This window comes from Paenibacillus kribbensis, assembly GCF_002240415.1.
Classification (GTDB): Bacteria; Bacillota; Bacilli; order Paenibacillales; family Paenibacillaceae; genus Paenibacillus; species Paenibacillus kribbensis.
In genome coordinates this window covers 802,844-860,514 of record NZ_CP020028.1, presented here as the reverse complement: position 1 = coordinate 860,514, position 57,671 = coordinate 802,844, and the positions used below count along the sequence as shown (strand labels likewise).

Below are 57,671 nucleotides of genomic sequence, written 5' to 3'. Positions count from 1 at the left end.
GTATAGATTCCGGCCTCAAACACCATGCCTCTGCCCTGCTCCCGGCACATCTCTGCCAGACGCTGTTTGGCTGCTGCTTGCCGGGCTTGCCGATCCCAGTCAGGTATCCGCAGATCCAGAAGAATAATCTGATAGCTGTCCCAATCCAAAGCCGGCAGTGCCAGATGCTGCTCGTGCTGTTCATTTTGTCGTATCTCTTCATCCAAAGGACTACCAATTTCCCTTGTATCGCATATAGCCCCATCCGCTTGAACCGGAAACAGCAGTGCTTCAATCCAATCACGCTCATGGTGAGAAGCACCTCCCCACTTGCCGTTTTCCTTTTCGTCCTCAATGCTTCGCCGCACCCGTTTCAGCTCTGCCGTCATCTCTTCCTCATCGACGGGCTTCAACAAATAACCATCCACTCCGAAACCCATGGCTTGCCGGGCATAATCAAAGTCTGCATATCCGCTTAATATAAGAAAATGGAACGGCTCACTGTTCATTTCACGTATGCTCCGTATGACCTCCAGCCCACTCATGCCTGGCATACGAATATCGACAATAACCAGCTCCGGCTGGTGCTCTTCGAATTTTTCCAAAGCCTCGCGCCCGCTCCCTGCTGTATCTACAATCCGAAAGCCACAATCCCCCCAGTCAATAATGGAGGAAAGTCCTTCTCGAATCGCAGGCTCATCATCCACAATCATCGCTTTATACATTCGAATCCTCCTCCTTGGGTATGGAAAAATATACAGCTGTTCCTGCCTGCAACACGCTTTCAATCTGCAAACCATAACGTTCGCCATACATCAACATTAGACGTTGGTGAACATTACGCAGACCAATACTGCTCCCTTCCGGCTCATCCGTTCCCCTGATACGTGCCAGCAGACAGGCCAGTTGCTCTGCTTCCATGCCGATTCCATCATCTGCTACTTTAATGTGGAGTTCTCGTTGCTCCATTGTGATATCTACTTTTACCGTGACCGGCTCTTCCTTATTTTCGAGGCCATGAATGACTGCATTTTCCACCAGCGGCTGTATGATTAAAGGAGGGATAGATATGTCCTCAGCGTGCTCTTCCAGATTCACTTCATAGATCAAACGATTTCCGAATCGGAACTGCTGAATTTGCAAATAGGACCGCACCATATCCAGTTCCTGACGCACCGTCGTTGTACCGCTGCCAATCTCCAGATTCCGCCGCATCAGCTTGCCAAGCAAGCGCACCGTCGTTGCAATTTCGGCTTCCCCGTTCAGATGTGCCTTCATTCGGATGGATTCCAGCGCATTAAACAGGAAGTGCGGATTAATTTGACTGGCCATCATTTTTAGCTTGATATCCTTTTGCGCCAGTTCGAGTCTGTTATTTTGCTCACTCGCTTCGTATACCTGCGTCATCAGTTGGCGGATGCTGGTCACCATATAGTTGAAACGGCGGGATAAATCCCCAATCTCGTCCCTTCCCTCCACACTTGACACCACATGGAAATCACCTGAGGCTACTTTATCCAGTTCATAGCTCAACCGCTGCAGCCGTTTGGTAATGAGCCACGAAATGATGGTAATCAAAATCAGCGCCATGATCAGTACCGCAAGAACACATAATGCACCAATCAGGCTGACCCGGTTCGCCCCCTGCACGATATGTTCCGTCGAAAACACTGAAATAATGGTGAATCCGCTCACACTTGAGGTCGGCAGCAGCTCATCCACAATAATGTTCGAGGGCTTTCCGTTTATTTTGGCTTCATATATCCCCTTGCCCGCCCGCTGGACATCAAAGCCCAGATGTAAACCCGCCAACGTCTGCCCCACCGACTGCGGATTAGTTGCTGCAACCACAATCCCGTTGCGATCCGCAATCAGTGTTTCAAACTGCTCCTTGCTCAGCATATGATTCAGCTCCGTCTGACTCAGGGCTATCATCAAAACTCCCTTGGTATGGTATTCAGGAAACGGAATTTGCCGCACCAGACTCAAGCGATTAACCGGATTATCCTCCTTATCCTGAATATAAAACCAGTTAATCGCCGTCCCCTTCAAAGCCGTCTTAAACCATTCCTGACGCTCTATGCCGGAGTCCACTGGAATAAACTCCAGATTATTGACAAGCGTCGGATTGTACGAATAAAACCGAATGGTAGCAATTTCTCGATACTGCTGCACATACTCATTAAAATCCTTGTATTGATGATACGCATTCATTAGCTCAACCATGCCTGAATAACGACGGTTCGCCATTTCCTTGAGCCTTTTATCGAACATCAGTCCATTTGAAATATCTGTTGGCACGCGCAGTAAATTGGCAGTCTGGCTCTTAATCTTTTCCACATTGTTTACCGTCTGGGCAATCGCACTGTCGAGTGCCTGCTGACGCAAATAAAAAGTAACACAGCCACCCACCACCAGCACCGGGATCATGACAATCAGCACATAGGAGAAGAGCAGCTTATTGCGCATGCGCATATTGTTCATCAAATGCCTTACTCCACGATACATGCCATCCCCCCAATAAAATAAGCGCTTACATTTTCGTGTATATCTCACATCCTACATCTCAACGTATATGATTCCAGTTTAAAGCTTAGCAACATTTATATCCATATTTTCTTGAAAATTAAAAATGTGGCGAACGAAGTCACCACACTTTACCAATCATGAACTATTTACGCACAAAAGGTTCAATATGAACTCCCTGTGGAAGCTTATGCGGATCTTCCGGGTTGATGCGGTCATAGAACATAATACCGTCCAAATGGTCCATTTCATGCTGTACCACAATCGCTGCATAGCCTTTGAAGGTCAATAGTTCCTGCGTTCCGTCCGGCAAAATGGCCTTAATGCGAATTTTTTCATAACGCGGCACATATCCGGGTATGTAACGATCCACTGACAAGCACCCTTCTCCCTGTTCCAAATAAATCATGGATGTGGAGTGGCTGACCAGCTTCGGATTAAACAGCGCATACTCTATCGTTTGGTCTCCATCCTCATAATAGATAGCGCACATTCTTTTATTCAGACCTACCTGGTTGGCGGATAGCCCCACACCCGGGCGCAGCTCATAGCGGGTGGCCAGCTCTTCATTTTGGCTATTTTTCAGATAATCCAGCATCCATTGCATCTGTTGAAGGTCCTCTTCAGACAGCGGCAGGCATACCGGATCAACCTTTGTACGCAAAATCGTTTCCCCTTCACGCACGATATCCTTGGTGAGAAGCATGTCCATCGATTGATTGCTCATTCGTCAGCCTCGATTCATTTAAATAAAATATATGATCATGTGATGTGCTGCAAAAACTGGGGAATTCCCTAGTTTTCTGCAAGTTTTATCACATGAATTATATCTATTTCTGAAATGAATTGTCAAAATAAAGCGACGTTTGGAGTAGAATTTTGTGCAATAGCGGCCGCTACGCGGACGGATTCCGCCCTCTTCGCTGCAGTTTTGGTTGCTGATCATGTCATTAACTATTTATCGCCTTAATTATTTATCACATGAAATAATTTCGTCCCTATATGAAAGAAAACAAAAACCTCCTAAATCAATTCAATGATCAGGAGGCTTTTGAAAATAACTTTCCCTAACATTAAGACGGCTGCTCTAATTCCTCAGGTGCATCGTTAAACAGCCTCGCCTTGGGATTTGGCTGAGTCCAGGTATTATAATATTGAGAATTTTTTCCGTAGGAATTATCAATAACCATATGCGGCATATCGAGCAGACAAGCCAGAATATGACCGTGCAGCCGTGAGGTACGAACCTCGCGGTAAGAACTGAACAGCGTGACCGCTTTGTTCATCAGATGGTCCGTGTATTTGTACCAAAAGGTGCGCGTCGGCAATGGTCCACCGATTTTTTTATTCAAACGGTAAAACTTTTGGAAGTAGACGATCCCCTTCACCTCCAGCGGAGTGAACAAAGTGTCCCAATCCAGACGATGGGCTGCATGGGCCTCGTCGTCAAATTTCTTTTGCCCCCCTACCGTTTCAATATCGGTACGCAGGAAGTACAGTACGTCCTTCACGGTTTCCGTAGTCGGCTTTAATGGCCAGAGTTGGTGTGCCATATCCGGACATAACGTGATGTTGCATTGATTCAGCTTGTCCTTGGCCCACTGATAAGAGCGTGTGTCACGTACAAACATATGCAGATCGGGGTGGCCATTGAACAGGGCAGCGACCTCATTGGCTTTCTGTTCAGACTGAAAGTGAATCGTCTGTGGCATGATGACAATTCGGTGGTTAGGGAAATCGCGAACGATGCGTTCTCGCAAATTTTGATGATTTAAGTATAAATCGCCGAAATTGCCGCCGCCGTGGCACACGATAATGCAGTCGCCCGGAATGTGAAGCTGATCGGGAATGTCCATAGCGCTGTAACGGGCACGGACATGAATACCGTTATCCTTGAAAAATGCCTCGGTGCCTTTCATGATGAGTACATCCCCACCATTATTATAAACGGGATAGTCGACATAAATGATATTCGAGCCTTGAGGGACTACGTCGAGAATGACGCTCAGCTTATTTTTCAGTTTAGCCATGGGATGCGAATTCGGCATCTTTCAGTTCTCCCTTCCTGCGCTTCTTTTGTATGGTCTGAATGACAAACGTGATGTCACTTTTATCAAAAACGATCCGTGATAGCGGAACATTAAAAAACATAGGAAATGAAAATAATGAGAATGCCAGCCGTATACAAGCGCCTGCGAGCAAAGCAATGGCAATGCCGTCCAGACCGAAAATCGGTGTACAAATAAAAAACAGACCGACGGTGATCGCGTAGGCTACAATTTGCCGGAACAATACAAGCCCCGGACGACCCAGCGCGTTGAAGGCTGAAGCCAGAATCCAGGAGCCGCCACCGATAATACATTCCAATGACAGCAGGTAGAACGTTAGCGATGCTTCCAGAAAAGCGGGCCCGTACAGCAAACCCAGCATATAGCGTCCAATGAAGAGAGCGGGCACAATGACGATCAGCATGGCAGCCATCGAGATGCGGAAAGCACGGCCCACTGTTTCGACAATCTTGCTGTGCTCCATCCCGGTCACCTTGGGAAAAGTGACGTTAGTGACGGCATTTTGCACCACATTGAACACACGCGACAAGGCGTAGACAACAGAGTATAGACCGAAGGCTTTGGGAGACAGCAGCGCCACAATGACAATTTTGTCCGTTTGTGTGGACAGGGTCCCCATCAACTCCATCCCGTAGACTCTCGCTCCATAGCTATAATAAGGGCGGAGCACCTCGCGACGGGTAAACGGGCGAAAAGCACGCAAATTCATATGCTTTCTCAAACGGAGGAACGCCCACATCAGCGCAAGGAGACTTGCCGCAAAATTCACCGTCCCCGCCAGCTGGACATTGAGCAAGCCCATCAACCACAGTGTCACCAGGCCGATGAAGTTCAACAACGGGTAGTAAAACAGCAGGCCGTTGTAGACGCTAAAGCGATCCAACCCTTGCGACAGAGCCGTCGTCAGTGCTGTAAGCACCGCGAGCGGTATCGCTGCGGCACAATAGAGCTGAGACAGCTGGATAATATCCGCCCCATAGCCACTAAGCCACATGGGCATGCATATCCAGGCCACAGCCCCAGCCAGCAAACTGGCAGGCAGCTGAATCCACAGCGACAGCGACAGCAATTCTTCTGTCGTACCTGTTTTCTTCTTGATGTTATAAATGAGTGACGTGGGCAAGCCGAAGCTCAATACACTGCCGATCAGCGTTGGCCAAAACAGAACCGCTGCCAGTTCCCCTTTCCCCTCTACTCCGAGCATACGCGCGGTCAGGATGGAGGTCAGGGTCGTAACGATCAGTACAAAAAAATTGTTAAAGCTCGTACGCATGATCGTTTTGGCAAGACTGTCACCCGTGAATACTTTCCTTGCTGCTGTCCATGTGCTCATGTCACGTCCAACTCCCGTTCCTTATTAAACCCTCTTTTCTGCTCACATCGCGTCTTCCGCCGCACCTCCATCAACCTGCCGTTTTTTTGGAATTGCGTTCAGGCAGCTGCCCTCCGCCAAGAGGCTCCTTTTGACTTGAAAAGATCGCCTTCAGCGCTCTTCTGTAGCCTTGAATGGCAGCATGATTTTTCCGAGGTCTCTCTCTCAAAATCTGATATAATGTCGTCCAGTACAACGCTGCATAACCAATCGGTCCGGAACGCTCGTCCCGCAGCAGATGAATATGATTCATCACCCGCATATAAGTGACCTGCTCCATATTGTCGCGCGAGGACGGCGATTCGTGATGAAGCAGCGTGAGCGCTGGATTGATGTACAACGGGCCGTTTTTCATCGCAATACGCGAAAGCAACAGATCCTCGCCTACGCTATAGCTTTGCAGCCAGGGCACCGGCTCCAGACCTTGAATGGCCTCCCGGCGAAATGACATATTACACCCATGGAAAAACTCGGTTCGGAACGTCTTCTTCGCCTTATGCCAGTTGTACATCGAGCCGGACTGACCGCTGAGGGACAGCCTGCCCTTGGACAAAGACTGCTGAAATGACAGCAGGCAACGAATCGTCCCCATGAAGCTGTTGCTCATTCCCTGTGCAATGCCGCCGATACCAGCAGCTTGCGGATAAGTTTCATAAGTATGCATTAACTCATGCAAATAGTTGCTCGGCAGCTCCACATCATCATCAAGGAACAAAATAACGTCACCCCGCGCAAGCTCAACCGTCTTCACACGCGATAACCATAAGCCCGGCTGCTCCTTGCGATGATATCGGTAAGCAATACCCGCTCTGCCCAGCTGCCGCTCATAACGCTCCAGCACATGCTTCGGCAGTTCTCCATCGTCGATAACCCACAGCTCGGTTTCACATCCCTCCGGTGCTCCGCCAATAGCGATTGAATTGATGCATCGGGTCAGATCGTCAATCCGATTTCGGGTGCACAGGGCAATGGACAAGCTTAACATCATACTCCCCCTTTATCCTGTAAATGTGTGTAGAACAGATTACTGAACCGCCGGGCCTAAATACTCGTTGTATTTTTGCTTGCGCGGGTTCAGAATGAACAACACCCCCTGCCTGTATCCGTCTGCGGCATTAAAATTGCGGCGCAGCGTTTCTTTGAGCATCAAGTAGGATAAGGTCCATAAAAGAGCTCCATACCGAATGGCTCCTGCCTTTTTCAGAGCGAGAAAATAATAGTGGTTGATCGCTGTAGCCTTGGCTACCTTGCCCGCCTTATCACGCGAGCTTGGAGATTCGTGATGGATGATGGTTAAATCGGGATTGATAACGAGCTTGCCGTAACGGCTCGCCAGCTGGCACATGTACAGATCGTCAGCCACAGCATAGCTGGTCATCCACGGATATGGCTTCATATCCCGCAGCGCATCCTTTCGGAATGACATATTGCAGCCATGAAAAAATTCGGTGTCAAATATCTCCGTTGCTTCGCTCCAACGCAGTAATGAACCTGCCAGACTGCTGGGTGAAAGTTTGCCGAGGGATGGGGACATCTGAAATGTCAAAACGCCCAGCAGCTTTCCTGCCCGGCTCGAATGTAGTCCCTTTGCAATCCCTCCAACACCCACAATCGTCTTATCCTGATCATAGGTATCGAGCAAGCGCCGGATATAGAGTTGATCGTCCAGCTCGGCATCATCGTCAAAATACAGCACGATATCATACCGCACGAGAGACAAGGCTTCATAGCGGGATAGCCAAACACCGGGACGAGTTTTTTTATGATACTTCAGAACGCCTTGGGGCAACCCGGATACCATGTCACGATATTGCTCGACCTGCCTGCCGGAAATATCACCGTCATCAACAATCAGCAATTCTACAGCCGTATGCTCCAGCTGCTGCTGTGCTGCAATAGACTGTATACAGCGTGTCAGGTCTTCGATCCGGTTGCGGGTGCAAATGATGATGGAGACATCGGACATGCCATTACCTCCTGTGAGTATCCAGAAGCTTTGGAAGTGATATTCAATCTTTTTCCAATTGCTGGATTATATATGTTTATTGTATCTTTGACAGCGTTTTAGTGTATATACCTCTTTTGTATACTTTTTCAGTCACCAAAAGGGTAGATATACTCGAAAAAGGGCAAAAAAAGAGGATCGGCTTCTAGCGCCAATCCTGATCTAACCTTGAAAGTCCAGAAACAACGTCGCATTCACATACCGGCGTGCCATGGACAAGAAATAACTGTTTTGCACCGCTACCGCTGCTACCAGCAGCGTATTACGTACCGCCTCACGCTGATTGGTAGTCAAATACGGTAAACGACTGGTGTATTGATCTGCCGCCTGAACCAGCAGTTCCTCTGTGGCGCCTTCCTGACGCTGCTGTACTGTACTGAAATTCCCGTTTTCTTTTGCATGTCCAACTCCTGTCACATCCAGCAATTGATCTCCATTCGCATCCAGTTCCTCAAACAAAGTTGAATACGCGGCGTACAAATCCACTGGCTGAATCAGATCATCTGTATCATCTTCCGGCTGTTGGAACAGGATATGAAACAACTGCCGGATGGATTCAAAATCAAGGCATGATTTTAAATCCTCCACAATGAGCAAAATGGCTGCCTGGTTGACCGAGTATTTTTTGCCGATCTTCGGAGCGCCGAGAAACTCCTTGAAATCACGTTTGACCCAATTTTGCATGGAGGCCAGCGAGACATGGCTATACTCGACCAATTGACCTAGAGAAACGATCTCCTGAAGCGAAAAGGCGGCGCTGTGCTTGCCCTTGATGATTTTATCCAGCACAGGCGTCACTTCCGTATACAAGAATGTCGGCATGGTACTGCCGGAACGACTATGAGTGCGTCTCCAGGCATCCTGAAGAACGGCCAGAGGCTGCAATTCGCGGCGGCCTTCCATGGCCAGCAGCAAATGGGCCATATCACGGCGAGTGAGGGTAAAAGACTCCATCTGCTTTCCTCCCTTTATCACATTTCAAGTTCATTTGAACTCATCATACGCTCTTGAACTAGGCTTGTAAAGTGAAGCAATGAGCCGTGCGGGTTCTTTTATGCCATGTTTTCCGTGCAAATTGGCGGCAAGCGACCTGCCACGATTCCATATGAACCTTGTATATTTTCTTTTAAGTTCTTACAATAAGTTCAAGTGAACTTAAAATGGAGTTCCTAAAAAAATTGAACGAAAAAGGGATGAGTGAAGATTATATGGGTATAGGTGTCAGTCTATTTTTGTTTGCGGTGTTGATTTTATTTAGTGCTTTCTTCGTAGCTACCGAGTTTGCGATCATTAAAATCCGTTCCAGCCGGGTCGATCAGCTGGTAGCGGAAAACCGTAAAAATGCACTGGCGTTACAAAAGGTCGTCAATAATCTGGATGGCTACCTGTCCGCCTGTCAGCTTGGTATTACGATTACAGCTCTGGGACTCGGCTGGCTCGGTGAACCGACCGTGGTCAAATTGCTGGAGCCTCTCTTTCAACAGCTCAACATCAATGGGGATTTTTCACATATCCTGGCCTTTATTATTTCATTTATCATTGTAACTTACCTGCACGTGGTGATCGGTGAACTGGCTCCCAAAACATTGGCTATCCGCAAAGCGGAGGCCATCAGCCTCTTAACCTCCCCCGTTATCGTGTGGTTTAACCGGATTATGTATCCGTTTATCTGGCTCCTGAACGGCTCGGCCAACCGTCTGGTTCGTCTGTTCGGTCTTCAACCGGCAAGCGAACATGAAGAAGCGCATTCTCAGGAGGAAATTCAAATCATTTTGTCCGAAAGCGTGGAAAGTGGTAAGATCAATAACACCGAATATGGCTACGTGAATCGGATCTTTGCTTTTGACGAGACCGTCGCCAAGGAAATTATGGTGCCACGTACAGATATGGTATGCTTGTTTACGAATCGCTCGCTGAAAGAAAACATGCTGACTATTCATGAAGAGCAGTATACCCGTTTTCCGGTGGCGACAGACAGCAAGGATCAGATCATCGGTATGATTAATACCAAGCAGCTGTTCCTTGAGTATGATCGCAATCCGGAGCTTGTTTTCGATAGTCTGATTCAGCCGATCTTGACCGTTCCCGAGGTTATGCCCGTTAACACGCTGCTGAAACGCATGCAGAAGGAGCAGGTTCATATCGCTCTTCTCGTCGATGAATACGGCGGAACCTCCGGTCTCATTACCATTGAGGACATTTTGGAGGAAATTGTTGGCGAAATCCGAGACGAATTTGACAAGGATGAACGGAAGGAAATCGAGAAACTGACGGAAAACAGTTATTTGATGGATGGTAAAGTATTGCTTTCCGATCTGAGTGATTTGACTGGCATGGCATTGGACGATGAAGACGTGGATACTGTCGGAGGGTGGGTGTATAGCCGGGTTCCAGAACCGAGACAGGGCAAGGAATTCATAGAAGATGATGTGAAATTTATCATTCGTGAAATGGGTAAAAATCGTATTCGTCGGGTGGAAATTATTTTACACCAGAAATCTCCGATATCGGAATTAGAAACGGAATCTGAATGACATATTTTAGGGCAAACGACTCAGGTCGTTTGCCCTGTACGCGTGTAAGGAGGAACTAGTAAAGTGGATATTTTATCATCTATTATTATGGGAATTATTGAAGGACTGACAGAGTTTTTGCCGGTCTCTTCGACGGGTCACATGATCCTGACAGCTGATCTGCTCGGGCTCAACACAGAGAATGATACGGTCAAAACGTTTGAGGTCATCGTGCAGCTAGGTGCTGTAATGGCGGTTGTCGTATTGTATTGGCGCAGATTCCTGAGTTTGTTTGATTTCAGACGCAGAACTTCATCCCAGCCACGCCTTAATCTGCTGCATATTATTTTGGCCATGATCCCTGCGGGGCTGATTGGCGTACTGTTCCGCGATGTAATCAAACAATACCTGTTTGGTCCTGAAACCGTATTGTACAGTTTGGTTATCGGGGGCCTGCTGATGATCGCCGCTGAAAAATTCCATCCGCCTATTAAATCACAAACCATCGATGAAATTACGTACAAACAAGCATTTACGATTGGTTTGTTTCAGGTTCTGGCTCTATGGCCAGGCTTCTCCCGTTCAGGCTCAACCATGTCCGGGGGTTTATTCGCACGTGTGAGTCATACGGCAGCCGCAGAATTTACATTTCTGGTATCTGTTCCAGTCATGCTGGGCGCATCAGGCATTGATATGATCAAAAGTATGGATCATCTGTCCATGAGCGATTTTCCAGTGTTCGCGGCCGGCTTTATTACCGCATTTATCGTCGGAATGCTGGCGATCAAAACATTCCTCGGTCTGCTCAAACGCTTGAGCCTGACCTCATTCGCCATCTACCGCTTCGTACTGGCGGCTGTGTTCTTCTTCATTATTTTGTAAGCCATTATTTGTTGCTTTACATTCAAAAAGGGATATCCGCATGGCATAAATCATCTGCCATGGGATATCCCCTTTTTGATTACACTGAAGCCATATTTACTAAAATGTACATACGTTCATTCCATGCTTGAAGCCTGCGTACAGATTATTGTTTGGATTCCAGCGTGGTCAGATACTCGGAAACTTGTGCTGGTGTTTTGGCGTATTTGCTGTGCAAATGAGCAATTTTTTCGCCGTTGCAGAAAACAAGCAGGCTTGGAATACCGCGCACCTGATTTTCCTCGGCAATCGGCTGGAATTTCTCGGCATCGAGCGCAAAGAAGCGTTTATCTGCGTTTTTCTCAATAATACCGTCCATGAATTGATCCAGTGTCTTGCAATCCGGACACCAGGTTGTATCAAATTTTACGACGGTCAGGCCGTCACCGTTAATCAAGTCCTGATATTGCTGCTGTGATTCAATGCGTTCCATGCGTGTGCCCCTCCTTAGGGTGTATTTATGAACCTCTCCATACTCAAATATGGATGATAAACCTGAGCTTATTCTTATATTGTAATGATTCTTTCATATATTGCAACTGGGACAAGTACACGTTGAACTTATCAGCGGTACTGTGCATCATAACGATTGGCCCGGCTGATTTGCTGCAGTGTCTGCCGCTCCTGTCCGGTTAGCGGCGAGATATCCGCTGCTGCGGTATTATGCTCCAATTGTGCCAATGAGCTTGCACCCGGGATGACAGCAGCGACAGCCGGATGAGACAGGCTGTAACGGATAGCTGTCTGCCCCATGCTGCGATCTGCCCCTGCGAATGCCTTTAATTGCTTCCGCACGTCCAGCAGCTCCGCTTCCTCATAGTCCAGATAGCCCTTGGCTGCCTTTTCTTCCCCTCCATCAGCCAATACGCCGCTGGCGACAGGCCCGCGTGCAATCACACTGATTCCCCGTTCATGTAGCAAAGGCAGCACCTCTTCCTCTGCACGCCGATCCAACAAACTATATTGGTTCATGACACTGACGATATTCGAGCGTTGGGCATATTCTCGAATGACGTGAGGACGAATCGAAGAAATGCCATAATAGCGGATAACGCCCTCTCTTTTGAGCTGTTCAAAGGCCTCAATCGTTTCGTCCATTGGATCGCCAATCGTTCCCCCATGAAGCTGGTACAGGTCGATATAGTCCGTTCCAAGGCGGCGCAGGCTCTCTTTGACCGCAGACAGGATATATGGCTTGGACGGGTCCCATCCCCAGCCCTCCTGCCCCGGTATGCGCCGATTGCCAACCTTGGTCGCCAGGATGACATCCTGCCGTCGCCCACGGATCGCTGCACCGACAATTTCCTCATTGCGCCCGTAATGGTACAGATCGGCTGTATCCAGCAGATTTACACCCTTGTCCAGCGCTTCATGTATCAGGTAAATCCCCTGCTGCTCCTCCGTGCCGATCGACATACATCCCAAGCCAATCTCGCCTACCAGCAAATCCGAAGAGCCCAGACGGTTTTTTTTCATATATGAGTTCCCTCACTTTCATTAGCGTGTAACATCAAATTTTGAATATTACTCTATTATACGCAAAAAATAACCCCAAAGGGCATAGAGACTCCACGATCTCCAATCCTTTGGGGTTATTGTATAAAGTCCGTATTCCATTTGTGCTATCGGAACAACCATTTGATGGCCTCGGGGAATTGACGCTGGAAAAAATCCACTCGATGCACCGCATCCTCATCCAACACGAGAAGAACATCCTTTTCATCAAGCCCCTGTCCCAGTAGCGCTTCACGTGCCTGAAGGGTTAACGAAACCATATCTTTCTGCACATTCGTTTTCCCCTCACCTTCACGCGTCCCGACGGATACGTAAAATTGATGTGTACCAACCGCTCCAGTTGCAAAAGAAGCAGACTGCATATAGCCGATCATGCCCGGATACCAATAGGAGCCTGAAATCGAGCCGATGCGCCCAAATACGTCCGCATATCGAAAAGCGGCATACATAGAAATCAATCCGCCCAGCGAGGCGCCGATGAGGCCTGTATGCTCCGGTCCGGTTTGAACCGGAAATTCCGCCTCGACGTATGGCATGACTTGTGTCACTATAAATGCCAGATAAGCATCTCCACCCCCGCCAAAGGCAGGTCTTCCTTCTACTAGAGCTGCCACCTGCCAAGGTGTATAATCATCCAGCCGATTGACGGGCTGAATGCCTACCAGCACGACACAGGGGAGCTCCCCCGCAATAAAACGCCGCTCCAACTCATCCAGACTGCTTAGAAATAATGAACTGCCATCCTGTACATACAGTACAGGATAGAGCTCATTTTCTTTCGCGAAGACAGGAGGCGTATAGATGTGTACAAGGTACTCATCTAATAAAACATCATCTATAGTTCCTTTCATTCTACTCAGTCTCCACTTTGTAAAACATGAAATTACTGCAACGCAGCGTCGATTTCCTTGATCATTTCAGACACTGATTCCAGACCGTTGCCTGACAAATACCAGTAGTTTGGATTAAGGTACACAATATGGCCGTTTTTATAAGCGTTCGTTTTCTTCACCAGTTCATTTTCAAGCGTTTGTTTGCCTGAAATCTGTTCCTTACCTTCTTCTACCACCACAGCCCCGCGGTCAACGACAAAGATATAATCCGGATTTTTTTGCTGTACATATTCAAAAGAAACCTTTTGTCCATGCGTGGATACTTTAATGTCAGGATCTACAGGTGTGACGCCAAAAGCATCATGAATGATGCCAAAGCGGGAATTAGGTCCGTATGCGCTCAGACTGCCTTCATTCGTCAATACAATCAGGCCTTTGGCCTTGCTCGCTACAGCCTTGTCGTGTACAGCCTTGATGGAGCTGTCAATCGCAGCCAGTTCCTGTTTGGCAGCATCCTCTTTGTTAAAGATTTGGCCCATCAGCTCTACATTTTTCTTGAAGGAGTTCACAAAATCCTTGGTATCTACGGCTACCGAAATGGTCGGTGCAATTTTGCTTAACTCCTTGTAGGCATCTGCCTGTCTGCCGCCAATAATAATCAATTCAGGAGACAAATCGCTGATTTTCTCGTAATCCGGTTCAAACAGCGTACCAGCACTTGCATATTTGGAATCCTTATATTTGCTCAAATACGTAGGAAGATCCTGCTGTGCTACCGCCGCAACGTCAACACCCAGCTTGTCCAGCGTATCCAGCGCGCCAAAGTCAAAAACGACGACGTTTTTCGGATTAACCTTGACCTTCACCGGGTTTTCATCCAGTGCATGTTTAACTTCGATCGTTTTGGCTTCGGTTGTTGCAGCAGAGGATGAGTCGTTACCCGTCGTCTCCTGAGCAGCCGGAGCTGCTTTACCACAGGCTGATACAATCAGCACCAACACCAGCATCAACGTGAGAAGCATCATATTTTTCTTCATTATTAATTCCTCCTAAGTGAAATACACACAAATTTTATGATCACCGATCTGTTGAATCGGAATATCCATATCGTACAAATCTTGTAATACCTGGCTGTCAATCATCTCATCGACGGTTCCTTGCTTTAGCAGCCTGCCGTCCTTCATGCCCACAATATAGTCCGAATAACAGGACGCAAAGTTGATGTCGTGAAGCACCACCAGAATCGTTTTGCCCAAATCATCCACCAGATTGCGCAGCGTCTTCATAATCTGAACCGAGTGCTTCATATCCAAATTGTTCAACGGCTCATCCAGCAGTATGTAGTCCGTGTCCTGGGCCAGAATCATGGCAATAAAGGCCCGCTGCCGCTGTCCGCCACTAAGCAAATGAATGTGCTTGTCCTTCATATCCTCCAGCCCCATATAAGCCAGGGACTGCTCCACCATTTTGCGATCCTCGCTGTTCAACCTGCCCTTGGAATACGGAAACCGGCCGAAGCTCACCAGTTCCTTCACGGTTAGGCGGATATTCACATCATTCGTCTGTTTTAAAATAGATATCTTCCGCGCCAGATCCTCGCTTTTGGTCACGCTCATCGCCTGCCCATCAATGAGGATTTCTCCTTCATCGCTGTCTGTCAGGCGACTGATCATCGACAACAAAGTGCTTTTCCCCGCGCCGTTGGGGCCAATAAAGGAGGTGATGGTGCCTTTCGGTACGGTGACGGATACCTGATCCACCACATTTTTATTCCCGTAGCGTTTGGATACGTTTTTGACTTCTACCATGATTTATTCTCCCGCAGCAAAAGATACAGGAAGTACACCCCCCCGATAAAGTTAATAATGACGCTGACCGTTGTCGATAAGTCAAAGACTCGCTCTGCCAGCAGCTGGCATCCAGCCAAGGCGATAACACTGACCAGGATGGAGGCCGGAATAATATAACGATGCTGATAGGTTTTCATCACCTGATAGGCTACATTCGCCACAATCAGCCCGAGAAACGTAATCGGCCCGACAAGCGCTGTAGAAATGGAAATAAGAATGGCTACGATAACCAGCAATCTTTTGATGATAAAACCGTATGGAAGCCCCAGGTTAATCGCATGCTCCCGCCCAAGCGACAGCACATCCAGATACTTGATGAACCGCCACGCATAGGAAAATACAAGCACAAGGATCACCACAGATAGCCACAGCAGCTCAGTATTCACATTGCTGAAACTAGCGAAGCTTTTGTCCTGAATTTTGGCATATTCGTTCGGGTCAATCAGCACTTCCATAAAGGTGGACAGACTGTTGAACAGCGTACCGAACACCAGACCAATCAGCAAAAGCACATAAATCCCGCGTCCATCCTTGCGAAAAATTAATTTGTACAGCAGACCCGCAAACAGCACCATCAAGCCCACGGACAACAAAAAATTCAGCTCTCTGCTGGTCGAAATAAACGGCACCGAGCCAAACGCAAACACAATGGTCGTCTGAATCAGCATATACAGTGAATCCAGCCCGATAATACCCGGAGTCAAAATTTTGTTATTTGTAATTGTCTGGAAAATAACCGTTGCAAAAGCAATCGATCCACCTGTCAGGATGAAGGCTGCGATCTTTTTCAATCGTCGCGGCAGCGCGTAGTGCCAGGTGTGCGGAAGATCTACAAACACAAAAGCAGCAATCAGCAGCAGCGCGGCGGCAGCTAATATTCCGATTTTTAATTTAGGATTCATAGGCCCTTCTCCTCAACAGCAAATACAAGAACAGCGCGCTCCCGATCACACCCACGGTAAGCCCCACAGAGATTTCATACGGATAAATGATGACCCGTCCCAAAATATCGCAAAACAGCACAAAAATAGCACCAAGAATCGCTGTATGAGCCAGGCTTTTTTTCAGATGATCCCCCATGTACATGCTGACCACATTGGGTACAACCAGCCCCAGAAAGGGAATTGTCCCCACAGTTAAAATGACAACAGAGGAAACCAAAGCCACAATCACCAGACCCATATTGACGGTGCGCCTGTAATGCACGCCTAAATTTGCCGCAAAATCCTCGCCCATACCTGCAATTGTGAAACGATTCGCATAGATGTACGCCAACACAACCAAAGGAACACTAAGGTACAGCATTTCGTAGCGACCGCTCATAATCAGAGAAAAATCCCCCTGCATCCACGAGGAAATGCTCTGGATCAGATTGTATTTATAAGCAAAGAAGGTCGTCACTGAATTCAAAATGCCTCCGAACATCAAACCAACCAGCGGGATAAATACCGGGTCCTTGAAACGAATCTTATCCAGTATTTTCATAAAAACAAGTGTCCCGGCAAGAGCAAAACTGAAGGCTGCCAGCATTTTCGTCCAAAATCCAGCCGCTCCAAACACCATGATCGCAATCAAGACACCCAAGCGTGCCGCATCCATCGTCCCTGCGGTAGTAGGCGATACAAACCGATTCCGGGTAAGCTGCTGCATGATCAGCCCGCAGATACTCATACTCGCTCCTGCGATAATAATGCTAATCAACCGTGGAAGTCTGCTAATCAGGAGCACCTGCGCCTGATCATCGGTTAAGCGGAACAAATCGAGCGGAGTTACATCATGAACACCGATAAAAACCGAGGCAAAGGCCAGTACCAGAAAAGCCAGTATTAAATAACGCAATTTCATGTTCTAACCAAGGGAGCCTGTTCTCCATAACCCTGTACCAAGCTTCGGCCCTTTCCTCCCTTCAATAATGATAATCATTATCAAAATGAACTAGCATAAATTATAGCAGTGATATCGTATCTGTCAAATTTTTTTGAAATGAATAAACCATGCAAAAAAGCCGCCGGGGGCATCCCGACAGCTTGCTCTGTCTGAATTGAGAAGTTAAAAACGGGGAACCTGCGGCTTCCAGGTTCATGCCCAACTTCTCTCCAACCTTCATCATCCGATGGTTGCTTGACCATCATGGCTTCACTACTGAACTCGCACCTTATTCGCACCAGGCTGAATTTCGGGTGGAATAGGACATACGTAAGGCTGATCCCCGAGTCTGGCCCGCAAGTCAGCCTGCGCCTTCGCTACCAGTTCCGGATGCTCCAGCAGCTCGGCGGCCGTAGCAGCCATGACCTTGGCGGCATGCAGCATGCCCTTGTGGCCGATGGAGGTCGCACCTGAGGCAACCCACTGCCATGTATGCGCCTGTGTTCCTACAGGAAAACAAGCGGTCGTGCACTGTACGGTCGGTGTAATCCAGCTTACGTCGCCGACATCGGTTGATCCATACAGCGGCTCGGTGCCTGTATAAGGCTGAAGAATATCAGCCATATCCTTATCGCGCAGGCCCGGATATTTGACCAAGATCCCTGCGCGTTCCTGCTCATCCAATGTCGTACGTATTTCGGCAGCATAGGCCAGTTCTTCCGCCGTAAATTCCGGCACGCCCAGTTGCTCGAACACGCGGTACATGGTTTGCTCCAGCACCGGGCTAGGCATCAGGTTGGAGCATGCCTTGTCAAATACGATTTCAACCTCCGTACCCGTCATCAGTGCCGCGCCGCGAGCAATATCGCAGACCCGCTTGTAAATATGCTGCACCTGTGACGCTTGCGGTGCCCTGATCAGATACAGCACTTCCGCATTCGCCTGCACCACATTGGGAGAAAAGCCTCCGCTGTTCGTGATTGCATAATGCAGGCGCGCGTCCTGCACAATATGCTCGCGCAAATAGTTTGCGCCAATGTTCATAAGCTCAACGGCATCCAGCGCACTGCGGCCCAGATGTGGAGCGGCGGCGGCATGTGCGCTTTTGCCTTTAAACCGAAAATAAACCTGCACATTGGCCAATGTGCTCACAGACATAATGCTGTTATAGTCCATCGGATGCCAGCACAAAGAGAAATCAACATCATCAAACAATCCTGCGCGCGCCATAAACGCCTTGCCCGAACCGCCTTCTTCACCCGGACAGCCGTAGTAACGGACCGTTCCCGACAATCCGTTCTGCTCTATCATGTTCTTAAGGGCCAACGCTGCGGCCAAAGAAGCCGAACCAAGCAAATGATGACCACAGCCGTGACCATTGCCTCCCTTTTCTACTGGCTCCTGCCGGGCTATGCCTTTATGCTGGCTAAGTCCCGACAAAGCATCATATTCCCCGAGAAATGCGATAACCGGCTTACCGCTGCCATAGCTCCCGATGAAGGCTGTTTCAATACCGCCCACACCACGCTCTACAGCGAAGCCCTCCTCTTCCAGACTGCGGCATAACAGCTCGGCAGATTGATATTCCTCGAAGCGTGTCTCTGCAAATTGCCATATTTGCTCGCTAATTCGAATGATTTTATCCCGTTGTCGTTCAATATCTTCGGATAATAGCTCTATATGCTTCATGACTGGTGTCCACCTTTCTCAGCGAAGCGTCCGCCTAGCCAGCCGCTCCAGCAGTTCTACGCTGCGTGGCAGCACCTCTTCCTGAATATCAAACTCCGGATGATGGTGAGGGGCGGGCAGATCGCAGCCGATGATCATATACGTGCCCTTTCCTCCCAACTCCTGAACACGCCGAATCATGTAGCTGGCATCCTCACTGCCCAGCGAGCTAGTTTGCCCCATCGCTTTCTGATTCACGAAGCCCTCAATATGCTGTGCTTCCTCTGCTGTCATTTCTGCCAATTCCGGGCTGCATACAATCGGGATTGCGCCGCCGATGACGCGTACTTCATGCTCCAGCTCATGCATTCCTGCACTATGGGCTATGATATTGCGTACCCGTCTCTCCAACTCTTCATTCGTCTGCTCATCCACCGAACGTGTTTCGATGATCATACGCGCGGTTTCAGGTATGATGTTGGCGGCTGTGCCACCTTCCAGCACCCCTACGTTAATACGTGTTTCCCCGGTGCTGAAGCGGGGCAGCGACTGAATGTTCAGCAGCGCGGTGGCCGCGCCTAGCAGAGCATTGTTCCCTTTTTCCGGCGAGGAGCCCGCATGTGACGCCACACCGCGAAAGCGTGCCTCTAGTTTGGTGGACGCTAGAAAGCCTGCCGAGCTGCCGTGAATTTCACCCAGCGGTACATCACAGCCCAGATGCTGGCAAAAAAGCGTATCTACGTCGTCCAGCATTCCTTTGTTCACCATAGCATAAGCGCCTCGAACGCCCTCTTCTGCCGGTTGAAAGATCAGTTTAACCGTGCCCGCGAACTGACGGTCACTTAATCGCTCGGCCAAGCCGAGGCCAATCGTCGTATGTCCGTCATGGGCGCATGCATGCATATGACCTTCATACAGTGAACGGAAGCCTTCGGCCTGCGGCACATGCCGTGTTTCTGTGCTTTCCGTAATCGGGAGCGCGTCCATATCGAACCGGAACGCAACGGTGGGGCCTTCCTGTACTCCCCGCAGGGTACCAACAACAGCCGTATAGCCCCCCTTCATGTGGGCCGCAATAGCAGGGTCCGCTCCATCCCGCAATGCGCGTTCATAAGCGGCCTCCAGCACTTCTTTTTCCGGCAAGCCGCGCACGGAGCTTGGTTCCATCGCGTCCTGTCCATAAATAACCTCGTAGCCGAATTGCCGCAGCAAGCCTACAACCTTGGATGCCGTTCGGAATTCAGTAAAGCCCAGCTCAGGATGACGGTGCAAATCCCGGCGCAGCTCGATCAGATCTAACATATATACCACCTTACCTTTTATATGAAATAGTAGAATTTACAAAATCGCACGTTTCAATTATGACAGACTATAACCGTTCTAACTAGGATAATTTGGGATATACACCCGGTCCAATCGGTAGACCCAGCAGATACCAAACCACGACCAGCAGCGTCCAAACCAAGAAGAAGAAAATAGGATACGGGAGAATGAGAGAGTAATAGGTGCCGAGCTTCGCATCCTTTTTATACTGCTGAAGAAAACCGACAAACAAAGGAATAAACGGAGATACCGGGGCCAGCGGAATGACAGAGGAATCCGCCACGCGGAAAATCATCTGCGCAAAAGCAGGATGATAGCCCAGCACCATAAACATCGGTATAAATACAGGTGCAAGCAAAGACCAAATGGCTGAGCCACTGGCAATGAACATACAGAGGAATGCCGACAGGAAGATCAGGCCAACGAATACAGGCACGCCCGTCAGGTTGATTTTTTCTAAAATATCGGTAATGTACAATGCGATAAAACGCCCCATATTACTCCAATTGAACATGGCTACAAACTGGGACAACGGAAATACCATAATAATAAAGCCTGCCATGTCCTTAATTGGATGGACAAGCAGCTTGGGGATGTCGTTCTGCTCCCGGATTGCTTTGGTCGTGATGCCGTAGGTGATAGCTACAGCGAAAAAGAACAACAGAATCACCGGGACAATGCCTGACAGAAACGGCGAACCCATAATGCCTCCCGTCTCCGGGTTACGTAAAATCCCGTTAGCTGGAACAACCATCACGGCTATAGCGGCAATGTACACCAAGGCGGCAATTCCGGCAGCACGCAGCCCTTTATTTTCACGGGAAGACAGCTTTTCCAGCTTGAACGGGCTCTCCCCGCCTTGATACGTGCCCAGTCGCGGTTCCACAAATTTATCCGTAATCAAACCGGCGAGCAATGTAAGCACAAACACGGAAGTCATCATAAAATACCAGTTGTCCAGCACACTCACAGAAATCGCAGCATTGACTGACTTGGCTACCTCGGTGCTGATACCGGACAAAAGCACGTCTGTCGATACAATCAACAGGTTGGCTGTAAACCCGGAGCCCACACCTGCAATAGCTGCCAGCAGACCAGCGACAGGATGACGTCCAACGGCCAGGAAAATAAGCGCGCCCAAAGGAGGCATGATGACGAGGGCGGCATCCGAAGAAACGTGGCTAAAAAAGGCAATAAATACGACCAAATAGCTGGCATAGCCGGGACGTACGACGAGCGCTATTTTACGAATGACAGCCTCCAGCAGCCCCACCTTATCAGCCAATCCAATCCCCAGCATCAACGCCAGAATAGAGCCTAGCGGGGTAAAGCCGGAAAAGTTTTTGACGATGTTGGGTAATAACCATTGAATGCCTTCGGTACTAAGCAGGTTTTTGACCTGCACCCGTTCATGGCTGATCGGATCAACGGCGGAGGCATGAAAGACAGATAGTACAGCAGTGCCTAATAAAAGAAGAATAATCAAATAGACAAACAGTAAAAAAGGATTGGGCAGCTTGTTACCCACCCTTTCGACCCATCTGAAGATGCCAGTTTGTTGCTCTACGTTTTCCATGTTTGTCCCCCTCTTGGCGCTATTAAGCGAATATTTAACGACTTTTTCGCTTAATGGTTTTGACATATTATATCTTTGGTTTCGAGCCGTTTCAATACTTTTGTTATATTTAATAACATATCAACGTTATATAATTTTTTTATCATGCTAAATTCAAGCAGATTCATCTACAAAAAAAGCTCCCAGAGGTCAGGTTACTTCACCTGTTCTTCAAGAGCTTTCATCAATGCTTTTATAGTTCTATCGCATTCCGTGTTGATTTCGTTACCGCTTGAGCTGATAAATTTTACGCGGCCGTCCACGACTCGTCTGGAGTTCTCCGCCTGTAGCAAGGGCCAGTCCATTTTCCACCAGCCCCAGCATAATGCGCTGTGCATTGCGGACTGTCATGGACAAATCGGCGGCCAAATCCGATGCGCTAAAGCTTCCCCATCCCTTGCGTCGGGCAAGCGCCTCGATTTTGCGATACGTACGGATGCTGACCGCAGCCTGATTTAAGCGATCCAGCAGTTCCCGGTCCTCTGTACGATATTCATACTCCAGTTCATCCTGCCCTCCAGCCGATTCAACCACAGTTCCGTCCGCCCTCACGATGATAATATCGCCAACTTCTCTCTCTTTGGCCGTCTGAATCGCCTTGCGTGCGTGCTGCTCCGCCGAAAGGGCCGTTTCGCCAAAGCCTATGCCAACCGCCACAGGCTGGTCTACCTCTGTCTCCAGCCGAAATACCGCTTCACGCAGAGCAGCAATTTCCCGCTCCATCGCCCCGCGCGAGCCAAATATCTGGTATCGACCATTTCCATTCTCCAGAAGAGAGCCATCCAGCTTGTCACAAAACTCCAGCAGCACACGCTTGATCTCCAATTCCAGCAGCTGTACATAATATTTTGCGCCTGAACGCCCTGACACCTTGTCCAGGTTCTCTATTTCTATGATTTGCACGCCAATCTGGCTATCTTTAAAGTAGGAGGCTCGCTGCTTCTCGATGCTAATACGAAGCGCTTGACGGATTTCCATACGGGTCACATCAATTTTACTGCAGGGCACACCCCGTTCCAGCAGCCTTTTATGCACTGCATGCATACAGGTCAGAGCTGCCTGCGTCTGCCCACTCTCCCACATTTTGATGTGAGCATCGGCTAATTCCGTTTCCTGTTGCTTGTCCCGGTGTCCATCCTGCTTGATCTCGAACATATGGATAGCAAACATGGATTCCGGCAGTTCCAGCTCATCCAGCGATTCCTGCAGGTTAAACTCCTCTAGCTCCACCATATCCAGCGATATGCGCTTAATTGCAGGAGATGTATCCTTTAAAAGATGGAGAATCCCTTTGTACAGGCTGGCTCCTGTCGGGGAGCAATATACGATACTATCAGAGTCTTTAAGCTGCGGTTTCACTGCCATGTAAGGAATAGGTCCGGTAAAAAGCCATCCACTCACCTCTCCACGGTGAGCCGGGATGATAGCCGCTGCTTCCACCAGATTTTCATACGGATAAGGGATTAGCTTCGCCGTATCTGCATACTCACGCCCCACCTCTATGATCCGATCAATTGAGGGTTTCGGACCCACTACTCCAATCGTATACATGAAAATACTCCTCCTGATCTGTATGCAGGACGGCGGTTATTGATCCTACGCCTGTCTTTGGCTATATCGTAGCTGTTTTATCGAGGAGTAGCAAGGTGTGTGCAGAGTGTGGTGGGAATGGTGAGTGTGGTGGGTTTCGTGGGAAGTGGCGCTGCGCGAATGATTTGATCTTACGATCGCTGTTGCCACGGGATTCTTTGGATTGGATGGGACATAAAGTGGTAAGAATCCCGTGGCAAAGGCGAACGCTGACGCTTCTACAGATTCAAATCCTCCGCTTCGCTGACTTCCCGCCATTCCACTACCACATCTGCGTGGGGAGGTAAGGTAGTTGAAAAACGGATTTCATCGCTTCGCTTGATTCAATTTATTTTTAACTACATTACTACGTTACTACATTATTACATTATTAATGCTCTATATAATAAACTCGAAAAATGAACATAAAAACGGAGTAGGCGGAATGGTGCTGTACAAGCGGGGCGGTGGCGATGGGAAGCACCATCCGGCTGCGTAGTGGCGCATAGGTAACTATTAAGTCGATTTTTTTTATTTTTTGATGTGTTGACAAACAACCAAAAATCATTTATCTTAATATCAAGATAATAAATTATAAAGAAAAGTTAACGACTGTTTATTTTACTTTGAAAAAACGAATCATATAAAAACCAAGGAGGACAATGACATGAAACTGTTAGGATTGCATCACGTATCGGCGATTACAGCGGCGGCGGCTAAAAATGTTGATTTTTATACTCAGGTTATGGGGCTTCGGCTGATCAAGAAAACGGTGAACCAGGATGATGTTAGCGTGTATCACCTCTTTTACGGAGATGAGCGTGGAACTGCGGGGACGGAAGTTACATTTTTTGAAATTCCACATGCCGGACAAACTCGTACAGGGAATAACAGCATTTCGGCACTCTCCCTGCGCGTACCAAATGACAAGGCACTGGATTACTGGAAAAACCGCTTTGAGCAGTTGGATGTAAAACATGGCGAAATTACGGATCAAGCGGGACGCCTGGCGCTTTCGTTCGAGGATTTTGAAGGACAACGCTTCTTCCTCGTTTCGGATGAGCATGATAACGGTGTGCGCGGCGGGACGCCTTGGGAGAAAAGCCCTGTCCCTGCCGAATACGCCATTGTGGGACTTGGCCCGGTTCATCTGACCATTCCCAAAGCGGAGAATACAATTCTCATTCTTGAACAGGTTATGGGCTTCCGCAAAAAGGACTCCTATCCTTCTCCCGTTGCCGGACAGCCGGATGTGGTCATTTATGAGACGGGTGAAGGCGGTACCGGAACTGAAGTTCATCTGGAAGAACGCAACGACCTCCCACAAGAGCGGCCAGGACGAGGCAGTGTGCATCACGTAGCCTTCCGTGTTGAAACCGAGGAAGAGCTTAAAGAATGGGTAGAACGTATTAGCCAGTTGCAAATTTCCAACTCTGGCTTTGTTGATCGCTTTTATTTCCGTTCCTTGTACTTCCGTGAGCCCAACGGCATTCTGTTTGAATTGGCTACCGATGGACCCGGCTTTGACACCGACGAGGAATTGGAGTTTTTGGGAGAATCCCTGTCGTTGCCGCCATTTTTGGAGCCGCGCCGCGAATCTATTGAGGCTAATCTCAAGCCGCTTAACACCAAACGTTAATTGAATTTTCATTTGCACAAAAGGGCATTCCGCCACCTGCAAGCTTTTAGCTTTGACAGGTAAGCGAAATGCCCTTTTTAGCTATGCTTACAGCTTTTTATCATCCACGCTGTTCAGCCACGCTTCGATTTCTCCGATCACAGAGGCGATACAGCCGTCCTGGAACGGCGAGATCAGTCCAGCCAGCTCAACCAATCCGGTAAAAGATCGGCTCCCCCCGGCACGGCACAGCTTCAAATAATCCTCCCACGCCGCTGTCCGGTCGATGCTCATACGTTTCCAGAACTGGAATGCGCACAATTGCGCGAGTGTGTAGTCAATATAGTAGAACGGGGATTGAAAAATATGCCCCTGCTTGTGCCAAAATCCGCCCTGCTCCAGATACTCATTGCCTTCATAGTCCAGATGCGGTTTATACTTGCGTTCAATGGAGCGCCATGCGCTTTTACGCTCGGCCGGTGTCCAATCCGGATGCTCATATACGGCATGCTGGAATTCGTCTACGGCTACGCCGTAAGGTACGAACAGCAACGAAGAGGACAGATGTTCAAAGTGATATTTGTCCGTATCTTCTTCAAAGAACAGCTTCATCCAAGGCCATGCGAAAAATTCCATACTCATGGAATGGATCTCAGCCGCCTCCATCGTTGGCCAGTGATACTCCGGAATTTCAAAATGGCGGCTCTCATAGACCTGGAAGGCATGACCTGCTTCATGCGTCAATACGTCGATGTCACCGGATGTACCATTAAAATTGGAGAAAATAAACGGCGTACCATATTCGCTCAAAAAGGTACAATAGCCACCGCTTTGCTTACCCTTTTTGCTGATCAAGTCCATTAATTCCCGTTCGATCATAAAGCTGAAAAATTCATGTGTTTCCGGTGAAAGCTCCTCATACATACGTGCTCCATTACGAAGGATCCACTTCGGGTCACCTTTTGGCGTAGGGTTGCCTGACAGGAAGTTGAAGCCTTCATCATAATAGCGCAGCCGTTCCACACCGATGCGCTCGCGCTGACGCTCCTTCAGCTTGGTTGCCAGGGGAACAATGTGCTTCAGCACCTGCTCGCGGAAATTGGCAACCATGGTGGCATTGTAATCTGTACGTCCCAAACGGGCATAGCCCAGTTCTACGAAGTTGTCGTAGCCCAGCTTATGTGCCATGCGTGTGCGTACCTTGACCAGTTCATCATAAATCCGATCCAGCTCGTCCTCATGCTCGCTCATAAATTGATATTTGGCCTCGGATGCTTGTTTGCGTGTTTCCCGGTTGGTATCCAATTCAAATGGCAAAAGCTGCGCCAACGTGCGTTCTTGTCCTTCAAACTGGATCTTGGCAGACGCAATGAGCTGGGCATATTCGGAGGTCAGCTTATTTTCCTGCTGCAAATCCTCAATAATATCCGGGTGGAACGACTTGAGTGCTACCTCGGCAATACTGAACAGCTGGCTGCCCCATTGGCTCTCCAGTTCGGCTCTGAACGGAGAGTCCACCAATGCCCGGTAGTAATCCGTTACATACTCCTGGATTACCGGCATGAAATCATCAGCATACTCTTGCTCCGCTTTGTAAAAGGCATCCTCCGTATTAATGGAGTGCCGAACTTCCACCAATTGCAATTGCGTTTCCACATGACTGCGCAGCTTGTTAATCGCATGAATCACTTCATTTTGACGTTCTACGCTGTCTGCCTCGCGAAACTGCTGCAACAGCGTTTTAAACCGCTGTTCAATTTCAGGCTGCTCTGGTCGGCTGTAGGCCATTTGGCTGAATAATGTCATTGCTTTCGTTCCCCCCTTAGTGTAATAAACCTGATGCCTATTATACAGTACGATTAGACAAAACTGGAAGCAATAGCTCAAAAAAAAGACAACCTCAAAAGCCGCAATACCAAGTACTGCGGCTTTTGAGGAGCCAGGCTGGCTCTTATCTCATAGATATCTTTGCCTCAAGCAATTATTATATATATGCAGCCTAATGGAGATTTATAAGACCTCTTTGTTATGCTTATTGATTTTGTATACTTATTGATTTTGTAAACGGTGTGCAGCATGTAGGGTCGGACCAACGAATTCATTCAGCTTGAAGCTGCCTTCAATGGCCTGTGTGATAAATTTCTTGGCCTGATCCACCGCTTCACGTACAGTCAGCCCTTGGGCTAAACCAGCCGTTACCGCTGCGGAAGTGGTGCAGCCTGCACCATGGGTAAAGCTCGTTTTTACTACATCCGCTTCAAACCAGTCAAAAGTGATTCCGTCATACAGCAGATCCATCGCTTTGCCTGCGCGAATTTTACCACGATCCTTGATCAGCACGTGCTTCGCTCCGCGCTCATGGATAATGGCAGCCGCTTCCTGCATCTGCTCCAGCGTCGTGATGGGTCCATTCTTCGCCAGCTGCGAAGCCTCGAACAAGTTCGGCGTTACCAGGTCAGCGCCAGGAATTAACAATTCCAGCATCGCCTCTGTATTTTCCGGCTGAAGCACTTCATCCGTACCTTTGCAGACCATAACCGGGTCAATGACGATCCGCTTCAGATCATGCTTTTTCAAATGGCTGGCTACCAGCTCGATAATATCAACGGAACCAAGCATTCCGGTTTTCATCGCATCAAAACCGATACCTTCCAATACAGTGCGCAGTTGTGCTTCTACCACATCCAACGCAACAGGATATACAAGATGGTCCCAGGTTTTAGGTCCCATCGCAACTACGGTTGTCAATACGGTCATGCCATATACGCCAAGCTCCTGAAAGGTTTTCAGGTCTGCCTGAATACCCGCTCCTCCGCTTGTGTCGGAGCCCGCTATCGTTAATGTTTTGGGAATCGTCATTTGTACATGCTCTCCTTCACTTTCTGTGCTGCATTTATCCTAATCCCGCATACGAAACTTGTCAACGCACCAAAGCGTCTTTTCCATGCCAAAAGTCACAAAAATCAGCAACAGCTAAAAAACGAGGACATTCCCCTCTGGAACGGGAACATCCTCGTAAGTGTTATATGAAGAGCTCGCATGAATTGGAATTACGAATATCCACCGGTACTGTGATCATAGGCATGATTCTTTTCATTTTTCCGTACGCCGAGACAGAGGCTTTGATACAAATGCTGCTGTTCCGGAGTAGCAAAATTCCGGTGCTGCTCAAATAGGGCCATACAACCGATGATATGCTCGGTATAGCTATTATCTACAGACAGCTGTAAGCAGTGCAGTGCTTGTCCCAATCCCTCAGAGAAATCTCCCTTTCGAAAATGATATTCCGCATACACCTTGCAAAAGGATGCAAAGCGAAATGCATTAAAGTGCTTGTGATAATGAGTGTCCCATTGTTCCGGTGCAAGCTCCCAGAAGCTCTCGAGCTGCTGACTGAACAGTCCCAGCTCTGCATCCACAAAATAACCGAACCGGTTCGCTGATTCAAGCAATGTGTTCAAGCCTTCCAGCGTCTCATCCGGATGCTCGCGCAAATAAGTAATATACTCATAGATTGCAGAAGTGTTACCCATTTTAATTTCAATACAAAGTCGATTGCCCCGAGCATATACACGGTGCATTTCGACTACTTTCCAGCCTTCCTCGTCCAAGCCCTCAAGCCAGCTTAAATCTGCATAACCTTCAATCCATTGCTTGGATTCCTCATATCTGCCCTGAAACTCATAGCAGCTAGCCTTTAGCAGATGCCCCTGGGCATAGTAATAAACGAGCGGCTTAAGCAGCTCCAGGTGTTCATCCCCAAATCGATTCCGATTACGATACAATGCCTGCGCCAGTTCTCTTAGCTCATCCGCATACATTTCCATCTCGGACCATTGCATTTTTGACGCAAACACTTGGGACAGCATATGTAAGCCTTCCAATGCGTATGTTTCCGGTAGACGGCTGCGGTATAAATGGAATTGTACAGCAGCCTTCAAGTTCCGCTTGTTATCCTTAATCTGAACCTGGAAAATACGAAAATAGCTGATCGCCAAGCGTTCGGAATGGGTATACTTCTCACTCTCGATAACACAATCATACAGAAGCATGGAGGCTTCATATCGAACATTCTCAAACATCTCTTCTGCTGTCTCAAAAATAGCCGGAATATTCGATAAATCATCCATCAGATAGCCAAGCACACTACGTATGCAGTCCAGCTTGTTCAACTCCGAGCAACGGAGAAGAAACGGACGCAGCCTTCGCCAGTGCGGCAAGGAATGAACAAAGCATTCATCCACATACATCTCGAACAAAGCTCCTTCTTCCAATCCCATGGCCTCGGTGATTAGATCAAGCTGATTAACTGAAATGGGCCGTGGAGGGTTCCGGTTAAGAATACCGCTGAGTGTACCCGGATTTACCTTGGAAGCATCTGCAAAACACTGCATCGAAATACCTTCACTTTGAATATACTTTTCAATTTCTGCGCGAATCGTGGTGTTTTTTTCCAAAGGGACACCCCCTCAAACGAATGATAGTGACTTTATCATTACCTTTTAAACCAAAATTTGTTTAATCAAAGTATATGTCTAATTATACGGGAGGTCAACAACTTAAACGCGACTCCAGACATATAAAATCACGAGTTTCGTACGATATTAAATCCGTTTTGTGAAAAAAGACCGCCCCCAAAGGTTTGGTCTGTTGATGTGTCGTGATGCTGTAGACTTAGGAGGGTAGAGAATATTCAGGTATTGATTTACAGACGGCCGAAATCAATAGCAAACTTGGCGTACCCTTCTATGGTTAATCCTTCATAAAGCAGCTCCGGATAGGCTTGAGCGGCCTTTATGGCTTGCGGCGAGCTCAGAAATGTCACATGTGGACGCCCTTCCCATGGCACAAGGGACCAGTGGTCATCTGCTTTGGGCGCCAATGTCTTCATATGCCGTACATATTCGGTCAATACATGCCGATTTTCATCCGGTGCAGCAAGTACAATTCGTTCTCCACCCGGATTAACGAGCGTGGAGGTGAACGCGCGATAGTTGTTCGTAACCACCAGATAACTCCGCTGCATATCCATCGGCTCTCCTTCGTAGGACATATGAAGAATTCTGTGCGCATCCGGCACCTTTAATTTCCCGACAATATCATATCTGGCAGGCTGCGTTACATCAATTTGATACCTGATCCCGTCGATGATATCAAAATTAAAGCTCGGAAAATCAGAATCAATCAGCTCTTGCTCATGTTCTGTCAAAGGATCAATCTGTCGGAATTGTCCGGCAGACCACTCAAGCCATTCCCGAATTTCCGCCCCGGTCAGCCGGACGACATGCAGCGTATTCGGAAAGTTATACAGATCGGCGATATGCTTGATCGCCAACATCCCTGCCGGAATATCGGTGTAGTAAGACGGGCCGTATCTGCCGCCTGTTTTAAATGGAGCCGCTGCCGACAGAACGGGTAGATCCTCGTACTCGCTCCCTTGCATCTGCTGCTTCACATACCAAATTTGTGCATCATTTACGAGTTGAACCGAAGCATCGTCCATGACTTGGGCAAAGAAGCTGTTCACCGCCACCGTTATCCGACCGACAGGAGCGCGAATATACTCCAGCGTCCCGGCGTGCTCCTCTGCTACCGACAGCTGAATTTCAGCATCCGGTTGTACCAGCGCTTCCTGCCGTACCGGATCATACACCGGGCGTACCTCGGCAGAGGATGCGGCCACTTCCCACTTTCCATCCATAAGAAAAAGGTCGAGGTCAATAATCCCCAGATGATCCCCCCAGAAGCCCGGCTCTACCGCCGGAATCTCGTGGATAGTGCCTCGCTCCGTATCAACACCCGTTTTACCGACAAACGAAGGTCCGGGGAATACTTTATGCGCATGACCAAACAGAATAGCGTCAATCCCCTCCACTCTGCTCAGTGGCAGCACCGTATTTTCCATATATGGCGTTTCAGGAATATCCTCAAAGCCCGCATGGGGCATGGCAATGATCAGATCGGCTCCCTCTGCCCTCATTTTGGGAATGAACCGTCTTGCTGTTTCCAGCACGTCCTTGACGATGATTTTTCCCTCCAGCCACGCCTTGTCCCATTGCATAATTTGTGGCGGTACAAAGCCGATGACTCCCACCTTTAAAAGATGCTTGCCGCCTGCTTCATCCTCCACCGTCTTGTCCAGCAGCAGATAAGGTGTGAAATAGTTTTGTTCATTTTCTCCCGCCACATATATGTTGGCATTTATATAAGGAAATTGTGCTCCCTGAAGGCAGGTCTGCAAATATTCCAATCCATAGTTAAATTCATGATTTCCGATATTCCCTGCCTCGTATCCTAAAAGATTCATCGCTTTGTAAGCAGGATGTACAGCGCTGGGGTCCTGTTGAAGACGCTGCACAGCATAATCTCCCATCGGATTCCCCTGAATGACATCCCCGTTATCCAGCAGGAGATGGTTGGGCACCTCAGACCGGGCTGTTTGAATCAAGCTGGCGGTTTGCGCCAGACCATACTGCAGCGTTTCCTCATCTGCATAATAATCATAATTCCACAAGCTGACATGCAGATCCGTCGTAACCATGATGCGGAATTTCACCCTTACCGGACCTGACGTTTCCACACATATCACTTCATTTGTTTCCAATCCTGTTCTCTCCCTCAGCTTCGGTCATAAAGATTGAACAAGTCTAGCAGACCACTATTAAGAGAATGTTAAGTGAATGAACGCCAGCAACCATATCATAAATTTTACATTATTTTTACCAAAGTCAGGAGTGATTTTAACCCTGGCCGCCGGACTAGCTGTTAAGATTTGGCTGACTTCTTTAATTACTATGTTTTAGGGGGAAATTATTTTGTTCAAAAAAGCACTGACCTTGTGCATGACTTTCACACTGGCGGCAGGTCTGGCCGCTTGCGGCTCCAATGCAAGCAACAACAGCGCGTCGACTCCAGGCACAGATGGTACGAAAAGCGAAAGCACAGCCTATGTTCCTACAGAGCTAAAGGTACAGTTCGTTCCTTCCCAAAATGCAGATACACTCGAAGCCAAAGCCAAGCCGCTCGAAAAGCTGCTGGGGGACAAGCTTGGAATCCCGGTAAAAGTCACCGTATCTCCTGACTACAACACGATTGTGGAAGCCATGTCCTCCAAACAGGTTGATGTAGGTTTCCTTCCACCGAATGCCTATGTTCTGGCACATGATAACCGCAAAGCAGCCGATTTGCTGTTGCAGGCCCAACGCTACGGCATTGAAGATGCCACAGGCAAGGACACAGCTGAAAAAGTAAACTTTTATAAAGCGATGATCGTGGTCAAAAAAGATTCTCCGATTAAAACCCTGGCTGATCTGAAGGGCAAAAAAGTCGGCTGGCAAAATGTAACCTCCTCCGCAGGCTACGTGTATCCCGCAGCAGAGCTGAAAAAAGCGGGCGTGGACCCGGACACGGATGTACAGGGTGTAACGATCAAAGGCCATGATGCTGCTATTCTGGCGCTGCTGAACGGTCAGGTTGATGCTGTAGCTGTCTTCCAGGATGCACGCAACACGGTGAAGAAGGAAATACCGGACGTATTTGAAAAAACACGCGTTATCCATTACACGGCTAAAATTCCGAATGACACGGTCAGCGTGCGTTCCGATATGGATCAAGCGTGGAGAGACAAAATCAGCCAAGCCTTTATCGATATCGCCAATGATCCAGAAGGCGGCAAAATCATTAAAGAAATTTACACGCATGTAGGCTATGAAAAGGGCGACGATAAAAACTTCGACTCTGTACGTGAATATGCCGAAGCCGTCGGCCAAGCGGTGAAGTAATACAAACACGCGGGGAATTGTAATGAAGCAGCAGCTACAAAACAGGCATTACGAATGACAGGGCAGCACCGTCCATGTATTCATGGCGGTGTTGTTTTCATTCCACCCCATCGGGGGAGAAAGTGGGAAGTATATGATCGAATTCCGTAACGTATCGAAAACGTACCCGAATGGCACCAAAGGGTTGAACAATATTAATTTGACGATTAAAGAGGGCGAAATGGTCGTTATTGTCGGCTTGTCCGGTGCAGGCAAGTCCACCCTGCTGCGTTCCATCAACCGTCTGCATGACATTACCTCCGGTGACATTGTCGTGGGCGGCAGGTCTGTTACGTCTGCCGGAAGCAGCGAGCTGCGGCGCATTCGCCGCGACATTGGCATGATCTTTCAGAGCTTCAATCTGGTGAAGCGCTCGACCGTGCTCCGCAATGTACTCTCTGGACGCGTCGGCTATCATTCGACGCTCAGAACCATTCTCGGCCTCTTTCCGAAGGAAGATGTCGAGCTGGCACTAGCGGCGCTGGGACGCGTGAACATCCGCGAAAAAGCCTACAGCCGGGCTGATGAGCTGTCAGGTGGCCAACAGCAGCGTGTATCCATCGCCCGTGCGCTGGCGCAGGAGGCCAAAATCATTCTGGCGGACGAGCCTGTCGCATCGCTTGATCCCTTGACCACTCGCCAGGTCATGGACGACCTCCAGCGGATCAACCGTGAAATGCGGATTACGACCATCGTCAATCTGCATTTCATTGATCTGGCGCGCGAATATGCGACGCGGATTATCGGACTGCGCGCGGGGGAGGTCGTCTTTGACGGCACGCCAGAGGAAGCTACGGACGAGGCCTTTGCGGAAATCTACGGCCGGGCTATCAAGCACGATGAGCTGTTGGGAGTGGGATCATGAAACCCGACTCTACAGCCCGGCAGCTCTCTTCGACGCCGCCGTCACCGCATGCCGGGCCACCGCAGCCAGGCATGCGACCTGCAGGGCCACCCTTGCCGGGGCGTTACAAGCGTTACGCCACCTGGATGATTTTTATTGTGGTACTGGTTGCCTGCTCCATTCATACGGATGCCACGCCTTACCAGTTGATCGTCGGATTGCCCGAGATGGGCAAGCTGCTGGGCGAAATGTTCCCGCCTGACTGGAGCTACCTGCCCACCATCTGGAAGCCGATGCTGGAAACGATCCAGATCGCCATCGTCGGCACGACACTGGGGGCTATACTGGCTATCCCTGTCGCGTTGCTATGTGCCTACAATGTGATGCCGCGCAAGCTGATTTCGCTGCCGATGCGCACGATTCTAAATCTGGTGCGGACGATACCGGATTTGCTGTTCGCCTCCATCTTTGTAGCCGTGTTCGGCATCGGTCCGTTTGCAGGGATGCTCGCCCTGCTCTTCTTCTCCTTTGGCATCATAGCCAAGCTGACATTCGAGGCGATTGAAGCCATTGATCCCGGGCCGCTGGAGGCCATGACTGCCGTTGGCGCAAGCCGCATTCAGGTCATTGCCTTTGGTGTTGTGCCGCAGGCATTGCCTTATTTTGTGTCATACTTGCTGTACACGTTTGAGGTTAATGTGCGTGCAGCTTCCGTTCTGGGCCTGGTCGGCGCTGGCGGTATCGGTCTGCTGCTTGACCGTTCCCTCGGTCTGTTCCGATATGACCGGACAAGCATCATTATTCTACTGACCCTCGTCATCGTCCTTGCGATTGATTACGGCAGCAACCTGCTACGGAGGAAATTATTATGAATGATCCTACGCTTCGCAGACCTGTTGGCTCCCGCCTGCGCCTATGGGCGATAGCTATTCTGCTTATCATCATTTATATTTGGGCTTTTCGCGGAATGCAGTTTGAAGGATTACAGGGAACGGCCAAAAGTGTATCTGTCGCTATATTGAACGGCTTCCTTCATCCGGACTGGTCATACGTCTACATCCCTGAAGGAGAGGATTTATTGCGTGGTCTGCTGGATACGCTGGTCATTTCAATTCTCGGAACCTTTGTATCCGCGTTTGTCTGTCTTCCATTCGCCTTTTGGGCGTCCAGCAATATGACCCGACTGCGTCCCTTATCGGGTAGCGGGAAATTTGTACTTAGTGTCATCCGGGTATTTCCCGAAATGATCGTTGCCATCCTGTTTATCAAAGCCGTTGGTCCCGGCTCGTTTGCCGGGGTGCTTGCCCTTGGCATTCACTCCATCGGCATGCTGGCGAAGCTATTCTCGGAAACGATCGAAAGTGTCGATCACGGGCCGCAGGAAGCTTTGGTCGCGTGTGGCGCCAATCGTCTGCAAGTGATTTTCTTCGCCGTGCTGCCGCAGGTGATCCCACAGTTTCTTTCCTATTCGCTCTATCGTTTTGAAATTAACATCCGCTCTGCCACCACGCTCGGTCTGGTCGGTGCAGGCGGTATTGGTACTCCGCTGCTGTTTGCACTCCAAATGCGCAACTGGAACCGGGTAGGCGTTATTTTGCTCGGTATTGTGGTTCTGATCATTTTGACGGATCTGATTTCCGGGTGGCTGCGCAAACGGATCGTATAGTTTTAAATGCCGAAAAAGCCTCCCTTGTGGTAAAATGGCCAGCCTTACGCGCCCACTTTACCAAAGAGAGGCTTCTTCATGTCTATCTACAAACGCAAGAACGGTGATTCAGAACCAATTCCGTGCTTTATTATCCATACCGCAGTACAACCTTCTATGTCAGCGTGGAGGCCGAAGTGAAGATAGAGCGGATTGCATCGGATACCTGCTCCGTTTCACTCAGCAGATACATATGACCTCCAGGGAAGCGGTGAAACGCAACCTTTTCTCCCCATCGTGCCCACCCGTCGGCATCACGCACACAAGCCTCGTCTTCATTGCCGTTAAAAATATGCATTTCCGACTGAAGCGGTGTCATATCGCTCGGCTGGAACGTTTCCAGCGCTTTGAAATCCGACCGGAACGGCGGCAGGAAAAATTCGAGCATTTCCCGGTTATTCGCCAGTTCGGGCGGAATGCCGTTCAAGCCGATCACATAATTGGCGAAAGCGTCATCCTCCATCTGAGAACGGATGGGACGCTTGATATCTGGCGGCTGGACGGCCGAAACGATGACCGCTTCTGGAAAAAGCCCTTTTGACTCCAGGATCTGCGCCAATCGAAAAGCCACGATCCCTCCCATACTGTGTCCAAACAGGATGAAAGGTTTGTGAAGCTGAGGCAGCAGCGCCGCCTCATACATGCTGACCAGCCGTTCGAGATCGTCCACCAGCGGCAATCGGTTGCTGCCGTGACCAGGAGGCTCGGCGGCAAGCACTTCAAATTGGTCCTGCAAGCTGTCATGCAACGGACGGAAGGCAGCGGAATATCCCCCCGCAAACGGAAAACAAATAAAATGGGTGTGGTCTGATGGTTTACCAAACCTTTTGATCAAATCGTTCATGCTCCTGCTCCCTTCAAATGATTGCTTATTCGTAAAATGGTCCGCTTCCAGTACCCGGATGCTCCATCAGTCAAATGTGCTGCTTCAAGCTGTCGCTGTGTACTATATCGGTAATCAGCCTACCGTTCATTTCGGCCAGCTCACCATAAAGCATTTCGTCGTGCTTCCCGCAGCCTTGATGCTCAACGACCGTTCCCGTCGTTCCTTCCTGCCAGGAAGACAGCCATTCCGGAAGAGGCTGCACATGGTCCGCTCCGATAAAATGAATATCGGCATTTACCTTCCCAGTGTTGATTAATTCGGCGTGATACGCGTAATAAGCCGTCATTTTGCGTTGCATGCCTTTACGTACCGCTTCGTTTTGCAAATATGGATTATCCCGGTTCGCTTCCATCAAAGCCACAGCTTCGGCTGCCGGACTGCGACGTTCGGCAGCAGGCAGCAGTCGACGGTTCACTTTGCCGTTGGAAGTAAGCGGCAGCCGGTCAAGCACCACGCAAGATGCCGGCACCATATATGCTGGCAAACGGGCGGCCAAGTGAGTCCGCAACTGCTCCGGCAACACTTGCTCTGCCGGACGAGGGACAACATAAGCGCAAAGGAACGTTTCGCCTACATCGCTGCGGACTGCCAGCACGACTGCCTCTTTCACAAGGGGGTGCCTCTGCAAGAATTTTAGCAAAATGCTCATTTATGCAATCGAATCTACGCAATAACGAAATAAATTCGAAGATATGCAGCTTAGACATAGCTTCACGTCCCAGCTTTTCTTGCAGGTAAGCCTCACCAAATTTCTACTTTTTTTGTACTTACTCCGTCTTAGTGACTTAAATAGAACGAGTAAATTATTACAATTATTGGGATTATATCAAACTCACAAATCTGTTAATTTTGCAACGAAACTAAAATTTACCTCCTTAATACCTTTATATCGGCAAAAACCCCTATAATTTTACATCTAATCTCAAATTTTTTATAAACATTATAGTTTTTTTAATTAATTTATTTATACGATATAATTAAATTTAAACATCCATATTTAGAAGGTAATAGTAGTCTAATAAAAATAGGCCTCTCTTCTGACTGATTTATCCGTTAAGGATAACCAGCTTGGAAGAAAGACCTATTTCCTGGGTAAAAAGACCCAGTTATTGTTAAAGTTGCCTGATAACTTGTGGTTTTCAATTACTTTTCATTATGACTATCATGCCTATCAATGAACCCGCTTGCGCCCAAACCAGCTTTTAAGCACCAAGGTAGCGAGAGCCAGCAGCAGCAGCAGCGAAGCCACTGCAAAGGATGCCGAGAACTGATATTCGTTATATAAAATTTCCACATGCAGCGGCAGTGTGTTCGTCTCTCCCCGGATATGTCCGGAGACGACGGACACCGCACCGAACTCCCCCATGGCTCTCGCATTACATAAAATGATGCCATACAGCAGACCCCATTTGATATTCGGCAGCGTCACCTTCCAAAAAATGCGCCAGCCGCGCGCGCCCAGCATGACAGCGGCTTCTTCTTCCTGCTGTCCCTGATCCTCCATCATTGGAATGAGTTCTCGCGCCACAAAAGGAAAGGTGATGAACAGCGTCGCCAAAATAATGCCTGGCAAGGCAAATATTATTTTGATATCATGCTCATCCAGCCACGGCCCAAGCCAGCCCTGTGCGCCAAACACCAATACATACATCAATCCGCCGACGACAGGAGAGATGGCAAAGGGTAAATCAATCAAAGTAACCAGCAAGCCTTTGCCGCGAAATTGGAACTTCGTGATCAGCCAAGCGGCGGCTATACCAAATACCGTATTCAGCGGTACCGTTATCGCTGCTACCAGTAGCGTTAGCCACAACGCGGACATGGCGTCCGGGTCCCGCAACGCTTCGATGTATACACTCCAGCCCTGCTTGAGTGCTTCGGTAAGCACGACGATCAGCGGTAATACAAGCACCCATAGCAAAGCCAGAAAAGCAGCCCCAATCAGCGTCCACTTCACCCAGGGTGCCTCGCTTGTGACCCTGTGGGGCGGTGCGGATGAAGGTACTGGTGCATGAGCAAGCTCCTGCCCAGTTATCGCTTGTGACATGATAATGTCCCCTCCTTAGAATGCGGCTGTACCGCTGCCCTGTATCATTACCTAGACATTTACATTGGACAATTAGATTAGAAAGCACATTAGATTAGAAAGCGCGGCGCCGTGACCAACGTTGAATGCTGTTAATCACAAATAACAGCACGAACGAAATCACCAACAGCATCAGTGCTACCGCCGTAGCTCCTGCATAGTCATTTTGCTCCAGCTTGGACATGATGAGCAGCGGAGCAATCTCGGTCTTCATCGGCATATTGCCGGAGATAAAGACGACAGAGCCGTACTCACCAATGCCACGGGCAAAGGCGAGTGCAAAGCCCGTCAGCAGCGGCGGAATTAACTCCGGCAAAATCACGCTGCGAAAGGTACGCCATCTGCCCGCTCCCAGCGTCGCAGCGACCTCCTCCTCGCCCTTGTCCATTTCCTCCAGCACTGGCTGCACCGTCCGCACGACGAACGGGATGCCGATAAACATCAGCGCAAGCGTAATACCTGTCTGTGAATACGCCATCTTCCAGCCCAATGGTTCAAACAGCGAACCGATCCAGCCATTTTGCGCATATAGAGCAGTCAAAGCAACACCTGCAACCGCGGTAGGCAAGGCAAAGGGCAGGTCAATGACCGCATCAAAAATACGTTTTCCCGGAAACTCATACCGCACCAGCACCCAGGCTATCAGTAAACCGAGAAACAGGTCGACCAACGCCGCAGCCGCGGCACACAGAAAACTCACCTTGTAGGAGGCCAGCACCCTCACATCCGTTGCTACGTCCCAAAACTTTTCCCACGTCAGTCCGGTTGAGTTCAGGAGCAGTGCCGATAAAGGCACCAGCACCACCAGACTGAGGTACAGCACGCTATAACCCATTGTTAACCCGAACCCGGGAAGTACGCGTTTTCGGGTGGCTTGCACTTGACTCATGTTCTGTCCATCCCTCTCTAAAATCCATTCACACTACGTTTGCGATTACATCCCATCCGAATTTACACACCACTTATTTATCAACTGCCGGGTACATAAATCTGGTCAAAAATACCCTTGTCACTAAAGTGCTTCTGCTGCGTTTCCTTCCACGTTCCGAATACATCCTTTAAGGTTACGAGCTCCATCTTCGGAAATTGATCCTTGAATTTCGCCTTTACGCTATCCAGCGTTGGACGATAATAGTTCTCGGCTGCAATGGTCTGCCCTTCTTCACTGTACAAATATTTCAGGTACGCGTCCGCCACCTCGCGTGTGCCTTTTTTATCCACGACCTTATCGACGATCGCCACTGGAGGCTCAGCCAGAATACTGATGGACGGGTACACGATATCAAATTTATCCGCGCCCAGTTCCTTCACAGAGAGCAATGCTTCATTTTCCCAAGCAATCAGCACATCGCCAATTCCACGCTCCACAAAGGTCGTAGTCGCCCCACGCGCTCCGCTATCCAGTACCGGCACGTGCTTGTACAGCTCCTGTACAAACTGCTGGGCTTTGGCTTCATCGTTATTGTTTTTCTTGAGCGCATAGGCCCAAGCCGCAAGATAGTTCCAGCGGGCTCCGCCTGAAGTTTTGGGATTCGGTGTAATAACCTGCACATCACCCCGGACTAAATCATCCCAGTCCTTAATTCCTTTTGGATTTCCCTTGCGCACCAGCAGCACAATGGTTGAAGTGTACGGTGAGCTGTTATGCTCATATTTATCTTGCCAGCCCTCTTTAACAAGCCCTTTGTCCTGTAGCGCATCAATATCATAGCCCAGGGCCAGAGTGACCACATCCGCATCCAGTCCATCCTGCACAGAACGACTTTGCTTGCCAGAACCGCCATGGGACTGCTTGATCGTCACCTTCTGCCCTTTCTCCTTCTCCCAATGCGCAGCAAAGGCTTTATTATATGCCTCATACAGCTCACGGGTAGGATCATAAGAAACGTTGAGCAGCTCGACATCCTTGGAACCGGCAGCTGAGCTACCATCCGCCTGGGTCCCTCCCTTGCTTGCCCCGCAAGCACTTAGCATAATCGTTAAAACCAAAGATAGCCCGAGAATAAGTCCACTTTTCCATTTCCTCTTCATCAAGACACCCCTAATTCTATATAATTTGTGAAAACACATTTATTTACGCCTGTTATTTACAGACCCATCAAGAAAAAATGGCGGAGAATTCCCTGATGCAGCTCTGATAGGTCAAACCTGTCGCGTGGACAGTGCCTGCCTGCTGTTCCTAGAGGTTCTCCGCCACAATGGCGTGATCATGATGATCATACTTTAATACTTTAATTCCTACCCGTTTAGTGAGTTATATAAGTATAATACGAGTGTTTATAAACAATGTCAAACTTTTTTTGCATGGGCTATGTGTGCTTTGCTCGCTTCAAAAGGGGGGACAGTCAGAAACATCAGAATGTTTCCGACTGCTTAGAGGCATTTTTCACCATACGGGGTGTTGCTTAGTTGGCCACGGTTTCAAGATTAATCGAAAATACTCCAAAAAGCTTCGGATTTTCCATACCTCTTCTTAACCACAGCTCTCCTGAGCCAACCATAACTCCTTGGTAATTGACAAACAAATCATCCGTCTTTTGATTCACCAGCGCTTCACGAATCGCATCCGTAAAAATCTGATCATACTTTTCAATGAAATCTTTCTTGTTCGGAATCGTTAGCGACTTCTCGCTATCATTGACACGCAGAGGGTAAAAAATATAATTGGCTACCTTCTCTTTGTCATTGTCGGCAACAGCCTTCTGTAACGCTTTAAACGTGTTCAAAAACGCTTTAGGGTCTTGAATGCCTGCTACCTCAAAAGGATTTTGAGATGAACTGGAGGGTGTCAGGGAAGAAGATGCATCCGATGAAGCAGCCGGGGCCGAAGGAGTAGGCTCTAGTGCGTCATTACTGTTGTTTTCTGCATTACTGCTCTCTTTGGCTGCTTTGCCATTTTGGGCTGAACCGCTACGATTCGCATCGGCTCCGTTCTCAATCACGCTTGTACTGCTTCCGGTATTGCTGGTTTCAGCACTCTTATCCTGGCCGCAGCCGGCAAGAGCTACAAATGTAAGTGTAAGTAAAATGACTGTGAGCGACAGCCTACGTGACAGCTTTTGATTACCGAATTCATGTTTTTTGGGCACGACGGGTCATCCTTTCTGCTTCTGCTTTCTGCTCTGACCTATTCTGTTCATTAAGTCTTCAACCGTTCTATTGTAACATAGTAGGCTAATGACCGCATGTCGTGCCCTTTCTGGAAGCGGTTTACAGTGTAATATATGCGAAGGTTTTAACAGTTCCTTGCGATCCATCGTCTGTACTTACGTTCAAAATCAGCTCATTCGGGGAGTCGCTTCCAGCTTCAGCCTGCCCTTCCGGCTTTACAAACAGCAGATCATGGCGTTCTCCGGGCTGCAGGGTTCCTTTGGCAAATCCGCTCGTTGTTCCCTGCAAAACTGCTCCTTGCAAGTCTGATCCATACGAACGGTTGAGCTTATATTGTACGGGCTGCTTTCCTGTATTTTTGATGCTGATGTACAGCTTGCGCCCCTCTTCAAATGTAAAGTTCGTTTGTCCTTGTCCTTCAAAATACATTCTTTGATCATGTACGATACGCTTGGCTGTATCTCCCTGCCCATTCTGCTCGTTAAGCGGGGCTGCCGGGTGCTCCTCACTCGACGTTGATGTGGCATGCCCGGCACCGTAACTGGCAAAAGTGACATAACCTACGATCGCCCCCGCAACGCCCATCCAAACCCATTTTTCCACCATTTCGTGTCCTCCTTCACAAAAAAAGCCGAACTCATATCCATTATGAGTTCGGATTCCATATTTTTCAAACTTGATCAAAGGCATCCACCCGGCTGTGCTCTCATATTTCTCTAATAACCAAAGCAGCCTATACGTGCAGCGTGTTACGAGACTTCTTTTTATCCAACACACTAAAAATCACAAAAATAATGAGATAGGCCGCAATCAACAAGGTAGAGAACAATCCACCGCATCTGCAAATAGATCCAAAAACAAATCGTCTTTGCTTTTAAAATGAGCATAAATAGACTGCTTTTTAATCCCTACCTCATCGGCAATCTAGTTGCCTCCGAACGAGAATAACAAAAAAGCCGGAAGCCCTCTAAACTGAGGACTCCGGCTCCATAACCATCTATCTATTCCACTTTATAAAATACGACCTACCAATTATTCTGTTACTGTTCCGTAGATCAGCACTGGCGCTTCCGCGTGATCCGCAATACGGATGTTCGCGTAGATTTTCTCCAGCACTTGGGCTACGTCTTCACGGTTCGCATGGATGGTAACCAGCGAATCGCCTTTTTGAACCGCATCGCCGACCTTTTTGTTCAGCATCAGGCCAACAGCCAGATCAATTTCGGATTCTTTGGTCGCACGTCCTGCTCCAAGCAGCATCGCAGCCGTACCGATTTCGTCCGCTACGATCTCGGCCACCACACCGTCCTGCTTCGCTGGCACTTCAATGAGATACTGTGCCTGCGGCAAGCGTTCAGGATGATCCACTACAGAAGCGTCCCCGCCCTGATTGGCAATAAACTCCTTGAATTTCTCCAGTGCTTTACCGTTGCGAATAACTTCTTTGAGCTTCTCTTTAGCGTCTTCGAGGGAATCTGCTTTCCCGGCCAAAAAGACCATTTGGCTGCCCAAAGCCAAACACAGCTCTTCCAGATCTTCAGGTCCTTCACCGCGCAGTGTATCAATCGCTTCCTTGACTTCCAGCGAGTTGCCGATAGCCAAGCCGAGTGGCTGACTCATATCGGAAATAACCGCCATCGTCTTGCGGCCGACATTGTTGCCGATGCTCACCATCGCATGTGCCAGTTCTTTGGCATCATCGACCGTTTTCATGAACGCACCTGCGCCTGTCTTTACATCCAGTACGATGGCATCGGAACCGGCCGCGATTTTTTTACTCATAATCGAGCTGGCAATCAGCGGTATCGAGTTGACCGTCGCTGTAACGTCACGCAAGGCATACAGCTTTTTGTCCGCAGGCGTCAGGTTGCCGCTTTGTCCGACTACCGCAATTTTGCTGCGATTCACCAGCTCCACGAATTCATCCTTGCTGATTTCTACGTGGAAGCCAGCGATCGCCTCCAGTTTGTCAATCGTTCCCCCGGTATGTCCGAGGCCGCGACCTGACATTTTTGCTACCGGAATGTCCAAGGCCGCTACAAGCGGAGCCAGTACCAGCGTTGTCGTATCGCCCACACCGCCAGTGGAGTGCTTGTCGACCTTTACTCCTTCAATCGCAGACAGATCAATCGTATCACCGGAATGAACCATCGCCATGGTCAGATCAGCGCGTTCCCGCTCGGTCATATCTTGAAAGAAAATGGACATCGCCAATGCGCTGACCTGATAGTCAGGAATTTCCCCCTGAGTGTAGCCTTGGATAATAAAATTAATTTCCTCCGTACTCAGTTCTTTGCCGTCACGTTTTTTTGCGATCAAGTCTACCATTCTCATATGTCATTTCTCCTCACTATGCGTTGATCGTTTACAGGGATACTGCTGTATCCAGCGCAACTTCCATCATTTCTTTAAAGGTGGTTTGCCGCTCTTCCGCCGTCGTTTCTTCACCCGTCAGCAAATGATCGCTTACCGTCAGAATCGTCAGCGCGTTGACGCCAAATTTGGCTGCCAGCGTATATAATGCCGAAGTTTCCATCTCCACGCCCAGCACGCCGTATTCCATCAGCTTTTGCACCACTGATTTGTCGTCACGGTAAAAGCTGTCCGAGCTGAATACGTTGCCGACATGCATGTTCAAGCCTTTGGCAACACCGCGATCATAAGCGCCTTTTAAAAGAGGGAAGCTGGCAATCGGCGAATAGTCGTAGCCGCCAAAGATATGACGGTTCATGCCGGAATCCGTACACGAAGCCTGTGCCAAAATAACGTCACGAACATGCACGTGCTCCTTCATCCCGCCGCATGTACCTACACGGAACAGGTTTTTTACACCATACTCGCTAATCAGCTCATTGACATAAATACTGATGGACGGCAGTCCCATTCCTGTTCCTTGTACAGACAAGCGCTTGCCTTGGTATGTTCCCGTAAATCCGAGCATCCCGCGCACCTCGTTGTAGCAGGTCACGTCTTCCAAATACGTTTCAGCGATAAATTTCGCCCGCAGCGGGTCCCCTGGCAGCAAAATCGTTTCTGCAATCTCTCCTGGCTTGGCTCCAATGTGTACACTCATATTTCCATTCCTCCGTCCCATTTGTCCATGCTTATATCGTTTCCGTGCTTATATCGTTATTGAAGTTCTGCCAAAAAGCTCGTTCCATGTTCAGGCAGTTTTACACCAAAGTTATCCGCTACCGTCGCTCCAATGTCTGCAAACGTTTTGCGGACCGCCAGTTCCTTGCCTCCAGCTGCAAAGCGCGGGGAATACACCAGCAATGGCACATATTCACGGGTATGATCTGTTCCCCGATACGTTGGGTCATTCCCATGGTCCGCGGTGATGATCAGCAGATCGTCATCCGTCAATTTGGCGAATACCTCTGGGAGACGGGCATCGTAATCGTCCAGGGCTTGACCATATCCCTGCGGATTGCGGCGATGGCCATAGACCGCATCAAAGTCTACCAAATTAAGGAAACTCAACCCAGTAAATTCCTCATCCAGCGTCGTGACCAGCTTATCCATACCGTCCATATTGGATTTGGTACGTACCGCCTTCGTCACACCTTCGCCGTCATAAATGTCGGAGATTTTACCCAAAGCGATCACATCCAGACCTGCATCCTTCAGCTCATTCATCGTGGTGCGGCCAAACGGCTTGAGCGCATAATCATGACGATTGGAGGTACGGGAGAAGTTCCCCGGCTCGCCTATGAACGGACGTGCAATAATGCGGCCCAGCATGTACGGATCTTCCAGCGTGATTTTGCGACAGAACTCACAAATCTCGTAAAGCTCCTTCAAAGGTACAACTTCCTCATGCGCTGCAATTTGCAGCACCGAATCCGCCGAGGTATAGATGATGAGCGCTCCTGTCTTCACATGTTCTTCGCCCAGCTCGTCGATGATTTCCGTTCCGCTGGCAGGCTTGTTGCCAATGACTTTGCGGCCTGTATGCTCCTCAATGCGCTGAATCAGCTCATCCGGGAACCCGTCTGGGAATACGCGGAACGGAACCGCAATATTCAAACCCATAATCTCCCAGTGTCCGGTCATCGTATCCTTGCCATTGGACGCTTCCTGCATTTTAGTGTAGTACGCGAGCGGCTTTTCAGCCGCCGGTATCCCTTCGATGGGACGAATGTTGGACAGACCCAGCTTACCCATATTCGGCATGTTCAGACCGCCGCGTTCGCGGGCGATATGACCGAGTGTATCTACATCGTAATCATCAAACTGGGCAGCATCCGGCGCTTCGCCGATGCCGACCGAGTCCAGCACGATCAAGTGAATGCGTTTAAATTTAGACATCATAAAAATCCTTTCCTGACTCGCTGTTTTTTTTACAAAAACAACCCTGCAATCGTTGCCGACAGCACGCTAACCAGCGTCGCCCCGTACAACAGCTTCAGACCAAAGCGGGCCACCACATTTCCCTGCTTTTCATGCAGACCCTTCACCGCCCCGGAAATGATACCGATGGATGAGAAGTTGGCGAAGGATACGAGGAATACCGATACGATCCCGATCGTGCGCTCAGACAAGCCTGTTTGTTTGGTCAGATCCAGCATGGCCACAAATTCGTTGGATACGAGCTTGGTAGCCATAATGCTGCCCGCCTGAACCGCCTCGCTCCATGGAATCCCCATGACAAAAGCGAACGGTGCAAACACATAACCAAGCAGTGCCTGAAAGCTGATTCCAAACACCCAGGTAAAAATGCCATTAACCATGGCAATCAGCGCCACAAATCCAATCAGCATCGCTGCTACAGTTATAGCGACTTTGAAGCCGTCCATAATGTATTCGCCGAGCATTTCGAAAAAGGACTGCTTTTCTTCCTCTTGAACCTCCAGCAAATCGTCTTCCTTTTCAATCTTGTACGGATTAATAATGGAAGCGATAATAAAGCCGCCGAACAGGTTCAGCACCAATGCGGTAACGACATATTTGGGGTTCAGCATTTGCATGTAAGCCCCCACGATCGACATGGATACGGTGGACATCGCAGATGCGCACAACGTATATAGCCGATGTTTTGGCAGAAGGCCAATTTGCTTCTTAACGGAAATAAACACCTCGGATTGACCCAAGATAGCTGAAGCTACAGCGTTGTAGGATTCCAGTTTACCCATTCCGTTTACTTTGCTCAAGATAATGCCGATATATTTGATAATGAACGGCAGGACTTTAATATATTGCAGAATCCCGATCAGCGCGGAAATGAACACGATCGGCAGCAATACATTGATAAAGAAAGGTGCCGCCCCCTCATTTGCAATCCCGCCAAACACAAAACTGATCCCTTCACCCGCATATTTCAGCAGGCTACCGAACGCTTCGGCAAATCCCGTGACCAAAAGTTCGCCAATATCTGTGTTTAGCAATATAAAAGCAAGCGCCGCCTGCACTACAACCATAACCGCCAGCGGACGATACCTGATTTTGCGCTTATCGCTGCTGGCAATGTAAGTCAGTCCAAATACAACAAGCAGCCCCACTAAAGCGATGATATATTTCATTTTATTATCCCCCTTATTACATTAAGCGCTTACATCATCTATAAAAAGAACGCGCCCCCGCAAGAGGCATTCTTTTTTTTATTTCCCCAAATCCGCGGGACGAAAAGCACCCGGCAATAGTTTTTCCATCGTCCACTCTTCCGTGTTGCCATGAAGGTTAGTCAGATATATTTTGGTATCTGAATGGGCAAATTCGGAAATGACCTGACGACAGGCACCGCATGGAGATACAGGCCCTTCTGTGTCTGCTACAACCGCAATCGCATCAATTTTACGGCAGCCTTCGGATACCATTTTGAAAATCGCCGTCCGTTCTGCACAATTGCATAAGCCGTAGGAGGCATTTTCCACATTACATCCGCTGTAAATCGTGCCGTCGCTACCGAGAACCGCAGCACCGACCTGAAAATTGGAATACGGAATATATGCCTGTTTGCGCGCCTCAAGCGCTTCCTGAATCAATTGATCCTTCATCCGCGAATCCCTCCATGACTTTAAAATGAACTTAGTAGGAAGATGTAGACTGCTCGCCCTCGATGATTTTCACACCGGAACTTGCACCGATCCGACTTGCGCCTGCTTCTACCAACTTTTGCACGTCTTCCAGACTGCGTACGCCGCCAGAAGCTTTAACCCCAATTTCAGGTCCTACCGTTTTACGCATCAAAGCCACGTCTTCCACAGTCGCCCCGCCAGTAGAGAAACCAGTCGAGGTTTTCACAAAATTCGCTCCCGCTTTCACGGACAGCTCACATGCCAGCACCTTCTCTTCGTCAGTCAGCAGACTGGTTTCAATAATCACCTTTACCAGTGTACCGGCTGCAGCTTCCACGACCGCACGAATATCCTGCTCAACGAGCTGTAGATCACGTGCCTTCAAGGCGCCAATGTTAATAACCATATCCACCTCAGTCGCACCGTTAGCAATAGCATCCTTCGTTTCAAATGCTTTCGTTGCCGACGTGTTCGCTCCAAGCGGGAAACCGATAACCGTGCAGGTAGCTACGCCCGTGCCTGCGAGCTGTTCTGCTGCATATGCTACCCACGCAGGATTCACACATACGGAAGCAAACTGGTATTTCTTCGCCTCAGCGGTCAATTTCGTAATTTCATCCTTCGTCGCATCTGCACGCAACAATGTATGGTCGATTAATGCTGCAATGTTCATATCTAAAAGCTCCTTCATTTGATAAATAGTGTGAAGACAAATGTCCTTTATTTCTGGTGATGGGATCATCATAGCACGGCTTTGAACATATGTAAAATACATTTTGAAATTTTGTTCAAACCTGCTCATGAGACAGTCACCTACAGTTCACATTACCCTGTAGACGCACGCCAAAACCGGATGTTTACCCGAAATGAAGCCAAATGTTTATTGCAATAGAGCTTGTGCCGTAAACTGATCCGTCACCAGAATATTCGCGTACTTGCCGCGCAATGATGCCCGGATAGCCTCCACTTTGCGCTGTCCACCTGCTACGAGAATAGCCTTCTCCTTCTTGCGCAAATCTGGCAGATCAATACCAACGGTACGGCTATTGATTTCGTCACTGCATATATTGCCCTCATCGTCAAAAAAGCGTGAGCAAATATCGCCCTTGCCGATTTTTTGCAGCAGCTTCTGCTCCTCTTGATTAAAATATCCCAGTCTGAACAGCAGCGCATCCTCCTTGACCGTTCCCACCGTAAACACGGCAATGTTCGCCTGCTTGCCAAGTTCAATGATCCGCTGGATGTGCCGATCCTGCTCAACCATTTTCTTAACGGCCTGACTATCAAAAATCACAGGGAGCGGCAAATACCGTGCAATCGTGTGAAAGGCTTCCGCGAACAAGTTTACCGTCTCCACGGCATAGGTGTTGACATGCGAATGGCTCACGCCTCCTTTGAGCTGAACCACCTCAACTCCCTTAACCTGCTTTTGCTGGAGATGGAGTGCCACTGCATGCATTGTCGTTCCCCACGTCACCCCAATAATATCCGCATCTTGCACCGTTTCATGCAAATAATCGGCTGCCTTTTTGCTAATATGCTTCTTGATCTCCTGATATTCATTTACTGGCGAGTAGCAAACCAGCACGGTATCCAGTCCGTATTTCTTTTTGACCTGTTCTCCAAGCGCATCCATATCCTCCATGGGATCAACAATACTGATCCGCACGTATCCCTGCTCCTTGGCAGCCTGAAGCAGCCGCGATACCGTAGGACGCGAAACCCCGAGTCTGACCGCGATATCCTGCTGGCTATAGTCGTTCAGATAGTATAATCTGGCTGCCTCGATACTTAATCGCTGCTTTTCATGATCCATTCTACCTCCACCCGCTTATCTTAAAATGTAGTGACATCACCTAAGTTACTCTTTTGGAAGATTTAACTGCTAGTTTGTGATATTCTGTAATTAACTGAAACAGTTTCACCGCATCCTCAACTTTATAGTTCCATGTGTCAAAACGCAATAGCTAACCGGTTGTACCGTCACTTCACAACAACCTGTAGTGGACTTATTTGAATATGTAAGGAGAATGGCTATGTCTGAGTTTATTGTGTGCAGTCTGGCGGACAAAAAGTTCGCTTTAAACTTTCTGGAAGTGGAAGAAGTCATGATTGCCAAGAAAGGAACACCGCTTCCCTTTTCCAAGGCATGGCATGAAGGGATGGTCACCATCCGTGACAGCGTATTTACGATTCTTAATTTACGAAAAAAACTATTGCTTCCCGCTTCAACCGAGTCCTCTGAGGACAAAATGATTTTGCTGAGCCGAGCGAAGATTGCTCTAGTCGTCGATCAGGTGGAGGATACGGCTTCTGCCGAGGACAGTCAGCTACAAAGCAATGAAGAAGAGTGGCAACGCGAGCTGTTTCCTACCGTGCTGGAGCATCATGGTGCCCTCATTCCGGTGCTGGATATGGACGCTTTTCTCGCTTCCACCAAAACAAGCTAAAAAGCTTTAAAGCTTGCATGCCAAATACTCCCGAGTCTTGAGCCAGCTTGCGCTCATCGTTCGGGAGTATTTTCGATTATTGAAATTCTTTTGTTGGAGTTCTTATCCCTCTTTCATGTGAACCAGCGTATTCAGCTGCTCCAGCAACGTATTTCCGCCAGTCAGCGAAATGGTGCCGATCTTCTCGCAGATTTTTTCCAGGAACTCCAGCTCTTTGAGACGATAGAGGGTAGCATTTTCGTCCATCAGCTTGGCCGTATTGAGCAGACTACGAGTGGATGCCGTCTCTTCGCGGCGTGTGATGAGGTTGGCTTGCGCCTTCTTCTCGGCCAGCAGCACCGTATTCAAAATATCCTTGATATCCCCCGGCAAAATAATATCCTTCACCCCAGCCGACATAAAAGTCACTCCATACTCGCCGCTCTGCTCATTCAGACGAGTCAAGACATATTGAGCAATTTCCTGCTTCATTTTCAGCAAATCATCCAGCTTCATGGTGCCAACGTATTCACGCAGCAACAGTTGAAGCGTAATATACATTTGCTCCTCGAATGCCCGAAACTCCAACGCCCGCAGCGGGTCGATAATACGATACTGACAGACGAAGTTGAGGCGCAGCGTGATTTTATCCTCTGTCATGATTTCCTGTCCCATCAAATCCATCTGCTGCTGTCGCATATCGATCGTTTTGATCTCTGTATTCACCGTAGACATCCAGAAATAATACTTGCCTGGCTTCAGTTCCCCTTGCAGCACGTTATCATAGTACAGAAAGCCCAGCTCATAGCTGGCTACCTGAAGCGCCTTCCAGAAGCCTGGTGTCTTGGATAAAAAGGCTTGCCCCAATGCCTGATCAATCGCAGGCTGCCGGGTATCTGCACGAACAAAGCGATGCTCCTTGAGCACGTTCCAATACGCATATTTTCCTGCTGTCAGCAGCTCCACAAACTTATTATCCTCGTAATGCAGTACATATTCGTGGTCCTCAACCTCTACGACATCCAATTGCTCCTGCAATAGGGGATCGTTCAAAAACAGGCGAATATCATAGTCTGGTACAAAAAACGGTTCACCTACATTCAAAATTTCAACCGTTTCCTGCTGAAATGTCTTCAACAAGTAAGTCCCTGGCAGCAGCAGCTTGTGGTAGCTCCCCTTTTTGAACAACAGTCCGCGTTCATCGGATTTAATCGTTACTTTTTTAAACATCAGTATCACTCCTAGTATTTAAAATCCTCAACTTAAAAGAGTGTTTTTTCTACGTATGGCGGCTCCGCGATCCATTTGATCTTCCGATCGCTGTTGCCCCTGAATTTTTGGATTTGATAAACCCCTTATAGGGTTAAAATTCAGGGGCAAAGGCGAACGCTTCGCTTCTCCAGATTCAAATGGACCGCTCCGCAGTTCGCACGTTATAGTCAAAACACATTTTTAAAATGAGAATTCTTCATTTTTATTCGTTGTAGCAGGGTTAGTGACCCTTGCAGAGCATCCCTCCGGTGTGGACGGCGGGGCCAAGCTTAAGGAAAAAGGAAGGTGCCACCTACTCCCGTGTTCTGGGGATAGGATTCATCAGCCCAACATCGACTGTGAATCACTATCCCCCGAAGCCTCGGGCCATGTCGGCGCTTGCTCTCTCCGGTATCCGCTGACCACATAGCCATCACCCCGGCATCTGTCATCGAGACCAGACATGGGATGCTCTCATCCGGGTCTTTTCATAGTTTTTATTCGACCATTCGAATACTCTACCAGAAGTCGCGTGGAAGGCGATTGGGAATCGAACCCTAATGTTGGTGGATGCGCAAGATTTACAGGATACCTCACCCGATACGGGCAGGCACTGCGGGACCTTTGGAAATCCTCGCCTCGGTAATATCTTCCTGCATCAGCCTTCATCATTATCACGCACACCCGCCCTCGCGAACATGGCGAAAGTATTACGACCCTGTAAAAAAACAAAAAAAGACACGGGTGAAGCACTGTTGCTTACTCCGTGTCTTTCTTTATATAGCTATCTGTCGCGTTTAGATCTCGGGCCAATATTCTGGAATATTTTCGTCATTTCATATTTATCAAGGATTAAGCCCTGAATATTAGCCTATAGATGGGTATAACTTGCCTTAGGGGTGTCATGTGCCAATTCATCTTTTTCATAGGTGAACCAGTAGCTGATGACCTGGCCGGATGAAAGTCCACTGACCTTTTGTTCCCAGGCTCCATTGTTCTTCGTCATGTGATAATTCATTTGATCGCCGCCGGACACGGTATAGTGGACATCCGCAAATGCCGATGTACTCTCCGGCCGGAACGTAATCAACGCCTCGGTAGCGGAAATTTTGGAAATCCCTGTCGTTGTAGTAGGGGCAGCCTGATGCGTATAACTCGCTTTAGGGGTGTCATATTGCGCTCCCGCTTTTTCATAAGTAAACCAGTAGCTGATGACCGCCCCGTTGTTGAGGCCTGTAACCCGCTGCTCCCAGATGCCGCTGTTGTTTGTCATGCGGTAATTGAGCTGTTGACCACCGGACAAAACATAATGCACATCAACATAGGCGGAGGCTGTTTTGGGTGTAAATTGAAGCAGTGCTTCGCTGTCGCTGACAAAACAGGCTTGTGCGGTGTAATCCTTCGTTTCTCCGCCACCGTCATTACCACCACCAGATGCTGCCTCCGTAGTTACCTCTACAGCATTGCTGGCCGCAGACAGGTTCCCGGCTGCATCGCGAGCCTTAACGGTAAAGCTGTACGAGGTAGCTGCATTCAGACCTGTAATTGAAGCGGAAGTACCGCTTACCTCTGCCGCCTGAGCTCCGTCCTTATAAACGATATAGCCCGTAACGCCAACATTGTCTGTGGCTGCATTCCATTCCAGAGTAACCGACGAAGACGTTTTGCTCGCAGTCCGCACATTTGCCGGGCTGGATGGAGCCTGTGTATCAGGCTCGGTATTGCCGCCATCACTTCCATTTCCGGTATTAAAACTGTTAGGCTGCACGGTAATGCTGTGTCCATCCGAGAAGGTTACTGTTTTGACCTGATTGGTAAAGTTGTAGGCTACATAGGTTTTCACTCCGTTTTTATTGAAAACGGCATAAATCGGTGTATTGGCTGTGACGCTGCGGTCGAGGTTGCCTATTGCATCCAAATTGTAGATCCAGTGGTAGGCATTCGCTTTGGAATTCCCAGCCTCCGGTGTCATGGCCGCCGCGCGTGCACTGAATTTGTCCTTGGCCTCGGACGGGTCCGAGATCGCTCTGTACATGAACACGATATCTTCCCACGGACTAAAATTCCCACCGCTCTTTTTCAACAGATCGTTATAATTTCTAGCCGTATACTCCGGATATTGCGTCAAGTAAAGGGATGCAGAGGTGATCGGAAGCCAGTTGATACCGTGCACCTCTGCGGGATTACTGGTCCACCATGTTGCATTCCCCACCGTTTTACCGCCCCAGATCATGCTTGCCGTCGCGCTTCCCATTCCTGCAGGGTTGTTTGTGCCATGTACATCAAACCAGTATTCGTTAATCGCATTCATTTCCGTTGTATATAGATAAATACCCAAATCACGAATTTTCGTATTTCCTGTGGCCTCGCCCCATAAAATAACACCAGCCCAGGCATTCATCGCCTCTGAGGAGGATTCATTGTTGTTGCCATCGCCAAATTTGGCATGTCCGGAAGCCCAGGTGTGCCCGGCATAGGGATCAAAATTACGCAAATACGGAAATTTCGAATCAGATCTGTCGGTATTGGCAATATCGCGAATGAGCAATTGCACCATTTGTCCCCATTGGGAATCGGATGCCCAGTTCTTGTCCACACGTGCAATTTCGGCCGCAGCCTTAATAAAGTAGCCGTAATGGAAATGATGGTCATTTAATTCTATTGCACTGCCAAAGCTGTCAGGATAACCGATCAATGTCCCCCAGTTGTTGTTATACACAAATAGACTGGAGCCTTTCAGATTCCCCGAGCTGTCACTGGCCTTAAACCAGTCCTGCAGCCGACTTTTGATCTCATTGCGGAACTGGGTCGCTGCTGCGGTATTGCCAACCTGGTCGGCGATCGGCGCCAAAGCTGCCAGCTTGCCCAGACGTTTTCCTGTCCAGTACGTGTCCCCGTCGCCGGAGTAGTTTTCCGCTTTCGCTTCGTTTACGTAACTGTTAAGCGTATTTTTATCATAAGACCCCAAATCCGGCAGGGAAGGGAGTACCCCTGAAAATTTCATCTTCGTTTGAAAAGAAGTACCTTCTGCCGTTTTCATCAGACCGCGTACAGAATTATACGTGTAGCCAAGCAGGGGCTGTGATGAATTTTTCCACTGATGTGGATACAAGGCAAAAATAGTACCGGCTTGTGTACCTTCCTTCGCTGTTGTTGTAACGTTAAAAGTGGTCGTTACCTCGGAAGAGCCTTCGTTATAGCTGTACTGCGCTTTGGAGTTTGTAACGAAAGAATAGGCGTATTGCTGAAATTTGTCCAAGGTCTCTGCTGTTTTGTCAGGCAAAGCCGCCACTGTAAAATAGTTTTTCCCGTTCAGCTGATTGACCAGCGTATTCGTTCCCAAGCCGGACCAGGTGCTGCCGGAAGGACCGAACAGGCCATAGTGTGAGCCATTGATCGTAATGCCAAGCACAGGGGAGTTGGCTGACCCGGACCAGACCTTCGGGACCTCATTAAACGAGAGCTTGGGATTGCCGCCGCCAAACTCAAAATAAACATATGGGGAACCGTGTCCGTAGGTAGCGCTCATTTTGTTGCTACCGCTTTGAAATAATGATTTGACAAACCAATCGCTGAAGCCGTCTACCTTGGCATCCGGAAATGAAGCAGCTGCAGAATGACCAATGGTAAAATCGTTCTTTTCATCCATCCAGCCTGCTACGAATCCCGGATTTACAGTAATCTTCCCGCTCGGGTTAAAGATACGCAAGCCATTTTGCTGATTTTTCAAGGCAATGGGGTGGGGATATTGGGCCTCAGAATGAGACACCCAGGCCAGACTGCTCCACCAGTCATTGGTAGGCATCGCTCCGGTTACATTCGCTGTTTTATAAATTTCGTTTTGCGGAGTAGCTGCTCCGGCAGGCAGTGTCGTTGAATAGGAGCCAGCACCTTGCTTAACCTCCCCCGAAAAGGCTTTAGTAGAAACCGGCGCAGCCAAACATATCAGACTGGCACTTAACAAACATAACAACTTTTTTTTCATAACTTACATCCTCCTTTATATTCTTTAATCCCTTACACTGATCCTCCTTTCAAGTCTTCGATCCCTTATGCTGCAATGATTTTCCCATTTCTTCCAATCGGGATTCGACTACATTGTGCTTCATCCCGATTTCCAGGTCAATCCTTTTATCGCTATTTTTCAACTAAATGAGGCGAAAGCACCTTAAAATCTCAAAAGAAAAAAGGACGAAAGTCCCGTATATACGCAATTATGTTATATAGTTTTTTTGGAAAAGTCCTATAAAATCGTCGTTTCGTATTTTCGTATTGAAAACGTAATCAATCACGTAAATGCGACTTAAGAACTAGTGATCCAAAACTTGCAGCACTAGGCTTTCATTCACCCCATAAAACATTCACATCATCAGGTGTTCATTGCATAAGTTATTCATCCTATTAACCATTCACCCGATAAATGTTAAGTATAAAAAAAAAGATCCTCCAGGCTTTTTAGCCCTTCAGATCCTATGATTTGAATCTTTAAATAGTAAGCTTTGAGTCTTTGAATCTTTGAATCTTTAAGTATTGAATCTTCAAGTCTTTAGTCTTAAGTCTTTAAGTCTTTAAGTCTTTAAGTCTTTTCGCCTTCCCTATGCCCTACCTCATTTCGGAAAAATGAGTGACTTTGTTGCGGTTAGCAGCGGAGCGGAGGGGTTGAATCTGGAGAAGCGAATGCGTTCGCCTTTGCCCCTGAATTTTAACCCTGTAAGGGTTTATTCAATCCAAAAATTCAGGGGCAACAGCGATCGGAAGATCAACCCCTTCGCGAAGCGCCTTCCCCCACCCACAACTCACTCATGACTCTCGCCCAAAATACCCTTCTACCTTCAAATCCACGCCAACCTGCGTCACGTTTAGATCCTGCAGCCCAACCGCATCGCTCATCGCGGACACACCTTCCCCTCCCAAAAAGCCCGGGGCTGCGCGTCCTCCAACCAGCTTCGGCGCAATATACAGGACAAGTTTGTCTGCCAGGTCTTGCTGTACGAACGAAGCGTTCACCTCGGCACCGCCTTCTACGAACACTGACGACACCTCGGCCGCACCCAGAATATCCAGCATTTGCGGCAGATTAACCCGATCGGTGTTTGCATCCTGTGTTGGGTATACCTTCACACCCAGCTGTTCCAGCTGGCTTCGTTTGGCTTCATCATAAGCTCTTCCTGTGAATATCCAGGTAGGCGCTTCTCCATCTGTAATGACACGAGCATCCAATGGAATACGCAGCTTGCTGTCCAGAATGATACGAATCGGATTCCTTCCTTCCGGCAGACGCGTCGTAAGCTGCGGATTATCGTGAATCACGGTTTGCACACCGACCAGGATGCCCACATGCTCATGACGAAGACGATGCACATCCTCCCGTGCCGCCACAGACGTGATCCATTTGCTTTCCGAGGTGCGGGTGGCAATTTTACCATCCAGCGTCACCGCCGATTTGATCGTAATAAAAGGACGCTTGCTCACAATATATCGGTTAAATACTTCATTCATGCGGATCGATTCCTGCTCACATACGCCGACGATGACCTCGATGCCCGCATCTTTCAAAATCTGTACCCCTCTGCCCGAAACCAGCGGGTTCGGGTCCAGCGCAGCGATCACCACGCGGCGAATGCCAGCCTTCACAATCGCTTCTGCGCACGGGCCTGTCCGTCCGTGGTGGGAGCATGGCTCCAGTGTTACATAAATCGTTGCTCCCCGAGCATGCTCACCCGCCATACGCAAAGCATGAATCTCCGCATGTGGCTCGCCGGGCTTCAAATGAGCGCCAATCCCGACAATACGGCCGTTGTTAACAATCACGGATCCGACGAGCGGATTCGGTTCTGTTTGCCCTTTGGCGCTTCTGGCATTTTCCAACGCAAGGTGCATATATTTTTCGTGAGTGGTCTGAGTGCTCATAGAACCTCCCTGAAATCGAAATCCCGCAAATGGCCGGACCGTTCCACTTTAGTATTCAAATACCGTTCATTATATTGCGATACATCGCCCCACAGCGGCATACGCCCAGCTACGTTCATACCCGATTTCTTCAAGGCATCCAGCTTTTTTGGGTTATTTGTAATCAAAGTGACCGGTTTTTGTCTCAGATGACGCAGCACATTAATAGCATCTACATAATTGCGGGTATCATCTTCAAAGCCCAATTGATGGTTGGCTTCGACGGTATCCATGCCCTCTTCCTGCAAAATATATGCCATGGCTTTGCTAAACAAACCGATCCCGCGACCTTCATGATTGGCCAGATAAAACAATGCACCTGTTCCATGCT

The 57,671-nt window shown here is 48.7% G+C and carries 50 protein-coding genes and 1 pseudogene (2 of these 51 running past the window's edge); 8 read left to right on the top strand and 43 right to left on the bottom strand.

The window, feature by feature from the left end; translation table 11 throughout:
- The 8 genes from B4V02_RS03845 to B4V02_RS03810 all read right to left on the bottom strand — a co-directional run.
- Nucleotides 1-704, bottom strand: partial view of a response regulator transcription factor gene (locus tag B4V02_RS03845; RefSeq protein ID WP_094153808.1) — the beginning only. 937 nt of this gene lie to the left of the window's left edge; only the first 704 of its 1,641 coding nucleotides appear in the window; the start codon lies at nucleotides 702-704; its stop codon lies off the left edge, out of view.
- A complete protein-coding gene (locus tag B4V02_RS03840; protein WP_094153807.1) occupies nucleotides 697-2,487 on the bottom strand; it encodes a cache domain-containing sensor histidine kinase in 1,791 nt (596 codons plus the stop codon). Before B4V02_RS03840 ends, B4V02_RS03845 begins: the two co-directional genes overlap by 8 nt.
- A gap of 163 nt (nucleotides 2,488-2,650) precedes the next feature.
- Nucleotides 2,651-3,232, bottom strand: a complete 582-nt coding sequence (gene def / locus B4V02_RS03835) for a peptide deformylase (protein ID WP_094153806.1) — start codon at nucleotides 3,230-3,232, stop codon at nucleotides 2,651-2,653.
- A gap of 346 nt (nucleotides 3,233-3,578) precedes the next feature.
- Nucleotides 3,579-4,553 (bottom strand): polysaccharide pyruvyl transferase family protein, encoded by a 975-nt coding sequence (locus B4V02_RS03830; RefSeq protein WP_094153805.1) that lies wholly within the window; start codon nucleotides 4,551-4,553, stop codon nucleotides 3,579-3,581.
- Nucleotides 4,528-5,907 (bottom strand): lipopolysaccharide biosynthesis protein, encoded by a 1,380-nt coding sequence (locus tag B4V02_RS03825; protein ID WP_094153804.1) that lies wholly within the window; start codon nucleotides 5,905-5,907, stop codon nucleotides 4,528-4,530. Before B4V02_RS03825 ends, B4V02_RS03830 begins: the two co-directional genes overlap by 26 nt.
- Nucleotides 5,908-5,977: 70 nt before the next feature.
- Entirely contained in the window at nucleotides 5,978-6,931 is a 954-nt protein-coding gene (locus B4V02_RS03820; RefSeq protein ID WP_094153803.1) for a glycosyltransferase family 2 protein, read from the bottom strand.
- 39 nt (nucleotides 6,932-6,970) lie between these two features.
- Nucleotides 6,971-7,912: a glycosyltransferase family 2 protein gene (locus tag B4V02_RS03815; RefSeq protein ID WP_094153802.1), complete on the bottom strand. Its 942-nt coding sequence runs from the start codon at nucleotides 7,910-7,912 to the stop codon at nucleotides 6,971-6,973.
- A 201-nt stretch (nucleotides 7,913-8,113) separates the two neighbouring features.
- Nucleotides 8,114-8,905, bottom strand: coding sequence for a DUF1836 domain-containing protein (locus B4V02_RS03810; RefSeq protein WP_094153801.1), 792 nt, complete (start codon nucleotides 8,903-8,905; stop codon nucleotides 8,114-8,116).
- A 224-nt stretch (nucleotides 8,906-9,129) separates the two neighbouring features.
- On the opposite strand from B4V02_RS03810, the gene B4V02_RS03805 reads away from it, so the two are divergent.
- Both B4V02_RS03805 and bacA read left to right on the top strand, forming a co-directional pair.
- Nucleotides 9,130-10,485 (top strand): hemolysin family protein, encoded by a 1,356-nt coding sequence (locus tag B4V02_RS03805; RefSeq protein ID WP_094156930.1) that lies wholly within the window; start codon nucleotides 9,130-9,132, stop codon nucleotides 10,483-10,485.
- A 63-nt stretch (nucleotides 10,486-10,548) separates the two neighbouring features.
- Nucleotides 10,549-11,346 carry an undecaprenyl-diphosphate phosphatase gene (bacA, locus tag B4V02_RS03800; protein ID WP_007432208.1) on the top strand — a complete coding sequence of 266 codons (798 nt, stop codon included), beginning with the start codon at nucleotides 10,549-10,551 and terminating at the stop codon, nucleotides 11,344-11,346.
- Between the two features lie 145 nt (nucleotides 11,347-11,491).
- Here the strand turns inward: bacA and B4V02_RS03795 are convergent, their stop codons facing one another.
- The 11 genes from B4V02_RS03795 to B4V02_RS03745 all read right to left on the bottom strand — a co-directional run bounded on the left by B4V02_RS03795 (nucleotide 11,492) and on the right by B4V02_RS03745 (nucleotide 23,606).
- Complete coding sequence (locus tag B4V02_RS03795) at nucleotides 11,492-11,818, bottom strand: thioredoxin family protein (RefSeq protein ID WP_094153800.1); 327 nt, start codon at nucleotides 11,816-11,818, stop codon at nucleotides 11,492-11,494.
- A gap of 131 nt (nucleotides 11,819-11,949) precedes the next feature.
- Nucleotides 11,950-12,861 carry an aldo/keto reductase gene (locus B4V02_RS03790; protein WP_094153799.1) on the bottom strand — a complete coding sequence of 304 codons (912 nt, stop codon included), beginning with the start codon at nucleotides 12,859-12,861 and terminating at the stop codon, nucleotides 11,950-11,952.
- 146 nt (nucleotides 12,862-13,007) lie between these two features.
- Nucleotides 13,008-13,751 carry an alpha/beta hydrolase gene (locus B4V02_RS03785; protein ID WP_094153798.1) on the bottom strand — a complete coding sequence of 248 codons (744 nt, stop codon included), beginning with the start codon at nucleotides 13,749-13,751 and terminating at the stop codon, nucleotides 13,008-13,010.
- Nucleotides 13,752-13,783: 32 nt separating this feature from the next.
- Nucleotides 13,784-14,770, bottom strand: coding sequence for a siderophore ABC transporter substrate-binding protein (locus tag B4V02_RS03780; protein ID WP_094153797.1), 987 nt, complete (start codon nucleotides 14,768-14,770; stop codon nucleotides 13,784-13,786).
- Between the two features lie 12 nt (nucleotides 14,771-14,782).
- Nucleotides 14,783-15,541 (bottom strand): iron ABC transporter ATP-binding protein, encoded by a 759-nt coding sequence (locus tag B4V02_RS03775; protein WP_094153796.1) that lies wholly within the window; start codon nucleotides 15,539-15,541, stop codon nucleotides 14,783-14,785.
- The gene (locus tag B4V02_RS03770) at nucleotides 15,535-16,485 is read right to left on the bottom strand and encodes an iron chelate uptake ABC transporter family permease subunit (RefSeq protein ID WP_094153795.1); all 951 of its coding nucleotides are present in this window, start codon (nucleotides 16,483-16,485) and stop codon (nucleotides 15,535-15,537) included. The genes B4V02_RS03775 and B4V02_RS03770 overlap by 7 nt, the downstream gene beginning before the upstream one ends.
- Nucleotides 16,475-17,428 (bottom strand): ABC transporter permease, encoded by a 954-nt coding sequence (locus B4V02_RS03765; protein ID WP_094153794.1) that lies wholly within the window; start codon nucleotides 17,426-17,428, stop codon nucleotides 16,475-16,477. Before B4V02_RS03765 ends, B4V02_RS03770 begins: the two co-directional genes overlap by 11 nt.
- A 294-nt stretch (nucleotides 17,429-17,722) precedes the next feature.
- Nucleotides 17,723-19,138: a M20 family metallopeptidase gene (locus B4V02_RS03760; protein WP_094153793.1), complete on the bottom strand. Its 1,416-nt coding sequence runs from the start codon at nucleotides 19,136-19,138 to the stop codon at nucleotides 17,723-17,725.
- A gap of 18 nt (nucleotides 19,139-19,156) precedes the next feature.
- A complete protein-coding gene (locus tag B4V02_RS03755) occupies nucleotides 19,157-20,419 on the bottom strand; it encodes an amidohydrolase (RefSeq protein WP_094153792.1) in 1,263 nt (420 codons plus the stop codon).
- An 82-nt stretch (nucleotides 20,420-20,501) separates the two neighbouring features.
- The gene (locus B4V02_RS03750; protein ID WP_007432219.1) at nucleotides 20,502-22,016 is read right to left on the bottom strand and encodes an AbgT family transporter; all 1,515 of its coding nucleotides are present in this window, start codon (nucleotides 22,014-22,016) and stop codon (nucleotides 20,502-20,504) included.
- Nucleotides 22,017-22,280: 264 nt separating this feature from the next.
- On the bottom strand, nucleotides 22,281-23,606 hold the full coding sequence (locus B4V02_RS03745; protein ID WP_094153791.1) for a helix-turn-helix domain-containing protein: 1,326 nt from the start codon (nucleotides 23,604-23,606) through the stop codon (nucleotides 22,281-22,283).
- A 685-nt stretch (nucleotides 23,607-24,291) separates the two neighbouring features.
- Here B4V02_RS03745 and B4V02_RS03740 point away from each other — a divergent pair.
- Nucleotides 24,292-25,263 carry a ring-cleaving dioxygenase gene (locus B4V02_RS03740; protein ID WP_094153790.1) on the top strand — a complete coding sequence of 324 codons (972 nt, stop codon included), beginning with the start codon at nucleotides 24,292-24,294 and terminating at the stop codon, nucleotides 25,261-25,263.
- An 87-nt stretch (nucleotides 25,264-25,350) separates the two neighbouring features.
- On the opposite strand, the gene B4V02_RS03735 is transcribed toward B4V02_RS03740, so the two are convergent.
- The 4 genes from B4V02_RS03735 to B4V02_RS03720 all read right to left on the bottom strand — a co-directional run bounded on the left by B4V02_RS03735 (nucleotide 25,351) and on the right by B4V02_RS03720 (nucleotide 31,846).
- Nucleotides 25,351-27,048 carry a M3 family oligoendopeptidase gene (locus B4V02_RS03735; protein ID WP_094153789.1) on the bottom strand — a complete coding sequence of 566 codons (1,698 nt, stop codon included), beginning with the start codon at nucleotides 27,046-27,048 and terminating at the stop codon, nucleotides 25,351-25,353.
- 243 nt (nucleotides 27,049-27,291) lie between these two features.
- On the bottom strand, nucleotides 27,292-28,101 hold the full coding sequence (thiD, locus tag B4V02_RS03730) for a bifunctional hydroxymethylpyrimidine kinase/phosphomethylpyrimidine kinase (RefSeq protein WP_010344591.1): 810 nt from the start codon (nucleotides 28,099-28,101) through the stop codon (nucleotides 27,292-27,294).
- Nucleotides 28,102-28,292: 191 nt separating this feature from the next.
- Nucleotides 28,293-29,699 (bottom strand): DNA-binding protein, encoded by a 1,407-nt coding sequence (locus B4V02_RS03725; RefSeq protein WP_094153788.1) that lies wholly within the window; start codon nucleotides 29,697-29,699, stop codon nucleotides 28,293-28,295.
- Nucleotides 29,700-29,947: 248 nt separating this feature from the next.
- Entirely contained in the window at nucleotides 29,948-31,846 is a 1,899-nt protein-coding gene (locus B4V02_RS03720; RefSeq protein WP_094153787.1) for a bifunctional 2',3'-cyclic-nucleotide 2'-phosphodiesterase/3'-nucleotidase, read from the bottom strand.
- Nucleotides 31,847-32,057: 211 nt separating this feature from the next.
- Here B4V02_RS03720 and B4V02_RS03715 point away from each other — a divergent pair, with 211 nt between their 5' ends.
- The 4 genes from B4V02_RS03715 (at nucleotide 32,058) to phnE (B4V02_RS03700) (ending at nucleotide 35,572) form a co-directional block, all read left to right on the top strand.
- On the top strand, nucleotides 32,058-33,023 hold the full coding sequence (locus B4V02_RS03715) for a phosphate/phosphite/phosphonate ABC transporter substrate-binding protein (protein ID WP_007432226.1): 966 nt from the start codon (nucleotides 32,058-32,060) through the stop codon (nucleotides 33,021-33,023).
- A gap of 133 nt (nucleotides 33,024-33,156) precedes the next feature.
- Nucleotides 33,157-33,927: a phosphonate ABC transporter ATP-binding protein gene (gene phnC, locus B4V02_RS03710; protein ID WP_094153786.1), complete on the top strand. Its 771-nt coding sequence runs from the start codon at nucleotides 33,157-33,159 to the stop codon at nucleotides 33,925-33,927.
- Nucleotides 33,924-34,778: a phosphonate ABC transporter, permease protein PhnE gene (gene phnE / locus B4V02_RS03705; protein WP_094153785.1), complete on the top strand. Its 855-nt coding sequence runs from the start codon at nucleotides 33,924-33,926 to the stop codon at nucleotides 34,776-34,778. The genes phnC and phnE (B4V02_RS03705) overlap by 4 nt, the downstream gene beginning before the upstream one ends.
- Entirely contained in the window at nucleotides 34,775-35,572 is a 798-nt protein-coding gene (gene phnE / locus B4V02_RS03700) for a phosphonate ABC transporter, permease protein PhnE (protein ID WP_094153784.1), read from the top strand. Before phnE (B4V02_RS03705) ends, phnE (B4V02_RS03700) begins: the two co-directional genes overlap by 4 nt.
- A gap of 154 nt (nucleotides 35,573-35,726) precedes the next feature.
- Here phnE (B4V02_RS03700) and B4V02_RS03695 read toward each other — a convergent pair whose 3' ends face one another.
- The 15 genes and pseudogenes from B4V02_RS03695 to B4V02_RS03625 form a co-directional block, all read right to left on the bottom strand.
- A complete protein-coding gene (locus B4V02_RS03695; protein WP_094153783.1) occupies nucleotides 35,727-36,455 on the bottom strand; it encodes a thioesterase II family protein in 729 nt (242 codons plus the stop codon).
- Between the two features lie 70 nt (nucleotides 36,456-36,525).
- A complete protein-coding gene (locus tag B4V02_RS03690) occupies nucleotides 36,526-37,107 on the bottom strand; it encodes an AMP-binding enzyme (RefSeq protein WP_244188445.1) in 582 nt (193 codons plus the stop codon).
- Between the two features lie 561 nt (nucleotides 37,108-37,668).
- Entirely contained in the window at nucleotides 37,669-38,544 is an 876-nt protein-coding gene (gene cysW, locus B4V02_RS03685; protein ID WP_094153782.1) for a sulfate ABC transporter permease subunit CysW, read from the bottom strand.
- A gap of 94 nt (nucleotides 38,545-38,638) precedes the next feature.
- Nucleotides 38,639-39,472 (bottom strand): sulfate ABC transporter permease subunit CysT, encoded by an 834-nt coding sequence (gene cysT / locus B4V02_RS03680; RefSeq protein ID WP_094153781.1) that lies wholly within the window; start codon nucleotides 39,470-39,472, stop codon nucleotides 38,639-38,641.
- An 80-nt stretch (nucleotides 39,473-39,552) separates the two neighbouring features.
- A complete protein-coding gene (locus B4V02_RS03675) occupies nucleotides 39,553-40,614 on the bottom strand; it encodes a sulfate ABC transporter substrate-binding protein (protein WP_094153780.1) in 1,062 nt (353 codons plus the stop codon).
- A 374-nt stretch (nucleotides 40,615-40,988) separates the two neighbouring features.
- Entirely contained in the window at nucleotides 40,989-41,672 is a 684-nt protein-coding gene (locus B4V02_RS03670) for a hypothetical protein (protein WP_094153779.1), read from the bottom strand.
- Between the two features lie 121 nt (nucleotides 41,673-41,793).
- Entirely contained in the window at nucleotides 41,794-42,300 is a 507-nt protein-coding gene (locus B4V02_RS03665) for a hypothetical protein (RefSeq protein WP_094153778.1), read from the bottom strand.
- Nucleotides 42,301-42,522: 222 nt separating this feature from the next.
- Nucleotides 42,523-42,618: pseudogene (locus B4V02_RS03660) on the bottom strand (TetR/AcrR family transcriptional regulator); the annotation flags it as partial.
- A gap of 108 nt (nucleotides 42,619-42,726) precedes the next feature.
- Nucleotides 42,727-44,028, bottom strand: coding sequence for a pyrimidine-nucleoside phosphorylase (locus B4V02_RS03655; RefSeq protein ID WP_094153777.1), 1,302 nt, complete (start codon nucleotides 44,026-44,028; stop codon nucleotides 42,727-42,729).
- A gap of 31 nt (nucleotides 44,029-44,059) precedes the next feature.
- Nucleotides 44,060-44,767 carry a purine-nucleoside phosphorylase gene (gene deoD, locus B4V02_RS03650; protein WP_025719435.1) on the bottom strand — a complete coding sequence of 236 codons (708 nt, stop codon included), beginning with the start codon at nucleotides 44,765-44,767 and terminating at the stop codon, nucleotides 44,060-44,062.
- A 56-nt stretch (nucleotides 44,768-44,823) separates the two neighbouring features.
- The gene (gene deoB, locus B4V02_RS03645; protein WP_208618703.1) at nucleotides 44,824-46,008 is read right to left on the bottom strand and encodes a phosphopentomutase; all 1,185 of its coding nucleotides are present in this window, start codon (nucleotides 46,006-46,008) and stop codon (nucleotides 44,824-44,826) included.
- Nucleotides 46,009-46,037: 29 nt separating this feature from the next.
- Nucleotides 46,038-47,216 carry a NupC/NupG family nucleoside CNT transporter gene (locus B4V02_RS03640; RefSeq protein WP_094153776.1) on the bottom strand — a complete coding sequence of 393 codons (1,179 nt, stop codon included), beginning with the start codon at nucleotides 47,214-47,216 and terminating at the stop codon, nucleotides 46,038-46,040.
- Nucleotides 47,217-47,294: 78 nt separating this feature from the next.
- Nucleotides 47,295-47,690, bottom strand: a complete 396-nt coding sequence (locus B4V02_RS03635) for a cytidine deaminase (protein WP_007432256.1) — start codon at nucleotides 47,688-47,690, stop codon at nucleotides 47,295-47,297.
- A 31-nt stretch (nucleotides 47,691-47,721) separates the two neighbouring features.
- On the bottom strand, nucleotides 47,722-48,384 hold the full coding sequence (deoC, locus tag B4V02_RS03630; protein WP_007432257.1) for a deoxyribose-phosphate aldolase: 663 nt from the start codon (nucleotides 48,382-48,384) through the stop codon (nucleotides 47,722-47,724).
- A gap of 207 nt (nucleotides 48,385-48,591) precedes the next feature.
- Nucleotides 48,592-49,527 (bottom strand): DNA-binding transcriptional repressor DeoR, encoded by a 936-nt coding sequence (locus tag B4V02_RS03625; RefSeq protein WP_007432258.1) that lies wholly within the window; start codon nucleotides 49,525-49,527, stop codon nucleotides 48,592-48,594.
- Between the two features lie 220 nt (nucleotides 49,528-49,747).
- Between B4V02_RS03625 and B4V02_RS03620 the strand changes: the two genes are divergently transcribed.
- Nucleotides 49,748-50,161 (top strand): chemotaxis protein CheW, encoded by a 414-nt coding sequence (locus B4V02_RS03620; protein WP_094153775.1) that lies wholly within the window; start codon nucleotides 49,748-49,750, stop codon nucleotides 50,159-50,161.
- Nucleotides 50,162-50,263: 102 nt separating this feature from the next.
- On the opposite strand, the gene B4V02_RS03615 is transcribed toward B4V02_RS03620, so the two are convergent.
- The 5 genes from B4V02_RS03615 to B4V02_RS03600 form a co-directional block, all read right to left on the bottom strand.
- The gene (locus B4V02_RS03615) at nucleotides 50,264-51,370 is read right to left on the bottom strand and encodes a slipin family protein (RefSeq protein ID WP_094153774.1); all 1,107 of its coding nucleotides are present in this window, start codon (nucleotides 51,368-51,370) and stop codon (nucleotides 50,264-50,266) included.
- A gap of 363 nt (nucleotides 51,371-51,733) precedes the next feature.
- Entirely contained in the window at nucleotides 51,734-51,856 is a 123-nt protein-coding gene (locus B4V02_RS26940) for a hypothetical protein (RefSeq protein ID WP_256873697.1), read from the bottom strand.
- Between the two features lie 406 nt (nucleotides 51,857-52,262).
- Nucleotides 52,263-55,376, bottom strand: a complete 3,114-nt coding sequence (locus B4V02_RS03610; RefSeq protein WP_094153773.1) for a glycosyl hydrolase — start codon at nucleotides 55,374-55,376, stop codon at nucleotides 52,263-52,265.
- An 815-nt stretch (nucleotides 55,377-56,191) separates the two neighbouring features.
- A complete protein-coding gene (gene ribD / locus B4V02_RS03605; protein WP_094153772.1) occupies nucleotides 56,192-57,301 on the bottom strand; it encodes a bifunctional diaminohydroxyphosphoribosylaminopyrimidine deaminase/5-amino-6-(5-phosphoribosylamino)uracil reductase RibD in 1,110 nt (369 codons plus the stop codon).
- Nucleotides 57,298-57,671, bottom strand: partial view of a GTP cyclohydrolase II gene (locus B4V02_RS03600; RefSeq protein ID WP_007432264.1) — the final stretch only. The gene runs 391 nt beyond the window's last position; only the last 374 of its 765 coding nucleotides appear in the window; the start codon falls outside the window, past its right edge; it ends in the stop codon at nucleotides 57,298-57,300. Before B4V02_RS03600 ends, ribD begins: the two co-directional genes overlap by 4 nt.

Coding starts and splice junctions, on each gene's coding strand:
- B4V02_RS03840 (WP_094153807.1), bottom strand. CDS start 2,487: ATGTATCGTGGAGTAAGGCATTTGATGAACAATATGCGCATGCGCAAT.
- def (WP_094153806.1), bottom strand. CDS start 3,232: ATGAGCAATCAATCGATGGACATGCTTCTCACCAAGGATATCGTGCGT.
- B4V02_RS03830 (WP_094153805.1), bottom strand. CDS start 4,553: ATGCCGAATTCGCATCCCATGGCTAAACTGAAAAATAAGCTGAGCGTC.
- B4V02_RS03825 (WP_094153804.1), bottom strand. CDS start 5,907: ATGAGCACATGGACAGCAGCAAGGAAAGTATTCACGGGTGACAGTCTT.
- B4V02_RS03820 (WP_094153803.1), bottom strand. CDS start 6,931: ATGTTAAGCTTGTCCATTGCCCTGTGCACCCGAAATCGGATTGACGAT.
- B4V02_RS03815 (WP_094153802.1), bottom strand. CDS start 7,912: ATGTCCGATGTCTCCATCATCATTTGCACCCGCAACCGGATCGAAGAC.
- B4V02_RS03810 (WP_094153801.1), bottom strand. CDS start 8,905: ATGGAGTCTTTTACCCTCACTCGCCGTGATATGGCCCATTTGCTGCTG.
- B4V02_RS03795 (WP_094153800.1), bottom strand. CDS start 11,818: ATGGAACGCATTGAATCACAGCAGCAATATCAGGACTTGATTAACGGT.
- B4V02_RS03790 (WP_094153799.1), bottom strand. CDS start 12,861: ATGAAAAAAAACCGTCTGGGCTCTTCGGATTTGCTGGTAGGCGAGATT.
- B4V02_RS03785 (WP_094153798.1), bottom strand. CDS start 13,751: ATGAAAGGAACTATAGATGATGTTTTATTAGATGAGTACCTTGTACAC.
- B4V02_RS03780 (WP_094153797.1), bottom strand. CDS start 14,770: ATGAAGAAAAATATGATGCTTCTCACGTTGATGCTGGTGTTGGTGCTG.
- B4V02_RS03775 (WP_094153796.1), bottom strand. CDS start 15,541: ATGGTAGAAGTCAAAAACGTATCCAAACGCTACGGGAATAAAAATGTG.
- B4V02_RS03770 (WP_094153795.1), bottom strand. CDS start 16,485: ATGAATCCTAAATTAAAAATCGGAATATTAGCTGCCGCCGCGCTGCTG.
- B4V02_RS03765 (WP_094153794.1), bottom strand. CDS start 17,428: ATGAAATTGCGTTATTTAATACTGGCTTTTCTGGTACTGGCCTTTGCC.
- B4V02_RS03760 (WP_094153793.1), bottom strand. CDS start 19,138: ATGAAGCATATAGAGCTATTATCCGAAGATATTGAACGACAACGGGAT.
- B4V02_RS03755 (WP_094153792.1), bottom strand. CDS start 20,419: ATGTTAGATCTGATCGAGCTGCGCCGGGATTTGCACCGTCATCCTGAG.
- B4V02_RS03750 (WP_007432219.1), bottom strand. CDS start 22,016: ATGGAAAACGTAGAGCAACAAACTGGCATCTTCAGATGGGTCGAAAGG.
- B4V02_RS03745 (WP_094153791.1), bottom strand. CDS start 23,606: ATGTATACGATTGGAGTAGTGGGTCCGAAACCCTCAATTGATCGGATC.
- B4V02_RS03740 (WP_094153790.1), top strand. CDS start 24,292: ATGAAACTGTTAGGATTGCATCACGTATCGGCGATTACAGCGGCGGCG.
- B4V02_RS03735 (WP_094153789.1), bottom strand. CDS start 27,048: ATGACATTATTCAGCCAAATGGCCTACAGCCGACCAGAGCAGCCTGAA.
- thiD (WP_010344591.1), bottom strand. CDS start 28,101: ATGACGATTCCCAAAACATTAACGATAGCGGGCTCCGACACAAGCGGA.
- phnC (WP_094153786.1), top strand. CDS start 33,157: ATGATCGAATTCCGTAACGTATCGAAAACGTACCCGAATGGCACCAAA.
- phnE (WP_094153785.1), top strand. CDS start 33,924: ATGAAACCCGACTCTACAGCCCGGCAGCTCTCTTCGACGCCGCCGTCA.
- phnE (WP_094153784.1), top strand. CDS start 34,775: ATGAATGATCCTACGCTTCGCAGACCTGTTGGCTCCCGCCTGCGCCTA.
- B4V02_RS03695 (WP_094153783.1), bottom strand. CDS start 36,455: ATGAACGATTTGATCAAAAGGTTTGGTAAACCATCAGACCACACCCAT.
- cysW (WP_094153782.1), bottom strand. CDS start 38,544: ATGTCACAAGCGATAACTGGGCAGGAGCTTGCTCATGCACCAGTACCT.
- cysT (WP_094153781.1), bottom strand. CDS start 39,472: ATGAGTCAAGTGCAAGCCACCCGAAAACGCGTACTTCCCGGGTTCGGG.
- B4V02_RS03675 (WP_094153780.1), bottom strand. CDS start 40,614: ATGAAGAGGAAATGGAAAAGTGGACTTATTCTCGGGCTATCTTTGGTT.
- B4V02_RS03665 (WP_094153778.1), bottom strand. CDS start 42,300: ATGGTGGAAAAATGGGTTTGGATGGGCGTTGCGGGGGCGATCGTAGGT.
- B4V02_RS03655 (WP_094153777.1), bottom strand. CDS start 44,028: ATGAGAATGGTAGACTTGATCGCAAAAAAACGTGACGGCAAAGAACTG.
- deoD (WP_025719435.1), bottom strand. CDS start 44,767: ATGAGTGTACACATTGGAGCCAAGCCAGGAGAGATTGCAGAAACGATT.
- deoB (WP_208618703.1), bottom strand. CDS start 46,008: ATGATGTCTAAATTTAAACGCATTCACTTGATCGTGCTGGACTCGGTC.
- B4V02_RS03640 (WP_094153776.1), bottom strand. CDS start 47,216: ATGAAATATATCATCGCTTTAGTGGGGCTGCTTGTTGTATTTGGACTG.
- B4V02_RS03635 (WP_007432256.1), bottom strand. CDS start 47,690: ATGAAGGATCAATTGATTCAGGAAGCGCTTGAGGCGCGCAAACAGGCA.
- deoC (WP_007432257.1), bottom strand. CDS start 48,384: ATGAACATTGCAGCATTAATCGACCATACATTGTTGCGTGCAGATGCG.
- B4V02_RS03625 (WP_007432258.1), bottom strand. CDS start 49,527: ATGGATCATGAAAAGCAGCGATTAAGTATCGAGGCAGCCAGATTATAC.
- B4V02_RS03620 (WP_094153775.1), top strand. CDS start 49,748: ATGTCTGAGTTTATTGTGTGCAGTCTGGCGGACAAAAAGTTCGCTTTA.
- B4V02_RS03615 (WP_094153774.1), bottom strand. CDS start 51,370: ATGTTTAAAAAAGTAACGATTAAATCCGATGAACGCGGACTGTTGTTC.
- B4V02_RS26940 (WP_256873697.1), bottom strand. CDS start 51,856: ATGTCTGGTCTCGATGACAGATGCCGGGGTGATGGCTATGTGGTCAGC.
- B4V02_RS03610 (WP_094153773.1), bottom strand. CDS start 55,376: ATGAAAAAAAAGTTGTTATGTTTGTTAAGTGCCAGTCTGATATGTTTG.
- ribD (WP_094153772.1), bottom strand. CDS start 57,301: ATGAGCACTCAGACCACTCACGAAAAATATATGCACCTTGCGTTGGAA.